Origin of the sequence: Terrabacter sp. NPDC080008 (assembly GCF_040702505.1) — a bacterium.
GTDB lineage: Bacteria > Actinomycetota > Actinomycetes > Actinomycetales > Dermatophilaceae > Terrabacter.
Genome location: NZ_JBFBLC010000003.1, coordinates 56,314 through 113,984, shown reverse-complemented (window position 1 = coordinate 113,984; position 57,671 = coordinate 56,314). Strand labels below are relative to the sequence as shown.

The 57,671-nt window shown below is 72.2% G+C and carries 47 protein-coding genes and 1 tRNA gene (1 of these 48 running past the window's edge); 21 read left to right on the top strand and 27 right to left on the bottom strand.

Annotation, left to right across the window (positions count from 1 at the left end; genetic code table 11):
* The 4 genes from aroA to AB0316_RS10715 all read left to right on the top strand — a co-directional run.
* Window positions 1–1,281: the 3' portion of a 3-phosphoshikimate 1-carboxyvinyltransferase gene (gene aroA, locus AB0316_RS10730; RefSeq protein WP_366273003.1), read on the top strand. It extends 48 nt beyond the left edge of the window; only the last 1,281 of its 1,329 coding nucleotides appear in the window; its start codon lies beyond the left edge, outside the window; the stop codon is at window positions 1,279–1,281.
* Complete coding sequence (rsgA, locus tag AB0316_RS10725) at window positions 1,278–2,321, top strand: ribosome small subunit-dependent GTPase A (protein ID WP_366273002.1); 1,044 nt, start codon at window positions 1,278–1,280, stop codon at window positions 2,319–2,321. Before aroA ends, rsgA begins: the two co-directional genes overlap by 4 nt.
* Window positions 2,322–2,398: 77 nt before the next feature.
* Window positions 2,399–3,199, top strand: a complete 801-nt coding sequence (hisN, locus tag AB0316_RS10720) for a histidinol-phosphatase (RefSeq protein WP_366273001.1) — start codon at window positions 2,399–2,401, stop codon at window positions 3,197–3,199.
* Window positions 3,200–3,243: 44 nt separating this feature from the next.
* Window positions 3,244–3,822 (top strand): GNAT family N-acetyltransferase, encoded by a 579-nt coding sequence (locus AB0316_RS10715; RefSeq protein WP_366273000.1) that lies wholly within the window; start codon window positions 3,244–3,246, stop codon window positions 3,820–3,822.
* An 86-nt stretch (window positions 3,823–3,908) separates the two neighbouring features.
* Here AB0316_RS10715 and AB0316_RS10710 read toward each other — a convergent pair whose 3' ends face one another.
* Window positions 3,909–5,297 (bottom strand): pitrilysin family protein, encoded by a 1,389-nt coding sequence (locus tag AB0316_RS10710; protein WP_366272999.1) that lies wholly within the window; start codon window positions 5,295–5,297, stop codon window positions 3,909–3,911.
* Window positions 5,294–6,670, bottom strand: a complete 1,377-nt coding sequence (locus AB0316_RS10705; RefSeq protein ID WP_366272998.1) for a pitrilysin family protein — start codon at window positions 6,668–6,670, stop codon at window positions 5,294–5,296. The genes AB0316_RS10710 and AB0316_RS10705 overlap by 4 nt, the downstream gene beginning before the upstream one ends.
* Window positions 6,671–6,840: 170 nt before the next feature.
* Here AB0316_RS10705 and AB0316_RS10700 point away from each other — a divergent pair, with 170 nt between their 5' ends.
* Window positions 6,841–7,281, top strand: a complete 441-nt coding sequence (locus AB0316_RS10700; protein WP_366272997.1) for a hypothetical protein — start codon at window positions 6,841–6,843, stop codon at window positions 7,279–7,281.
* A gap of 131 nt (window positions 7,282–7,412) precedes the next feature.
* The gene (locus AB0316_RS10695) at window positions 7,413–9,170 is read left to right on the top strand and encodes an aminotransferase class V-fold PLP-dependent enzyme (RefSeq protein WP_366272996.1); all 1,758 of its coding nucleotides are present in this window, start codon (window positions 7,413–7,415) and stop codon (window positions 9,168–9,170) included.
* On the opposite strand, the gene AB0316_RS10690 is transcribed toward AB0316_RS10695, so the two are convergent.
* From AB0316_RS10690 to AB0316_RS10675, 4 genes are all read right to left on the bottom strand, one after another.
* Window positions 9,160–9,984: a carbohydrate ABC transporter permease gene (locus tag AB0316_RS10690; protein WP_366273338.1), complete on the bottom strand. Its 825-nt coding sequence runs from the start codon at window positions 9,982–9,984 to the stop codon at window positions 9,160–9,162. The genes AB0316_RS10695 and AB0316_RS10690 overlap by 11 nt on opposite strands.
* 32 nt (window positions 9,985–10,016) lie before the next feature.
* A complete protein-coding gene (locus AB0316_RS10685) occupies window positions 10,017–11,252 on the bottom strand; it encodes a sugar ABC transporter permease (RefSeq protein ID WP_366272995.1) in 1,236 nt (411 codons plus the stop codon).
* A gap of 84 nt (window positions 11,253–11,336) precedes the next feature.
* A complete protein-coding gene (locus AB0316_RS10680; protein ID WP_366272994.1) occupies window positions 11,337–12,596 on the bottom strand; it encodes an extracellular solute-binding protein in 1,260 nt (419 codons plus the stop codon).
* Window position 12,597: 1 nt separating this feature from the next.
* Window positions 12,598–13,653, bottom strand: coding sequence for a substrate-binding domain-containing protein (locus tag AB0316_RS10675; protein ID WP_366272993.1), 1,056 nt, complete (start codon window positions 13,651–13,653; stop codon window positions 12,598–12,600).
* A 154-nt stretch (window positions 13,654–13,807) separates the two neighbouring features.
* Here AB0316_RS10675 and AB0316_RS10670 point away from each other — a divergent pair, with 154 nt between their 5' ends.
* Window positions 13,808–16,018, top strand: coding sequence for a glycogen debranching N-terminal domain-containing protein (locus AB0316_RS10670; RefSeq protein ID WP_366272992.1), 2,211 nt, complete (start codon window positions 13,808–13,810; stop codon window positions 16,016–16,018).
* A 98-nt stretch (window positions 16,019–16,116) separates the two neighbouring features.
* Here the strand turns inward: AB0316_RS10670 and AB0316_RS10665 are convergent.
* Both AB0316_RS10665 and AB0316_RS10660 read right to left on the bottom strand, forming a co-directional pair.
* Window positions 16,117–16,190 (bottom strand) — tRNA-Met (locus AB0316_RS10665).
* Window positions 16,191–16,371: 181 nt separating this feature from the next.
* On the bottom strand, window positions 16,372–19,377 hold the full coding sequence (locus AB0316_RS10660) for a UPF0182 family protein (protein ID WP_366272991.1): 3,006 nt from the start codon (window positions 19,375–19,377) through the stop codon (window positions 16,372–16,374).
* A gap of 152 nt (window positions 19,378–19,529) precedes the next feature.
* Here AB0316_RS10660 and AB0316_RS10655 point away from each other — a divergent pair, with 152 nt between their 5' ends.
* A complete protein-coding gene (locus AB0316_RS10655; protein WP_366272990.1) occupies window positions 19,530–20,060 on the top strand; it encodes a PPA1309 family protein in 531 nt (176 codons plus the stop codon).
* Window positions 20,061–20,081: 21 nt separating this feature from the next.
* Here the strand turns inward: AB0316_RS10655 and AB0316_RS10650 are convergent, their stop codons facing one another.
* Together AB0316_RS10650 and AB0316_RS10645 are read right to left on the bottom strand one after the other, a co-directional pair.
* Window positions 20,082–21,218 (bottom strand): PDZ domain-containing protein, encoded by a 1,137-nt coding sequence (locus tag AB0316_RS10650; protein WP_366272989.1) that lies wholly within the window; start codon window positions 21,216–21,218, stop codon window positions 20,082–20,084.
* Window positions 21,215–21,700 carry a molybdenum cofactor biosynthesis protein MoaE gene (locus tag AB0316_RS10645; protein WP_366272988.1) on the bottom strand — a complete coding sequence of 162 codons (486 nt, stop codon included), beginning with the start codon at window positions 21,698–21,700 and terminating at the stop codon, window positions 21,215–21,217. The genes AB0316_RS10650 and AB0316_RS10645 overlap by 4 nt, the downstream gene beginning before the upstream one ends.
* A 150-nt stretch (window positions 21,701–21,850) precedes the next feature.
* On the opposite strand from AB0316_RS10645, the gene AB0316_RS10640 reads away from it, so the two are divergent.
* Both AB0316_RS10640 and AB0316_RS10635 read left to right on the top strand, forming a co-directional pair.
* Window positions 21,851–23,620: a zinc-dependent metalloprotease gene (locus tag AB0316_RS10640; RefSeq protein ID WP_366272987.1), complete on the top strand. Its 1,770-nt coding sequence runs from the start codon at window positions 21,851–21,853 to the stop codon at window positions 23,618–23,620.
* Entirely contained in the window at window positions 23,617–24,195 is a 579-nt protein-coding gene (locus AB0316_RS10635) for an NUDIX domain-containing protein (RefSeq protein ID WP_366272986.1), read from the top strand. Before AB0316_RS10640 ends, AB0316_RS10635 begins: the two co-directional genes overlap by 4 nt.
* Before the next feature lie 131 nt (window positions 24,196–24,326).
* On the opposite strand, the gene AB0316_RS10630 is transcribed toward AB0316_RS10635, so the two are convergent.
* A complete protein-coding gene (locus AB0316_RS10630; protein WP_366272985.1) occupies window positions 24,327–24,878 on the bottom strand; it encodes a YgjP-like metallopeptidase domain-containing protein in 552 nt (183 codons plus the stop codon).
* Window positions 24,879–25,066: 188 nt separating this feature from the next.
* Between AB0316_RS10630 and AB0316_RS10625 the strand changes: the two genes are divergently transcribed.
* The 3 genes from AB0316_RS10625 to AB0316_RS10615 all read left to right on the top strand — a co-directional run bounded on the left by AB0316_RS10625 (window position 25,067) and on the right by AB0316_RS10615 (window position 27,896).
* Window positions 25,067–25,228: a DUF5679 domain-containing protein gene (locus AB0316_RS10625; RefSeq protein WP_020143053.1), complete on the top strand. Its 162-nt coding sequence runs from the start codon at window positions 25,067–25,069 to the stop codon at window positions 25,226–25,228.
* Window positions 25,229–25,423: 195 nt separating this feature from the next.
* Entirely contained in the window at window positions 25,424–26,404 is a 981-nt protein-coding gene (locus AB0316_RS10620; RefSeq protein WP_366272984.1) for a hypothetical protein, read from the top strand.
* Between the two features lie 163 nt (window positions 26,405–26,567).
* Complete coding sequence (locus AB0316_RS10615) at window positions 26,568–27,896, top strand: AarF/ABC1/UbiB kinase family protein (protein ID WP_366272983.1); 1,329 nt, start codon at window positions 26,568–26,570, stop codon at window positions 27,894–27,896.
* 49 nt (window positions 27,897–27,945) lie between these two features.
* Here the strand turns inward: AB0316_RS10615 and AB0316_RS10610 are convergent, their stop codons facing one another.
* The 6 genes from AB0316_RS10610 to ppk2 all read right to left on the bottom strand — a co-directional run bounded on the left by AB0316_RS10610 (window position 27,946) and on the right by ppk2 (window position 32,500).
* Complete coding sequence (locus AB0316_RS10610; protein WP_366272982.1) at window positions 27,946–28,170, bottom strand: hypothetical protein; 225 nt, start codon at window positions 28,168–28,170, stop codon at window positions 27,946–27,948.
* A gap of 162 nt (window positions 28,171–28,332) precedes the next feature.
* A complete protein-coding gene (locus AB0316_RS10605) occupies window positions 28,333–28,467 on the bottom strand; it encodes a hypothetical protein (RefSeq protein ID WP_366272981.1) in 135 nt (44 codons plus the stop codon).
* 73 nt (window positions 28,468–28,540) lie between these two features.
* Window positions 28,541–28,828, bottom strand: a complete 288-nt coding sequence (locus AB0316_RS10600) for a WhiB family transcriptional regulator (RefSeq protein ID WP_366273337.1) — start codon at window positions 28,826–28,828, stop codon at window positions 28,541–28,543.
* A 283-nt stretch (window positions 28,829–29,111) separates the two neighbouring features.
* Window positions 29,112–29,402, bottom strand: a complete 291-nt coding sequence (locus AB0316_RS10595; protein ID WP_366272980.1) for a hypothetical protein — start codon at window positions 29,400–29,402, stop codon at window positions 29,112–29,114.
* Window positions 29,403–29,513: 111 nt separating this feature from the next.
* On the bottom strand, window positions 29,514–31,655 hold the full coding sequence (locus tag AB0316_RS10590) for an ATP-dependent DNA helicase UvrD2 (RefSeq protein WP_366272979.1): 2,142 nt from the start codon (window positions 31,653–31,655) through the stop codon (window positions 29,514–29,516).
* A 5-nt stretch (window positions 31,656–31,660) separates the two neighbouring features.
* Window positions 31,661–32,500 (bottom strand): polyphosphate kinase 2, encoded by an 840-nt coding sequence (ppk2, locus tag AB0316_RS10585; protein WP_366272978.1) that lies wholly within the window; start codon window positions 32,498–32,500, stop codon window positions 31,661–31,663.
* Window positions 32,501–32,648: 148 nt separating this feature from the next.
* On the opposite strand from ppk2, the gene AB0316_RS10580 reads away from it, so the two are divergent.
* Window positions 32,649–32,909 carry a mycoredoxin gene (locus AB0316_RS10580; protein ID WP_366272977.1) on the top strand — a complete coding sequence of 87 codons (261 nt, stop codon included), beginning with the start codon at window positions 32,649–32,651 and terminating at the stop codon, window positions 32,907–32,909.
* Window positions 32,910–32,945: 36 nt separating this feature from the next.
* Here the strand turns inward: AB0316_RS10580 and nudC are convergent, their stop codons facing one another.
* The gene (gene nudC / locus AB0316_RS10575; RefSeq protein ID WP_366272976.1) at window positions 32,946–33,956 is read right to left on the bottom strand and encodes an NAD(+) diphosphatase; all 1,011 of its coding nucleotides are present in this window, start codon (window positions 33,954–33,956) and stop codon (window positions 32,946–32,948) included.
* Window positions 33,957–34,075: 119 nt separating this feature from the next.
* Here nudC and AB0316_RS10570 point away from each other — a divergent pair, with 119 nt between their 5' ends.
* Window positions 34,076–35,653 (top strand): phosphotransferase, encoded by a 1,578-nt coding sequence (locus AB0316_RS10570; protein ID WP_366272975.1) that lies wholly within the window; start codon window positions 34,076–34,078, stop codon window positions 35,651–35,653.
* A gap of 55 nt (window positions 35,654–35,708) precedes the next feature.
* Here the strand turns inward: AB0316_RS10570 and AB0316_RS10565 are convergent, their stop codons facing one another.
* Window positions 35,709–39,284: an ATP-dependent DNA helicase gene (locus AB0316_RS10565; protein WP_366272974.1), complete on the bottom strand. Its 3,576-nt coding sequence runs from the start codon at window positions 39,282–39,284 to the stop codon at window positions 35,709–35,711.
* Entirely contained in the window at window positions 39,281–42,520 is a 3,240-nt protein-coding gene (locus AB0316_RS10560) for an ATP-dependent DNA helicase (protein ID WP_366272973.1), read from the bottom strand. Before AB0316_RS10560 ends, AB0316_RS10565 begins: the two co-directional genes overlap by 4 nt.
* A 226-nt stretch (window positions 42,521–42,746) precedes the next feature.
* On the opposite strand from AB0316_RS10560, the gene AB0316_RS10555 reads away from it, so the two are divergent.
* On the top strand, window positions 42,747–44,108 hold the full coding sequence (locus AB0316_RS10555; RefSeq protein ID WP_366272972.1) for an FUSC family protein: 1,362 nt from the start codon (window positions 42,747–42,749) through the stop codon (window positions 44,106–44,108).
* Here AB0316_RS10555 and AB0316_RS10550 read toward each other — a convergent pair.
* Both AB0316_RS10550 and moeB read right to left on the bottom strand, forming a co-directional pair.
* A complete protein-coding gene (locus AB0316_RS10550; RefSeq protein WP_366272971.1) occupies window positions 44,105–44,848 on the bottom strand; it encodes an MGMT family protein in 744 nt (247 codons plus the stop codon). The genes AB0316_RS10555 and AB0316_RS10550 overlap by 4 nt on opposite strands.
* Window positions 44,849–44,858: 10 nt before the next feature.
* Window positions 44,859–46,037: a molybdopterin-synthase adenylyltransferase MoeB gene (gene moeB, locus AB0316_RS10545; protein ID WP_366272970.1), complete on the bottom strand. Its 1,179-nt coding sequence runs from the start codon at window positions 46,035–46,037 to the stop codon at window positions 44,859–44,861.
* A gap of 101 nt (window positions 46,038–46,138) precedes the next feature.
* Here moeB and AB0316_RS10540 point away from each other — a divergent pair, with 101 nt between their 5' ends.
* From AB0316_RS10540 to AB0316_RS10525, 4 genes are all read left to right on the top strand, one after another.
* Entirely contained in the window at window positions 46,139–46,801 is a 663-nt protein-coding gene (locus AB0316_RS10540) for a TetR/AcrR family transcriptional regulator (protein WP_366272969.1), read from the top strand.
* Between the two features lie 65 nt (window positions 46,802–46,866).
* Window positions 46,867–47,088, top strand: coding sequence for a DUF3107 domain-containing protein (locus tag AB0316_RS10535; protein WP_366272968.1), 222 nt, complete (start codon window positions 46,867–46,869; stop codon window positions 47,086–47,088).
* Between the two features lie 230 nt (window positions 47,089–47,318).
* Window positions 47,319–47,591, top strand: coding sequence for a GlsB/YeaQ/YmgE family stress response membrane protein (locus AB0316_RS10530; protein WP_366272967.1), 273 nt, complete (start codon window positions 47,319–47,321; stop codon window positions 47,589–47,591).
* 202 nt (window positions 47,592–47,793) lie between these two features.
* Window positions 47,794–48,060 (top strand): GlsB/YeaQ/YmgE family stress response membrane protein, encoded by a 267-nt coding sequence (locus AB0316_RS10525; RefSeq protein ID WP_366272966.1) that lies wholly within the window; start codon window positions 47,794–47,796, stop codon window positions 48,058–48,060.
* A 156-nt stretch (window positions 48,061–48,216) separates the two neighbouring features.
* Here AB0316_RS10525 and AB0316_RS10520 read toward each other — a convergent pair whose 3' ends face one another.
* Window positions 48,217–48,945: a ferritin-like fold-containing protein gene (locus tag AB0316_RS10520; RefSeq protein WP_366272965.1), complete on the bottom strand. Its 729-nt coding sequence runs from the start codon at window positions 48,943–48,945 to the stop codon at window positions 48,217–48,219.
* Between the two features lie 253 nt (window positions 48,946–49,198).
* On the opposite strand from AB0316_RS10520, the gene AB0316_RS10515 reads away from it, so the two are divergent.
* The gene (locus AB0316_RS10515; RefSeq protein WP_366272964.1) at window positions 49,199–50,932 is read left to right on the top strand and encodes a DEAD/DEAH box helicase; all 1,734 of its coding nucleotides are present in this window, start codon (window positions 49,199–49,201) and stop codon (window positions 50,930–50,932) included.
* Window positions 50,933–51,031: 99 nt separating this feature from the next.
* Here AB0316_RS10515 and AB0316_RS10510 read toward each other — a convergent pair whose 3' ends face one another.
* The 4 genes from AB0316_RS10510 to AB0316_RS10495 all read right to left on the bottom strand — a co-directional run bounded on the left by AB0316_RS10510 (window position 51,032) and on the right by AB0316_RS10495 (window position 57,570).
* Window positions 51,032–54,067, bottom strand: a complete 3,036-nt coding sequence (locus AB0316_RS10510; protein WP_366272963.1) for a hypothetical protein — start codon at window positions 54,065–54,067, stop codon at window positions 51,032–51,034.
* A gap of 465 nt (window positions 54,068–54,532) precedes the next feature.
* Window positions 54,533–55,579, bottom strand: coding sequence for an NAD(P)-dependent alcohol dehydrogenase (locus tag AB0316_RS10505; RefSeq protein ID WP_366272962.1), 1,047 nt, complete (start codon window positions 55,577–55,579; stop codon window positions 54,533–54,535).
* Between the two features lie 117 nt (window positions 55,580–55,696).
* Window positions 55,697–56,536, bottom strand: coding sequence for a ParA family protein (locus tag AB0316_RS10500; protein WP_366272961.1), 840 nt, complete (start codon window positions 56,534–56,536; stop codon window positions 55,697–55,699).
* A gap of 137 nt (window positions 56,537–56,673) precedes the next feature.
* The gene (locus AB0316_RS10495) at window positions 56,674–57,570 is read right to left on the bottom strand and encodes a glucose 1-dehydrogenase (RefSeq protein ID WP_366272960.1); all 897 of its coding nucleotides are present in this window, start codon (window positions 57,568–57,570) and stop codon (window positions 56,674–56,676) included.
* Between the last annotated feature and the right edge of the window lie 101 nt (window positions 57,571–57,671).

Here is a 57,671-nt window from a genome sequence, read left to right as displayed (position 1 = left end):
GAGGCGACCGTCGTGCTTCCCGGCAGCAAGTCGCTCACCAACCGCTACCTCGTTCTCGCGGCCCTGGCGAGCGAGCGTTCCCGCCTCCGGGCCCCGCTCCGCTCCCGCGACACCCTGCTGATGGCGCAGGCGCTGCGGTCGCTCGGCGTCCGCATCGACGACGTCGCCCCCGAGGGCGACTCCGCAGACGGGTCCGTGCCCGACTGGGTGGTCACGCCGCCCGAGCAGCTGCGCGGCGACGTCGCGGTCGACTGCGGCCTGGCCGGCACGGTCATGCGCTTCCTGCCTGCTGTCGCGGCACTCGCCGACGGCCCCGTACGCCTCGACGGCGACCCGCAGGCACGCGTCCGCCCGATGCGCCCGGTCATCGAGGCGCTGCGCGCGCTCGGCGTCGAGGTCGACGACGACGACGGCCACCTGCCGCTCACCGTCCGTGGCCACGGCCGCGTGCGGGGCGGGGACGTCACGTTGGACGCCTCTGCCTCCTCGCAGTTCATCTCCGCCCTGCTGCTCGCCGGCGCCCGCTACGCCGAGGGCCTCACAGTGCACCACGCGGGCGAGCCGGTGCCCAGCGAGCCGCACATCCTCATGACCGTCGAGACCCTCCGCGACGCGGGAGCCATCGTCGACGACAGCGAGCCGAACACCTGGCGCGTCGAGCCGTCCGAGATCAACGCGCTCGACGTGTCCGTCGAGCCGGACCTGTCCAATGCCGGGCCGTTCGTGGCCGCTGCCCTGGTGGCCGGAGGCACGGTGAAGGTGCCGGGCTGGCCGCAGCACACGACGCAGGCCGGAGACCTGCTCCGCGAGATCCTCGACTCGATGGGTGCCGACGTGCGCCTCGACCGCACCGGCCTGACCGTCACCGGCTCCGGCGAGCTCGTCGGCATCGACATCGACCTGCACGACGCTGCCGAGCTGACACCCACCGTCGCGGCGCTCGCCGCACTGGCCTCGACCCCGACGTGGATCCGTGGTGTCGCCCACATCCGCGGCCACGAGACCGACCGGCTCGCGGCCCTGACCGCCGAGCTCGGCGGCCTCGGCTCGGCCGTCACCGAGACCGCGGACGGGCTGCGCATCGCGCCGGCGCGCCTGCACGGCGGCCGTTTCCGCAGCTACCACGACCACCGCATGGCCACGGCCGGCGCCATCATCGGGTTGCGGATGCCGGGCGTCGAGGTCGAGGACATCGGCACCACCCGCAAGACGCTGCCCGACTTCGTCGGCCTCTGGCGAGGGATGCTCGACAGCTCGGCACGGGCAGTGCTCCCCCGATGAGCTGGCGCGACCTCGACGAGGGGGACGTCCGGGTCCGACCGAGCCGCAAGGGATCCCGGCCACGCACCAAGGAGCGGCCGGCCCACGCCGACGCGGTCATCGCCATGGTCATCGGGGTCGACCGGGGTCGCTACACCTGCCTGGTGCCCAAGGGCTCGCTCGGCCGCAAGGAGTCCGAGCGGGTGGTCACCGCCATGAAGGCGCGCGAGATCGGACGCACCCGGGTCGTGGTCGGCGACGAGGTGGCGCTGGTCGGCGACCTCGCCGGAGGTCCCGACGCCCTGGCCCGGATCGTGCGCATCGAGGAGCGCCGGTCGGTGCTGCGGCGCACGGCCGACGACACCGACCCCTACGAGCGCATCATCGTGGCCAACGCCGACCAGCTCGTCATCGTGACTGCCCTCGCCGACCCCGAGCCGCGACCGCGGATGGTCGATCGCTGCCTCGTCGCGGCCTACGACGCCGACCTCGAGCCGCTGCTCGCCCTGACCAAGGCCGACCTCGTCGACCCGAGCGAGTTCCTCGCCAGCTACGCCCCACTCGAGGTCGAGCACGTCGTCACCTCCTGGCACGACGGGCAGTTCTCCGGTCTCGACGAGCTGCGGGCGCGACTCTCCGGCAAGGTGTCCGTCCTCGTCGGGCACTCGGGTGTCGGCAAGAGCACCCTCGTCAACGGCCTCGTGCCCGGTGCGCTGCGCGCGACCGGCGTCGTCAACGACACGACCGGCCGTGGCCGCCACACGTCCACCAACGCCGTCGCCCTGCGCCTGCGAGGACCCGACGGGTCCGACGACGGCTGGGTCATCGACACTCCCGGCATCCGCTCGTTCGGCCTGGCCCACATCGACGTCGACCGCATCATCGACCACTTCCCCGACCTGGCGGCCGGCACCGACGGCTGCCCGCGCGGGTGCAGCCACGACGAGGAGGAGTGCGCCCTCGACGCCTGGGTCGCCGAGGGCCACGCCGGTCCTGCCGGGGCCTCACGCCTCGCCTCACTGCGGCGCCTGCTCGCGAGCCGCGCCGGCGAGGAGCACTGAGCCGGGCGGCATACGTCCTCGGCGCGCCCGGGCGGGCACCCGAGAAAGCGTCCCGGGCTTCCCGCTAGGTTGACCCGGTGACCTCCTACGACGACGACCTCCGGCTCGCCCACGTCCTCGCCGACGCCGTCGAGCGGGTGACCATGTCGCGCTTCCGCGCCGCCGACCTCGTCGTCGAGAGCAAGCCCGACCTGACCCCGGTCACCGACGCAGACCGGGCCGCCGAGGAGCTCATCCGCTCGCAGCTGAAGCGGACCCGGCCGCGCGACGCCGTCGAGGGCGAGGAGTTCGACACCACCGGCCACGGCTCGCGCCGGTGGATCATCGACCCGATCGACGGCACGAAGAACTTCGTCCGCGGCGTGCCGGTGTGGGCCACCCTCATCGGCCTCGTCGTCGACGCGAAGCCGGTCCTCGGCCTGGTGGCAGCGCCTGCGCTGCAGCGACGCTGGTGGGCGGCGACCGGCTCGGGCGCCTGGACGGGCCGCTCCATCTCCTCGGCGCGGCGCATGGCGGTCTCGCAGGTGGGCCGACTCGGCGACGCGTCGCTGTCCTACTCCTCCCTGTCCGGATGGCGCGTGCGCGGGCGGCGCGACGACTTCCTCGACCTCATGGACGACTGCTGGCGCACGCGCGCCTACGGCGACTTCTGGTCCTACATGCTCGTCGCAGAGGGCGCGGCCGACATCGCGGCCGAGCCGGAGCTCGAGGTCCACGACATGGCCGCGCTCGTCGCGATCGTGGAGGAGGCCGGGGGCCGGTTCACCGGGCTGGACGGCAGGCCGGGGTGCTGGAGCGGCAACGCCCTCGCCACGAACGGCCTGCTGCACGACGAGGTGCTCTCACGCATCGGCATGCCACCCGCTGAGAACCGCTGAGACCCGGACCGGCGGGCACCCCTGCGACGTCTAGCCTTTCCGGCATGAGCACCGCAGACCTCACCGACGCCGCATCCCGGCCGGCCTCCGTGCGGGTGGCCGGGGCCGAGGACGCAGAGACGCTTGCCGCCGTCGCCGGCGCCACCTTCGAGCTGGCGTGCCCACCCTCGATGACACGGGAGCGCATCGAGGCCTTCGTCGCCGAGGTCCTCTCCCCCGCCCGCTTCGCGGACTACCTCGCAGACCCGGACCGCCACCTGCTGCTGGTCGAGGACGACGAGGCCGCGCTGGGCTACGCGATGCTCGTCGCCGGCGAACCCCAGGACGCCGACGTACGGGCCGCGATCCGGCTCCGGCCCACCGTCGAGCTGTCGAAGATCTACGTCCTGCCGGCCGCCCACGGCACGGGCGCCGCGGCCCTGCTCATGGCTCGGGCGCTGGAGTGGTCGGCAGGCTCCGGCGCCTCCGGCGTGTGGCTCGGCGTCAACCAGCAGAACGCACGGGCGCAGCGCTTCTACGCCAAGAGCGGTTTCGAGCGCGTCGGCACCAAGCGCTTCCTCATCGGGGGCAGCTACGAGGACGACTACGTCATGGAGCGACCACTGGCCCCGCGGCTCGCCTGACCGAACGCCGCGTTCGGTTTCGAACTCAGTGTTGTAACAGTGAGTTCGCGGCCGAACGCGGCGTTCGGTGGGTGTCGGCGGGTGGGTCAGGCGTCGGTGACGACGGTGATGTCGCCGAGGCCGAGGGCCTCGAGGTCGTCGAGGTGGGCGCCCGCGTCGCCGGCCATGACGATCGTCCAGCCCGCGCCGGGGGTGCCGTCCGCGATCCCCGCTCCGTGCGCGAAGCGGTCGTATGCGGCCTGCACGCGGTCCCGGTCGACGGTGGCCAGGTCGCGCAGGTTGGCCGTCGTGAACTCGGTCGTGCGCCCGTCGAGGGCCATGCTGACGGCTTCGTCGGCGATGGCGTCGGCGGTGGCGTAGCGGCCCGGCGCCGTCTTGGAGATGAAGTCGACGCCGGAGCGGACCTCCTTGTCGCGAAAGCCTGTCCGCCCGCTCTCGAGGATGTCGACGAGCAGCCGCAGGGACTCGGCCGTCGAGTCGGCGCGCACCGAGCCCGAGGTCAGGAACACGCCGCCGCACCGGCGAGGCCTGAAGCTCGAGCGGATGCCGTAGGTGTAGCCCTTCTCCTCGCGCAGGACCGCGTCGATGCGGGCGTTCGGCGAGCCGCCGAGGACGAAGCCGAGCACCGGGTAGGGCGCCCACCCTCCCTCGACCGAGCGGTCGGGCCCGGGGGCGCCGATGACGAACTCCGTCTGCACGGAGCCGGGCCGCGAGACCAGCACGATGCGGGCCCGGTCGGGCGCCAGCTTCGCGGCGTGCTGCAGGTGGGTCCCGCGGTCGCTCGGGCCGCTGTCCCAGCCGCCGAGTGCCTTCTCGACGAGCCCGGGCACGTCGAGGCCCTCCAGGTCGCCGGCCACCACGACCGTGACGCCGGCGGCGACGACGTGGCGGGCGTGGAAGTCTGCGACGTGCTCGCGGGTGATGGCGGACACGGTGTCGCGAGTGCCGCCGGTGGGACGCGACGACCGGTCCTCCGGGGCGTAGAAGGTGCGTACGAACTCGAGGCCGGCCCGGTGGGCGGCGACGGAGCGTTCCTGCTCGATCTCGGCGATCCGGCTGCGCACCTGCCGGGCCACCTCCGCCTGCGGAAACACGGGCTCGGTGAGGATCTGGCGCAGCAGGTCCAGGGCGGGCTCGAGGTTGCCCTTGACGACGTCGAGATCCACCGACAGGCCGGAGTCGGCCATCCCGGCACCGAAGCTGACGCCCTTGCGCTCGAGCAGGCGTGCGAACTCCTCGGCCGAGTGCGAGGCGGTGCCCTCGTCGAGGGTGCGCGCCATGATCGAGGCGACGCCCTCGAGCTCGCGCGGCTCATCACGCAGCGAGACGGGCAGGCCGAGCCGCACGGAGACGACATACTGGCCGGGCACGTCGTAGGTGATCAGGCGCAGGCCGTTGGGCAGGTCGTGCGTCGTGCCCTGCGGGAAGTCCCACGGCTCCGGCGGCGCGACGACGGGGCGGGCGATGGCGGTCATGCGGCCTCCTCCGGGTCCTTCTCGGTGCGCTCGACGCGCTCGGTGGGCGCTGGGGCGTCGTGCCCGGTGTCGCGGTCGGTCTCGCTCCCGTGGTCGGTGTCGCTGTCGGTCGCGAGGTAGCGGACGACGGCACGCGAGCGCGGGTCGAGCCAGGCCTGTGCCGCCGCGCGGGCCTGCTCGGCCGTGACGGCGCGGATGCGGTCCACGAAGGTGTTGACGTAGCCGGCGTCGCCGGTGAGCAGCGCGTGGTGGCTGATGTGGTCGGCCCGCTCCTCGATGCTGGCGAGGGCGCTGAGCCAGGACCGCTCGGTGTCGGCGATCACCGACTCGAGCTCGGCCGCGTCGGGGCCCTCGTCGAGGAAACGGCGGATCTCCTCGCAGACGGCGGCCTCCACCTCGTCGACGTCCGCGCCGGCGGCGACGTCGACGGTGATGGTGGCGAGGCCAGAGCCGTCGATCAGGCCCATGGTCCATCCGCCCACGGCCACGGCCGTCTCGTCGGTGCGCACGAGCCGCCGCACGAGTCGTGAGCTGGCGAGCCCGCCGAGGACGTCGACCGCCACTTGGCAGGCGAGGTAGTCGGGCGTGGTGTCGACCGGCAGGCGGAAGGAGATGTAGAGGCGGTCGTTGGGCACGTCGCCGACCCGGTCGAGGCGGACCGGCTCGTCCAGCGGCGGCAGTTGGGGGTGCCGTTCGCGGCGGTGCAGCTCGATGGGCGGCAGGTGTCCGAAGTACTTCTCGGCGGCGGCGAACCCCTCCTCCGGGGTGACGTCGCCGACGAGGGTCAGCACCGTGTTGTTGGGCCCGTAGTGGGCCCGGAAGAACTCGTGCACGTCCTCGAGGGTCGCGGCGTCGAGGTCCTCCATCGACCCGATGGTCGGGTGGTGGTAGGGATGGTCCTCGGGGAAGACGGTGGCGTAGATGTCGAGGAGCGCCGAGCCGTACGGCACGTTGTCGTAGCGCTGGCGCTTCTCCTCCTTGACCACGTCGCGCTGGTTGTCGAGGTTCTCCTGCGTCACGGCGTCGAGCAGGTGCCCGTGCCGGTCGGCCTCGAGCCACAGGGCGAGCTCCAGCGCTCCTGTGGGCACCGTCTCGAAGTAGTTCGTGCGGTCGAACCACGTCGTCGCGTTCAGCCGGGCACCCTCGTCCATCAGCGCCGAGAAGTGCTCGCCCGACGTGACGTTGCGGCTGCCCTGGAACATCAGGTGCTCGAAGAGGTGCGCGAAGCCGGTGCGCCCGGGCGCCTCGTGCCGCGAGCCGACGCCGACCCACAGGTTCACCGCGACGTTGGGCACCGTATGGTCCTCGCTGACGATGACTCGCAGGCCGTTGGCCAGGGTGCGCTCGACGAGCGGGTACGAGATCGCTGTCACGGGTCCGACCCTATGCGACAACTTTGCGAAGTTGTTACGGCTCCCGAGCGCGGGCCGGCTCCACGCACACCGCCGACCCGGCACAATCTGCTGGCACGACCGCACGACGCGTCGCGGCCCGAAGCGGCCACCAACAGGGGTCACAACTTCTCCACGAGGAGCGTTCCACCATGCCCGAGCAGCCCACGTCCGACCCGTCGCCGATCGTCCCGGACGGGACCACGCCCGAGGGGACGCCGGCCGATGCGGCGCAGGCACCCGCGACTCCCGCGAAGAAGCCCTCCAAGCGTCAGGCCATGCTGAAGCGGTTCGGCGGCGCGTTCCTCGCGATCGTCGCCGCGTTCGCCTTCAAGGCCTTCACGGCCGACGACGGCACGCACGGCATCAAGACCGGCGAGTGCGTGGCCGCAGTGGGCAGCAACGACTTCAAGAAGGTCGACTGCTCCGACACGACGGCCCTCGGCAAGGTGACGTTCATCCAGACCGATGCGGCCACCGACGAGGCGACGGCGCTCTCCCTGTGCGACAAGCACGGGGCCCAGGGCGCCTTCACGAGCTCGGAGAGCGAGGGCAGCAAGGGGACTGTCATCTGCGTCGCGGACGCGAAGTAGCCCCTCTCGGTCACGCATCGATGCCCCTGCCGACCCCGGTCCGCAGGGGCGTCGGTGTCTCTGATCGCGACATGACCCAACCATTGGTTATGAGTTGATCGAATAGCATCACCTCACGCTATGCTTGACTCATGGCTCCACGCAGCGACCGCGACGACCTGCTGGCCACCATCCGCGCGAGCGTCATCGGTGAGGACCAGGTGATGCACGGGCCCTACGGCCCGCGCCGCGTGACCTATGCCGACTACACCGCCTCGGGGCGCGCGTTGGGCTTCATCGAGGACTTCATCCGTGACGAGGTGCTCCCCCGCTACGCGAACACCCACACGGAGAGCTCCGGCACCGGGCTGCAGACCACGCGGCTGCGGGAGGACGCGCGCCGCGTCATCCGGGACTCGGTCGGGGGCGACGAGGAGACCGTGGTGGTCTTCGCCGGGTCCGGCTGCACCGGCGCCATCGACAAGCTGGTCGGCATCCTTGGGCTGCGCCTCCCGTCCAACTTCGAGGACCGTTGGCAAGCCAGCACGCTCGTGCCCGCCGACCAGCGACCGGTCGTCTTCATCGGGCCCTACGAGCACCACTCCAACGAGGTCATGTGGCGTGAGTGCGTCGCCGACGTGGTGGTCATTCCCCAGGACCTCGACGGCCACATCGACGTCGAAGTCCTGCGTCAGCGCCTCGTCGAGCACGCTGCTCGGCCGCTGCTCATCGGCTCCTTCTCCGCGGCCAGCAACGTGACGGGCATCGTCACGGACACCGACACGATCTCCTCGCTGCTGCACGCCCACGGCGCCCTGGCCTTCTGGGACTACGCCGCGGCGGCGCCCTACGTCGACATCGAGATGTACGGCCGCGGGGGACGCGGCGTGGCCGACCCGACGGCATACAAGGACGCGGTGTTCCTCAGCCCGCACAAGTTCATCGGTGGACCGAGCACCCCGGGGGTGCTCGTCGCGCGGCGCGAGCTGATGACCAACCGGGTGCCCGACGTGCCCGGCGGCGGCACGGTCGCCTACGTCAATCCCGCCGACCACGACTACCTCACCGACCCCGTCCACCGCGAGGAGGGCGGCACACCCGCCATCATCGAGTCCATCCGGGCCGGACTCGTCTTCAAGCTCAAGGATGCGGTCGGCACCCCGACGATCCGGGCCCGGGAGGCGTACTTCCTCGAGCGCGCCGTCCGGGCATGGCACGAGGAGCCGGCCATCGAGATCCTCGGCAACCTGGACGCCGAACGCCTCTCGATCGTCTCCTTCGTCGTGCACGGCCGCGACGGTCGCTACCTGCACCACAACTTCGTCGTCGCCCTGCTCAACGACCTCTTCGGCATCCAGGCCCGCGGGGGGTGCTCGTGCGCCGGCCCCTACGGCCACCACCTGCTCGGCATCGACCTCGAGCGTTCGCAGGAGTTCGAGCGTGAGATCACGCGCGGCTGTGAGGGCATCAAGCCCGGCTGGGTCCGCGTCAACTTCAACTACTTCATCTCCGACGTCGTCGCGGACTACGTCATCGAGGCGGTCCGGCTGGCGGCCCGGGAAGGCTGGCGCCTCCTCGGCGACTACGACTTCGACCCGGCCACGGGGCTCTGGCGTCACCACGACGGCCCGGTCGAGCCGCCGCTCCGACTGCACCAGGTGGTCTTCGGTGACGGTGGCCTCAGCCACCCGGTCCAGCACGAGCGGGCCGGCGAGGACGCGCTGGCCCGCTACCTCGAGGAGGCGCGCAGGATCCTCGCCGCCGCACCCGTCGACGATGCGCTCGAGCCCGCCGCGGAGGCGCACGTCGACGTCGACTTCGACCAGCTGCGCTGGTTCGAGCTGCCCGCCCGCAGCCTCTCTCGTCGAGGCGCTCTCCCCAGACGGCCCGTTGCGCGCCTCAGCCCTTGACTCCGCCCTCGTTGGCGCCCCGGATGAAGTAGCGCTGCAGCCCGAAGAAGATCAACGCCACCGGGATCGTCGTCAGCAGTGCCGTGCCCAGCTTGAGCGGGTACTGCGTCCCGGCGCCGAGCTGGCCGCTCGTCAGGCTCGCCAGGCCGGTGACGAGCGTCTGGTGCTCGGGAGTCCCCCTCGTGACCACGAGGAAGTGCGAGAACTCGTTCCACGAGCCCTGGAACGACAGGATGGTGAGGGTGATCAACGCCGGCCTCGCCATGGGCAGCACCACCGACCAGAAGGTCCGGAAGATGCTGGCGCCGTCCATGCGGGCCGCCTCCTCGATCGACACCGGCACCGAGTCGAAGAACTGCTTCATGATGAAGACCCCGGCGGCGTCGACGATCAGCGGCAGGATCATCGCGGCATACGTGTCGTAGATGCCGAGGTAGTTGACCATGAGGAACTTCGGAATCAACAGGGCCACACCAGGCACCGCCATCACCGCGAGCACGCCGCCGAAGACGGCCCTGCGGCCGCGAAACTGCAGGCGCGACAGCGCGTAGCCGGCGAGGGAGTCGAGGAACACGCGTCCCGCTGTCACGACCAGCGTGACGAACACCGAGTTGCGGACCCACGTCGTGACGGGCACGGAGCTGTCGCCGCCCTGGCCGAAGATCCGCTGCCACACCTGCGCGGTGAACGGGTTGGGCACGAGCGACAGCGGGTTGTTGGCCGCATCCGGGTCGGTCTTGAACGACGTCGCGATCTGGATGAGGAAGGGGTAGATGAACACCACGGCGAAGGCGAGCAGCGCGACGTAGAGCATGATCGTCTTGACCGGGTTGGACCTGCGAGCGTTCACTTGCCGCCTCCTGCTCCGGACGTCGGGTCGAGCTGCCCGCCGGCGGCCATCCTGGTCCTCACCGCGGCCAGGAGTGGCTTGCGTTCGTCCTTGTCGGTGAGGACGCGCCGCTGCAGCGCGGTGAGCACGATGATGATGACGAACACGACGAACGCCATCGCGGCGCCCGAGCCGTAGCGGAAGTTGCCGAAGCTCTGCTGGTACGACAGGTAGGCGGGGCTGAGCGTCGTGCCCGCGGGATTGCCCTTGCCCATGACGTAGATCTGGTCGAAGACCTGCCAGGTGCCGATCAGACCGAGGGTGATGACCAGGAACAGGGCCGGCTTGATCATCGGCAGCGTGACGTAGCGGAACTTCTGCCACCCCGTCGTGCCGTCCAGCGCGGCCGCCTCGTCGACCTCGACGGGCAGGTCCTGCAGCGCCGCGATGAACATCAGCATGAAGGTGCCCGACGTCGTCCAGATGACGAGGAAGATGATCACGAACATCGCGACGGACGGGCCCGAGAGCCAGTCCCAGAGGCTGCGGCCGAGGATCTGGCCCTGCGCCCAGTCCGGGTTGTCGACCCCGACGGCGTTGAACGCCAGGTGGAGCAGGCCCCGGCTGTCGTTGAACCACTGCGGCCCGTCGACGCCGAAGTAGCCGAGGAAGGCGTTGACGACGCCGGCGTTGGAGAAGAGGAAGAGAAAGACCGTGGCGATCGCGATCGAGCTGGTCACCGACGGGAAGTAGAAGGCGGTGCGGAAGAAACTGCGGCCCTTGAGCCTGCTGCTGTTGACCAGCAGGGCCAGTCCGAGGGCGAGGATCGTCTGCAGGGGGACGACGAGCAGCACGTAGTAGAAGGTGTTGCCGATGGACTGCATGAAGTTGTCACGCGTGAGGCCGTCCCGGGCGAAGAGGTCGGTGTAGTTCTTCAGGCCCACGACGTCGGTGCCCTGGCCGACGGCGAAGGGGTTGGTGTTGCCCTGCCAGTTGGTGAAGCTCACCCACAGCGCCATCACGATCGGGACGGCCAGGAAGAGCCCCAGCACGATGATCATCGGGGCCACGAACAGCCAGCCCGCGACGCCCTCACGTCCGCGGATGCCGCCGCGGGAGCGCCGTCGCGCGATGCCGGGTATGCCGGCTTGCCCGGTCGGCGTCCCGGCCGAGGCCGCGGCGGCCTGGGTGGAGCGTGCCCCTGCCGGGGTGACGTCCTCGCCTGCTGGACGTCGGTCGTCGATGCGCGCCATGAAGCCCTCCTGAGCCTTCGGTGACGGATGGGGCGGGATCTCCACCCGCCCGGCGACGCCGGGCGGGTGGAGATCGGTGACCGGTCAGCCCGCGAGCGCCGCCGTGCCGTTCTTCTGCAGCTCCTCGAGCCAGGCGTTCGGGTTGCCGCCCTTGCCGAGTCCGGCCAGCTCCGAGTTGAACTTGGCCATCACGTCGTCGAAGCCGGGCAGGTTGACCGGGCCCTGCGCGTACTGGCCCCCGTCGACGAAGGCCTTCGACTCCGGGTACTTGGCCGCGAACGCCTTGGCGCCCTCCTCCGTGGAGGGCATGACGCCGAAAGCGTCGGCGAAGGCCATCTGCTGGTCCGTCGTGATGAGCGACTTGACGAGCTCGACGGCCTGCGCCTGGTGCTGCGACTTGGCGGCGATGCCCCAGCAGTTGCTGAAGAGCAGCGTGCCCTTGCCGGCGGGGCCCGCCGGCAGCTCGACGACCTTGTACTTCAGGTTCGGGAAGTCCTTCTTGGCGCCGCTGATCCAGTTGCCCTCGATGGTCATGGCGGCCACGCCCTTGCCCAGCGCCTCGCCGCCCCAGCCGGTCGACGGGGAGGTGTCCGTGCTGAACTTCAGGACGCCCTCCTTCATCAGCTTCTGCACCTCGGCGAGGCCCTCCTTGGCGGGGGCGCTCGTAGCCGTCATCGTCTTGCCGTCGGGCGAGACGATCCAGCCACCGGCCTGCTTGATGAAGGCACCGCTGCGGTTGATGTCGTTGCCGATGACCAGGCCCGTCACCTTGCCGGAGGTGAGCTTCTTGGCCACGGCCTCGAGGCTCGCCCAGTCCTTGGGGATGTCGGCGTCGGTGAGGCCGGCCTTCTTCCACAGGTCGGTGTTGATCTCGAGCGCGAGGGTCGAGTAGTCCTTCGGCGCGCAGTAGAACTTGTTGTCGTAGGTGAAGGCCTGGACGAGGGCGGGCAGGAAGCCGGCGTCCTTGACCTGGTCGCCGTAGGGGTAGAGGTTGCCGGCCTTGGCGAACGTGCCGACCTTGGAGGCGTCGGTGTAGAAGAGGTCCGGGGGCGTCGTCGAGGCGAAGGCCTGGCCCAGCTGCTGGCCGAGGTCGGAGGCCGCGATGACCTCGACCGTGTTCCCGGACTTCTTGGCCCAGGCCTCGGTGGCCTGCTTCACCGCCGCGGTCTCGGCGTCGCCGGAGCTGCCGATCATGACGGTGAGCTTGACGGGGCCCTTGGCGGTGCTCTGCGGCGCCTTGTCGTTGGCGCTGCTGAAGCCACCGCCGCCGCAGGCACTCAGGGCCAGCGCCCCGGTGGCTGCCAGGGCGAGGACGGCTGCACCGCGCGTGGTGCGTGCTCTCATGTCACTTCTCTTTCCGTGTGGTGCGGTCGCCCGCGGGTTTCGAGCTCGACCTGACGACGAGCTCTGGTGGGAGGAGCAGACCGCCCGCTGGGTCGCGGGAGGCGGAACGGGCGCCGAGCACGTGGAGCACGCGGTCGGCGACCCGGTCGAGGGGTTGGTGGAGGCTGCTCAGGTCGAGCGCCTGGGCGATGTCGGTGTCGTCGAAGCCGACGAGCCCGACGTCTCGGCCCGGCTCGAGGCCACGCGCGACCAGGACCCGCCAGGCGCCGAGGGCCAGCGTGTCCGAGGCGCAGACAAGGGCGCCCCCGGGACCCACGGCGTCGAGGAGCCCCGCCGCGGCGGAGGAGGCGGCGTCCAGGACCTGCGGGGTGCGCGCCTCCCATTCCGGGTGCGCGAGGCCCAGGTCCGCCGTGGCCCGGCTCCAACCGGACCTGCGGTCGTCGCCGACGGGTGAGCCCTCCGGCCAGCCCAGGTAGCCGATGCGCTCGTACCCCTGGTCGGCGAGGTGGCGGACCGCGGCCTCGATGCCGGCTGCTCCATCGACGTCGACCCACGAGGTGATGCTCGGGTCGTCCCAGACCCGGCCGAAGGCGGCATACGGCACGTGGTGGGCCTCGAGCCAGGCCGGGCGCGGGTCGTTGTTGCGCGTGTCGGTCAGCACGAAGCCGTCCGCGACGCGGCTCGCGACGAAGCGCTCGTAGGCGGGAATCGGCTCGAGCGGGTCGGGCGCCGTGAAGGGGACGACGTGTGAGCCGTGCGCGGCCGCCCCCGCCGTCAGTTCCACGAGGAAGGTGTCGAGGATCGCGCCGAGGCGGCCGAAACCGGCGGAGTTGAGCTCGATGCCCCACGCGCCGGCGCGCTCCTGCTTCAGGGTCTGCGCGGCGCGGCTGGGCTGGTAGCCGAGGCGTTCGATCTGCGCCTGTACGCGGGCCAGGGTGTGGGGGGCGACCCGCTCGGGCGTGTTGACGACGTTGCTCACGGTCTGGCGTGAGACCGAGGCAGCACGCGCGACATCGATGATCGTCGCCCGCCGGGAGCGGGGAGAGCTCGCAGTCACCCTTGACGCCGTCTCTGTCGAGTGGAACGTTCAAACCGTAGCGATTTAAACGCATATTTGACGATCCGGATACTGTGCTCTCGGCGCGGGGGTGTCAAGAGCAGGTCTCTCCTCCTCGTCGTCGCCGCACGAACGAACCCGAGCAGGAGTGCCAGTGACCGACCACGGGAACGAGAGCGCCAGTGGCGCAGAGCCGTCCACGCCGCAGCAGCCCCAGGGTCAGCAGCCGTGGCTGCACGACCTGTCGATCTGCGTCGACGGCAACGGCACCGCCCTGAGCGATCCCGACGGCTCGATGACCGGCCGCGGGGCACACGGCTTCTTCGTCGACGACGAGCGCGTCGTCTCGCTCTTCACCATGACCCTCGGCGGCGCGCGCCCCGTCAAGGTCGCGCACTCGAGCCGTGGGGCCCGCAGCGAGTTCTTCACCTCCGCAAGAGGACTCGGTGACCCGGGGCCCGACCCCACCGTCGAGCTGCACCGTCATCGCCTGGTGGCCGGTGGCGCCCTGCGCGAGACCGTCCGCGTTGCCTCGCGCGCGTCCAGCAGCGTCGACGTCCCACTGGTCATCAGGATCGGCGGCGACGGCGCCGACATCGGCCCCGTCAAGGCCGGCGTGGCCACCGGAGAGCTGCTCGAGGCGCACGTCGAAGCGGGACCCCCGGCCGCGGAGCAGGCTCCCGAAGCCCCTGCCGCCGTCTCCTGGCAGACGGAGGCCTTGCGGACCGTCGTGACCTTCTCCCCCGCCCCCGCGACGCTGGAGGTGGGCCTCGAGGGGGTCACCGCGACCTTCCCCCTGTCAGTCGCTGCCGGCTCGCAGGCACAGGTCGAGGTCGAGGTGCGCACCGAGCGCCTTGCCCGGAGCCACTTCCCCGCCGACTCCGGGTCGGACGCCGTCGACTGGCCGGAGAGCCTCCGGGTGGACGCGGGCGACCCCCGCCTCGCACGTCTGCTGGACACGTCGCTGGCCGACCTGCGAAGCCTGCTCCTGCGCGACCCTGTGGATTCTCGCGACGTCTTCGCTGCCGCCGGAACCCCTTGGTACCTCACGCTCTTCGGACGCGACTCCCTCTGGACGGCGCGGATGATGCTCCCCCTCGGCACCGACCTCGCGGCCGGCACGCTGCGCAGCCTGGCGCGCCGGCAGGGCACCGGGTGGGACCCGGAGACGGCGGAGGCACCGGGAAAGATCCCTCACGAGCTGCGCCGCACCACCTACGAGGACGCCACCGTCGACTTCACCCTCCCCACGGTCTACTGGGGCACCGTGGACGCCACGGCGCTCTGGATCTGCCTGCTGCACGACGCCTGGCGCTGGGGAATGCCCTCCGACGACGTCCGGTCCCTGCTGCCCGAGCTCCGGGCCGCCGCCTCCTGGCTCACGGAGATCGCCGTGCCCGGTGAGGACGGCTTCATCCAGTACGTCGACGAGAGCGGCCGCGGCCTGGCCAATCAGGGCTGGAAGGACTCCGGCGACTCGATGCGCTTCCGTGACGGCACGTTGGCCACCGCCCCCATCGCCCTCGTCGAAGCCCAGGCGTATGCCGTCGAGGCCGCCATGGACGCCGCCGCGCTGCTGCGCGAGCTCGGTGACCTGCCTGCCTCCGACGCCGCGCGGGCGGCCGAGCTCGAGGGGTGGGCCGGATCGCTGTCCAAGCGCATCCGCTCCAGCTTCTGGGTCGGGCCGCCCGAGCAGCGCTACCTGGCGATGGCGATCGACGGCACCGCACGCCCGGTGGACGGGGTCGGGTCCAACATGGGGCATGCGCTCGGCACCGGAGCCCTCACGCCGTCGGAGGCGCAGCAGGTCACCGACCTGCTCGTCAGCAGGACCATGCTGGGCGACTTCGGCATCATGACCCTCGCGAGCGACAACGGCGGATTCAACCCCATCGGCTACCACACCGGTTCGGTCTGGGTGCACGACACCGCCATCTGCGCGCTCGGCATGGCACGCGAAGGCCATGCGGCCGAGGCCGCTTCGGTCGTGTCCGCGCTGCTGGACCTCGGCGAGGCCTTCGGCTACCGGTTCCCCGAGCTGTTGGCCGACCCGGCGACGATCGGCCAGTGGGCGCCCTATCCCGCCTCCTGCCGGCCCCAGGCCTGGGCAGCGGCCTCGGCGATGGCGATGCTCACAGTCGCGCTCGGCGTCACGGTCGACGTGCCGGGCCGACGCATGACCGTGCGTCCGCCCTCGCCACTGCCGTTCGGGGCGCTCACGGTCTCGGGTCTGCGGGTCGGCGAGGCCACGGTCTCCGTCGCGGTGGATGCCCTCGGCGCGGTCACCGTCGAGGGGCTGCCGGCGGACTTCTCACTCGAGCTGCCCGAGGAGGCAGCCGTGGGCGCGCTCGTCGCCACCGTCTGACCGGGTTCGTCCCCGCCGTCCGGGGGCGGGGACGAACCCCACGGAACGCACGAAGGGCCCGGATCTCTCCGGGCCCTTCGTCTCGCTGACGCGATCAGTAGCGGGGGCAGGATTTGAACCTGCGACCTCCGGGTTATGAGCCCGGCGAGCTACCGAGCTGCTCCACCCCGCGTCGGCAAGAGCAACGTTACGCGAATCCGGCCAGAGGACCAAATCGAGACGTCCCCACGACGGCGGAGAAGCCCGCGAGATACGGAAACGACTGCGGCAGCAGGCGGTTGGCCTGCTGCCGCAGTCGTGATCTCGAGAGGTTCCCGGTCGGGTTCGGGTGGTGGGTCCGGCCGGTCTCCCCGTCAGGGCTTGGTCGTCGGCACCGACTGGGGTGAGGCGTCCACGGCCCGCTTGAGAGCGTCCTTCAGCTTGGTCTGCGCTTGCCCGTACGCCGTGAAGTCCCCGCGCTTGAGCGCAGCCTCCCCCTCGGCGTAGGCCGACTCCGCGTCCTTGAGCGCCTGCGTCAGCGCCGCGGAGCTCGCTCCCGACGGGGCCGGCTGACCGGTCGCCGACGGGTTGGGTGTGGGCGTCGCGGTGCTCCCCGGGGTGGGCGTGGGCACCGGAGTGGTGCCGTTGTCGCCGGCCGGGGCGCCCGAGGACCCACCGAACAGGTCGTTCAGGGCCAGGTCCAGCGAGCTGGCCCAGGCGATCTTGCTGCCGAATGCCACGGCCACCGCGACGAGGCGGGGGTAGGAGCCGGACTGCGAGCGCGCCTGCGAGTAGATCGGCTGGACGTAGAGCAGTCCGCCGCCGACGGGCAGGGTCAGCTGGTTGCCGAAGATGACCGCATTGCCGTTCGAGTTGGTCGTGCCGATGTACTGCGCGAGCGTCGTCGGCAGCTGCGGATCCTTGGACGACACGGCCGAGCTGCGCATCTCGTTGTAGACCTGTCCCGGCCCGCTCACCGTACCGCCGCCCATGTCGAGCAGGCGCATCGAGCCGTAGCTCGGTGACTTCTTGCCGGTTTGGGAGCCCGCGTCGCCGTCGACGGCGAGGAAGCCCGACAGCACGTTGCGGTCGCCGGTGGGCATGAAGGTGGACGTGAGCGAGAAGGCCGGCTTGCCCTGCCCGGGCATCGCGAGCGAGAGGTAGTACGGCGGCTGCGGCAGCGCCTCGGCCTGGGTCGGGTCGTCCGGGACGCGCCAGAAGTTGTTGCCTCCGTAGAAGGAGCCCGCGTTGGTGTCGTGGTACCGCTGCAGCAGGTCCCGCTGCACCTTGAAGAGGTCCTCGGGGTAGCGCAGGTGGGACATGAGATCGCCGCTGATGTCGCTGAGCGGCTTGACGGTGCCCGGGAAGATCGACATCCAGGCCTTGAGGACGGGGTCCTGCTGGTCCCACTGGTAGAGCGTGACCGTGCCGTCGTACGCGTCGACCGTCGCCTTGACCGAGTTGCGCACGTAGTTGACCTGACCGCCCTGCACGGCGCGCACCGAGTTGCGCGTGCTCGTGACCGCGTCCTCCGTCGCTTGGTCCAGGGTGGTGCTCTCCGAGTACGGGTAGTCCGAGGAGGTCGTGTAGCCGTCGAGGATCCACAGGACCCGGCCGTTCACGACGGCGGGGTACGCGTTGCCGTCGAGGGTCAGCCACGGGGCCACGCGCTGCACGCGCTCACGCGGCGTGCGGTGGTCGAGGATGCGCGAGTCGTTGGTCACCGCGTCGGAGAGGAGGAAGTTGATCTCGCGGTACTTCACCGCATACGCGAGCCGCTTGAGGCCGTCCAGCGGCACCCCGCCGTTGCCCGCGTAGGTGTAGCTGATCTGGCCAGTGCCCTTGGGGTCGGGGTAGTCGAACTCCTGCTTGTTGCCGCCGACGATGGAGTACTCGGGCGAGCTCTCGCCGAAGTAGATGCGGGGCTCGTACTTGCCGAGGGCGCCCTGCGTGCCGATCTGCGACTCGAGGAAGTCCGGGCTGCCGTCGCTCTCGCGGGTGTTGCCCTTGGCCGCGACGACGCCGTAGCCGTGCGTGTAGACGGTGTGGTCGTTGAGCCAGTTGCGCTGGCCCTCCGGCACGCCGCTCAGGTCGAGCTCGCGCGCGGCGATCACGGTGTCCTGCGGCTTGCCGTCGATCTGGTAGCGGTCGACGTCGAGCACGTCGGCGAACTGGTAGTAGCCCTTGCTCGCCTGCAGCTGCTTGAACGTCGGGCTGACGATGTTGGGGTCGATGAGGCGGATGCCCGGGATGGTGTCCGCGTCGCTGCGGAGCGCGTTGGGCTGCGCAACGGTCTTCGTGTCGTAGGACGCGACCTGGATGCCGTCGACCCCGTAGGCCGCCCGTGTCGCGTCGATGTTGCGCTGGATGTACTCGAGCTCGAGGTTCTTCTCCGAGGGGCGCACCTTCAGCGACTGCACGAGCGCCGGGTAGATGCCGCCGACGGCGACCACGATGACGGCCAGGACCGCGACCCCGACGAGCGGGAGGCGCCACGAGCGGGTCCAGATCGTCGTGAGGAACATGATCGCGCACATGACCGCCGCGACCGCGAGGATCCCCTTGGTGGGGATGTCGGCGTGGGCCTGGGTGTACTGGATGCCGGTGATCTTCGTCGACTGGGCCGTTGCGAGGTTGTAGCGGTCGACCCAGAACGCGACGGCGCGCACGAGCACGAGGCCGGCGGCGATGACCGACAGGTGCACGCGGGCCGCCTGCGTCGAGCGCATCTTGCTGCCCGCGACGATGCCGCCGTAGAGGTAGTGGGTGAACGCGGCGGTGATGAAGCCGATCACGAGCGTCATCGTCAAGAACGCGATGACGAAGTTGATCCACGGCAGGTCGAACACGAAGAAGCCGATGTCGAGGCCGAACTCGGGGTCCTTGGTGCCGAACGGGTTCGAGTTGCGCCAGAGCAGGAAGGTGTCCCACTGGGTCGCTGCCGACAGCCCCGCGAAGAGGCCCACCGCCAGCGGCGCGGCAACCGTCGCGGTGCGGCGCATCGGCTCGACGAGCTGCCGGTAGTGCTCCATCGCCTGGGTGTCGGGCGACGGGGCGTAGATCGGCCGGCTGCGGTAGGCGAAGTGGATGCTCGACCACACCATGGCTGCGGTGACGAGGCCACCGATGAGGCCGAGGACGACCTTCGTGACGAGCTGGGTGGTGAACACGCCGGTGAAGCCGACCGACTGGTACCAGAGCACCTCGGTCCAGAACTGCGCTGCGATCGCGATCACGACGAGCAGCGCCGCCGCGATCACCAGAGCCGTGACGAGCGGGCGCCGGGTCGGGGCCAACCGTTCGGCATCGCCCCGTCGCGGCGGGCCGGAGTCGTCGTCGTTGAAGTTGCCCGGCGGAGGGCCGAAGTTGCTGTCGCTCACGTGGAGTTGCCTTGGGTGCTGGGGCGGGCAGGTCGTCGGCGGACCCGGGGCGGCCTCCTCTGGCTGCCTGCGGAAACCATAACCCGCCCCCCTGAGGTTCCCGCGGGGAGCCGCGGCAACGTGACCTGAACGGCATACGGCAGCATGGGGGCGTGAACTCTCAGCCCGTGATCGACCCCCTGGCCATCGCCGCGCTCGACACCGAGCGCCACGTCGCGGCAGCGGGCTGGGACCAGCCCGCGCGCCTGTTCGCCCTCGTGCGCACGGCCGACCTGCTCGAGCGGGAGCCGCAGCTGCGGGCGCAGATGGGGCCCGCCGACCTCGCCGAGGGGGCGCTCACGGCGATCGAGCAGGAGGGCCTGCCTGCCACGAGCTCGCTCGAGTCGCTGCTGGGTCGGCTGGCCTGGCCGGCCGAGGTCGACGGGTGTGCCTTCGCCATCGAGCGGATGGTGGTGCCGCCCGAGGCCGAGCGCGAGCTGCCGTCGCGCGGCGAGGACGCGGTGGAGCAGCTGGCCGCGCACCCCGACCGCAAGGACGTGCGGCTGCTCGTCGCGGTGTTGCGCGACGGCTCCTCCATCTGCCTGCTCCGTCAGCGCGAGCACGACTCCGACGACGCGGTGGCGACGGGCAAGGACATCGCACCGGGTCTGGTCGAGGCGCTCAAGGCCTCGTTCGAGGACTGAGCAGGGCCTGAGAAGAGGCCCTCAGCAGCGGGGCAGCGACCCCGTCTGGTGCTTGGCGATGTCCTCGACGGCGGTGCGTGCCTCGTCGAACGTGCCCACCTTGAAGACCGTCAGGCCGTCGGGGACATGGCCGACGACCTCATCGCAGTTGCCGGCCGGCGCCAGGAAGTGATGCGCGCCGTCGGAACGCGCGCCGGCCAGCTTCTGCCGGATCCCGCCGATGGGTCCGACCGCACCCGCGTCGTCGATGGTGCCGGTGCCAGCGATCTGGTTGCCGCCTGCCAGCGGTCCCGGGGTCAGCTTGTCGTAGATGCCCAGGGAGAACATCAGGCCGGCGGAGGGGCCGCCGATGGCGCCGGCGTCGATGGTGATCTTGGCCGGGAAGTCGTGGGTGAGTCCGAGGAGGACGCCGAGGGCGGTGCGCCCGCCCTGCCCGCTGATCGTCGGCACCTGGACGGTGGTCTCCTTGCCCTGGCGCGTGACGGTGATCGACACGGGCTCGCCCGGCTTGGTCCGCTGCAGCACGTCGCGCACCTGCTGGGTGTCCGTGATGGGCTCGGCGCCGATGCGCACGAGCCGGTCCCCCACCTCGAGCAGGCCCTTGGCCTTGGAGCCGTCGGTGATGCCCGCGATGGCGACGTGGGTGGGGACCTTCTGGCCGATGGCGCGCAGGGCCACGGCGGTCGCCTCCTCCTGTGAGCCCTCCATCTGGATCGCGTTCTCCTCGGCGACCTGCTCCTTGGTGACCTGCGGGTCGAAGACCTGGTCGACGGGCAGGACCTCGCGGGCGGGGTCGATCCACGCCTGGATCACGTCCCAGACGTCCACCGGGTATCCGGGTCCGCCCTCGACCCGCACGGTGGTGAACCGCAGCGCCCCGTCGGTGGGGTAGGTCGGCAGCCCGGAGACGGAGATGATCGGCTTGCCGTCGTCGCCCGACACCCCGAGGGTGTTCTCGGTCGGCCCAGGGCTCATGACGGCATACGGCAGGTGCACGAGCGAGCCGACGACGATGATGACGAGGAAGAGGAAGAAGCCGGCGAGCACGGCCTTGTTGCCGCGGGTCAGCCGGCCTCGGCCGCCGTCGTCGTGCGCCGCGGCGCGCGTGGGCGGCTGGGTGCCGGCAGGCTGCTCCGGCACCCGCTTGATCGTCCTCACGGCAGGCCGACCCACTCGTCCGCGCCGTCGGCGAACTGCTGGTGCTTCCAGATCGGGATGGTGGCCTTGAACTCGTCGATCAGCTCACGGCAGACCTCGAAGGCCTCGCCCCGGTGCTCGGCGCTGACGCCCACGACGACCGCGACGTCACCGACCTCGAGGTGCCCGACCCGGTGGACGACGGCGATGCGCACCGCGCGACCGTCGGCGGCCAGGCGCTCGGCGAGGGCTCGCGCGGAGTCCGCGGCCTGCGGGTGCGCGGAGTAGTCGAGGGCTGCGACCGCCTTGTCCCAGCTGTCCCGGCTGCCTGGGTTGTCCTGCTGGTTCTCGTCCGGCGCGCTCCGATGACTCTCGGGGCCGTCGTGGTCACGGACCGTGCCGACGAACAGGCACACCCCGCCTGCTCGCGGTGACGAGACGCTCGAGAGCACCTCGTCGACCGACAGGGGCGTCTCGCGGATCTCGGCAAGGGTGACCGTCACGCCCGCAATCGTATGCCGCCGGGCCGGGCCCTGCTCCGCGTCGCCCCGGGCAGGGGGAACCAACAGGCCCCATCCGTGGTTGTCTTGGGTAGGGCCACATGGCCGCAACCAGAGCTTCGACACCAGAGTTTCGAGTGGGGATGAGCAGGCATGGCCGACGACCGTGGACGCGGTGACGAGACGCACGGCGAGCGGGACGATGCCCGGGACGACGAGCCCGGCACCGACCGGTCGGACGCGACCGAGCAGGAGGGCCCGACGGGCGGCTCCGAGGGGGCACGCGAGCCCGGTGACTCGCCCTTCGGGCTGCCGCTGAACCGGCCCGGCTCCGGCTCTCCCGGCAGTGGTTCCGGCCCGGTCGGGTTCGGTGCCGGACCCGCCGGCGGCTTCGGCACCGGGTTCGGAGGCGGCTTCGGAGAGGGCGGCGGCTTCCCGGGTCTGCCCGACCTCGGTGGCATGGACCCCTCCGACCTCGCCGGCATGCTCGAGAAGGTCCTCGGCGAGGCCGCCGAGAACCCCGAGCTCGCGGAGGCGATGAAGAGCATGGGCGTCGACCCGCGCGACCCCGCGACGCAGGCGGCGATGCGGGCGCAGCTCGGCACCTTCATGGCGGCGCAGCAGTCGCCCACCGGCTCACGCGACCTCGCGACCGACGTGGCCCGGCGACACGTCATGGGCGTGGAGGGCAACGACGTCCACGACGAGGCGGCGGCACGCGCCGTAGCAGACGCGGTCGCCGTGGCGACCCTGTGGCTCGACGAGCAGACCACCCTGGCGTCCCCGTCCTGGCGCGCCACCGGGCTCAGCCGTGCGGAGTGGGTCGAGGCGACCATGCCCCGCTGGTTCGAGCTGATCGAGCCGGTGTCCGACGGCGTCACGGCCGCCACGTCCGACGCGATGCGCAAGCAGGTGGGCGAGCTCGGACCGGAGGCGTTCGGCGAGGCGCTGCCCGAGGGCCTGCCGGAGGGCTTCGACCCTCGGCAGATGGTCGAGCAGTGGGCGCCGATGCTCGGCAACCTGAGCCGCCAGATGTTCTCCGCCCAGCTGGGCCAGGCCGTGGGCACCCTCGCCACCGAGGTCGTCAGCGGGACCGAGGTCGGGCTGCCCCTGACCGAGCCCGGCGTCGTGGCCCTGCTGCCCGGCAACGTCTCCCAGCTGGCCGACTCCCTGGAGATCGACGTCGCACAGGTGCGCCTCTACCTCGCGGTGCGCGAGGCAGCCCGCGTCCGGCTCTTCGCGCAGGTGCCGTGGCTCGGCCCGCAGCTGCTCTCGGCGGTCTCCGACTACGCCCGCAACATCACCATCGACACCGACGCCATCGAGTCGGCACTGTCGACGATCGACCCCTCGGACCCCGAGGCACTGCGAGCAGCTCTGCAGGGCAACCTGTTCCGGCCGCAGCCGACCCCCGCCCAGAGGGCCGCCCTCGACCGTCTGGAGACGCTCCTCGCCCTCGCCGAGGGGTGGGTCGACCACGTCACGGACCGCACGACAGCGCGTCACCTCCCCCAGTCCGCCGCCTTGGCCGAGACGATCCGGCGCCGTCGCGTCGGTGGCGCGGCACAGAAGACCTTCGCCGGGCTGGTCGGCCTCGAGCTGCGGCCGCGCCGACTGCGCGACGCCGCCAACCTGTGGGCGGCCCTCGAGAGCGCCGGAGGCGCGGAGCTGCGCGACGGCAGATGGGCCCACCCGGACCTGGCACCGACCTCGGCCGACCTCGACGACGTGATCGGCTTCGTGGAGCGGGCCACCGGCGAGAGCGGCACGGCGAAGACAGCGTCCGAGGGGGCGACCCCTGTGCCCGAGGGGCTGGGCGAGGGCTTCGGCGCCGACCTCGACTCGGTGCTGAAGGGCATCCTCGAGGAGGCCGACCGCGAGCGGGGCGACGCCGACGGCGACGACCCCGGCGCGGCGCGGTGACCCAGCCGGCAGGCTGGCGATGGCTGCACGACGACGCCGTGGACCGGCTCGAGGCGTGGACCCCGCCGGACGACCAGCAGGAGCGGCTGCGCGCCGAGTTCCTCGAGCACCTTCGGCGCCATCCGGACGCGATGAGCAAGGCCGGTCCGCCGGCGCACCTGACGGGCAGTGTGATCGTGCTCGACGAGTCGGGCAGCTCCGCGCTGCTGACCCTGCACCGCAAGGCCCGGCAGTGGTTCCAGTTCGGCGGCCACTTCGAGCCGGGTGACCGGTCGGTGTGGCACGCGGCGACCCGCGAGGGCCGCGAGGAGTCCGGCATCCCCGAGCTGACGGCCCTACCGGAGATCGTCCAGCTCGACCGGCACGTGCTGCTCGGCGACTTCGGGACCTGCCGCGAGCACCTTGACGTCAGGTTCGCCGCCGTCGCGCCGCGCGGCGTCGAGAGCGCAATCAGCAGCGAGTCGATCGACGTGCGGTGGTGGCCGGTGGACGGGCTGCCCGAAGGCACCCGGGACGACCTGCGTCCCCTCGTCGACGCCGCCCGCCGCTTGACCGCAGGCAGCACAGCCGGCTGACCTCGCACCCCGACACGGCCCGCCCGACCTGCGCGGCACCGTCGCGAACGTCGCTGAGCGGCGGGGCAGTTCGACGGCCCGCGCGCTGATGGCATACGGAATCGCCTGCCGTCAGCCGACGCCGGGACGGGTCACTCGTCGCTGAGGTCGAGTCCCGCTGTGGCAGCGACGCCCTGGAGGTAGCCGCGGGCTCGCTCGAGACGGGGGTAGCCGCCCAACAGTTCCCAGAACTCGGGCCCGTGACCGGGCTGCAGGAGGTGGGCCAGCTCGTGCAGCAGGACGTAGTCGACGACCCACCCCGGCATGCCACGCAGCTTGTCGGACAAGCGGATCGAGCCCTCGGCAGGCGTGCACGACCCCCACCGCGAGCGCTGGTTGGACACCCACCGGACGCTGGAGGGCACGGCCCGGCCGCCGAGGTGCTCGCGCGAGAGCGCGAGCGCCCGCTGCTCGAGGTCACCGTCGGTGCGTCGGCGACGCTGCTCGGAGGCCGCCACCCGCGCCACCATGGTGCGCACCCACTCCCCCTCCTCGGCCCTGCTCATGCGGGCCGGGACGAGGACGACGAGGCGCCCCTCCTGGCGGTAGGCCGAGACGGTGCGACGACGCTTGGCGCTGCGGCGGACCTCGACGGTCACGCCGTCGACCACCGTGTGCACCACCTCGCGTCCCGTCGTCGTCATGAGGGCAGGGTAGGACAGCGCGGTGACAGTGCCGGCGTTCGCCGCCCCCGTCGGTGTGCTCGTGGCCTCTTAGCGCATCGCCGGCGGGCGCGCCAAGCGGGGATGAGCATGAATTCGTGCTCAGCGTGCCTTAGGGTTGAACGAGTCGAGGCGCCCGTCGGATGGGCGCCGTCAACAAGGAGACATCAATGGCTGACGAGACCTACAAGGGCGAGTTCTACTGCGTGAAGTGCAAGGAGAAGCGCGAGGCCGAGGGCAAGGTTGTCGTGTCCGACAACGGTCGCCGCATGGCCAAGGGACAGTGCCCCGTCTGTGGCACCAACCTGAACCGCATTCTGGGCAAGGCCTGACCGGGTCGCGGCGGCGTCGCTGAACGCCGCACTCGAGGGGGCGGGACCACACGGTCCCGCCCCCTCGCGCGTCCCCGGCCGCCCGCCACCGGCCCGCGGACGTTGTGGACGACGCCCGCGCAGACCCGTTCGCGGCTGCCAGCCTGACGGGTGAGGGTGGCGCTGCAGGCGGTGCCACCGGGTCTGGAGGTCCCGATGTCCACTGCTGCCGTCCCACCACATCCCCGCGTGCCGATCTGGCTGCGGCCCTTGACGCGACGACGCGGAGAGGTCCAGTTCGGTGTGCTGCCAGGAGGGCCGGTCGTCACCGGCATCACGCCCACCGAGGCCGGGCTGCTCGCCCGGCTCGACGGTGCGCTGCCGCTGGTGGCCACCGACCGGATGGCCGCCGAGGCCGGCATCGCGCCCGCGCGGTGGCGCGCCCTGCTCGAGATGGTCACCCAGCTCGGCGTCCTCGCCGACCGGGACACCGGCGCCTGCGGCGTTGGACGGAGCGGTCCGGGGCGCGTGGTCGTCGACGGCTGCGGCGACGTGTCCGCCCGCATCGCCGACGCCCTCACCCACGCCGGGCTCACGGTCGCGCACGGACGTGCCGCGGTCGACCGCGCCGTCGCGGCACCCTGCAACCCGAGACCCGACCTCGTCGTGCTCCTCGGCTCCCCCGTCGTCGACCCGCGTCGGGGCGACCTGTGGTTGCGCCACGGGGTCCCGCACCTGCCGGTCACGCCCGCGGCACCGCGGACGACCGTCGGCCCCCTGGTCGACGGCTCGGCCGTTGGGCCCTGCCTGTGGTGCCTCGAGCGGCACCGGGCCGACCGGGACGACGCCTGGCCCGTCGTCATGAGCCAGGCCGCCCCCGAGCCCGCCCTCGCACTGCCGCTGCCGCCGGACGGCATCCACGACGCGCTGCCTCCGGGTCTCGCGCACATCGTCGTGGGGAGCGTGGCGCTCTTCGTCACTGGCGTGCTCGAGGGGCACTCGCCCCCGGCCGGCGTCTCGGTGGAGGTGACTCTCCCGTGGCCGAGGATGGACCACCGCCGTTGGCCCATCCACCCCCTGTGCCCCGCCCACCCCGCCGGAGGGCCGTCCGCGGGATCACCCTCGCTCGGGGCCGCACCCGAGGAACACCTCGGTCAGCTGGAGGTGGGCGAGGAGGCCCTGCCCCGTGGCGCGTGAGAGCCGACGAGGGCCGCGCAAGGCTGGACGGGCTGCCGGGAGCACGTCCGGCATCCGGTAGACATAGAGTCGTGGTGGGCGCCGCCCGGTGGTGCGCCCTCCGTCCGCGTCTGAAGATCGGCCACGGGCCCGCACGAGACCGACACTCCCGAGGAGGTGCTTCGTGACCGACCTGCCACGCAAGGCTGTCGTCCGATCGGCCAAGCTCGCTTCGGTGCCCCTCGGCTTCGCGGGCCGCACCGCGCTGGGCCTGGGCAAGCGCCTCGGCGGGCGACCTGCCGAGCTCGTCGCCGCCGAGCTGCAGGCCCGCACCGCCCAGCAGCTCTTCCAGGTGCTCGGCGAGCTCAAGGGCGGGGCCATGAAGTTCGGCCAGGCCCTGTCGATCTTCGAGGCCGCGCTGCCCGAGGACCTCGCCGTCCACTACCGCGCGATGCTCACCAAGCTGCAGGACAGCGCACCGCCGATGCCGACCAGCTCCGTGCACGGCGTGCTGCGCACCAACCTGGGCACCCGGTGGCGTAGCAGGTTCACCTCGTTCGAGGACGACCCGGTCGCCTCGGCATCGATCGGCCAGGTGCACCGCGCCGTCTGGAAGGACGGCCGTGAGGTCGCGGTGAAGATCCAGTACCCCGGTGCGGGAGCGGCCCTCATGAGCGACATCCGCCAGATCAGCCGCGTCGCGAAGGTGACCGGTGGCTGGGTGCCCGGCATCGACCTCGGTCCGATCCTCGACGAGCTGCGCGACCGCATGGCGGAGGAGCTCGACTATCGCCTGGAGGCCGAGTCGCAGGAGGCGTTCGCCACCGCGTTCGACGGCGACCCGGACTTCGCCATCCCCCACGTGGTCGAGGCCCGCGAGCACGTCATCGTCTCCGAGTGGCAGGACGGGCTGCCCCTCTCGCGCATCATCGCCGAGGGCACCCAGGAGCAGCGCGACACCGCCTCCCGCCTCTACCTGCGCTTCCTGCTGGCCGGCCCCGCCCGGGCCGGGCTGCTCCACGCCGACCCGCACCCGGGCAACTTCCGCATCACCGACGACGGCCGGCTCGGCGTCATCGACTTCGGTGCCGTCAACCGGCTGCCCGACGGGATGCCGCCGGAGATCGGTCAGCTGCTGACCGTGGGCCTTCGCGGCAGCGCCGATGACGTCCTCGACGGGCTGCGCGAGATCGGGTTCGTCAAGGAGAACATCGACCTCGATGCCCACCGGCTGCTCGACTACCTCGAGCCGTTCATGGCCCCGTTCCGCAGCGACACCTTCACCTTCAGCCGTGACTGGCTGCGCAGCGTCTTCGCCCACATCAACGATCCCCGACAGCCCAACTACGCCGTCGCCTTCAAGCTCAACCTGCCGCCGGAGTACCTCCTCATCCACCGCGTGTGGGGTGGGGGCATCGGCGTGCTCAGCCAGCTCGGCGGCACGGTCCAGGGGCGCGCCATCGTCGACGAGCTGCTCCCCGGCGCCGACCTGCCTCCGGTCGGCGACGCCTGAGCCTGCGGGCGACTCGAGTGTCGGCTCGCGGTCGCGGGCGGTCGACGCGTCACCACCAAGCGGTGTCGAGCTTTGCCTCGATCGAGCGGATGTTCTCGCGGCTGCAGCGCTCGCACGTCCACGTGGTGCGCCCGTCGGCGGTGCCGCGGCTCCACGACGTCAGTGCTGCATATCGTCCCGACTCGGGAGGGGTCGCGCCGCACACGACACACACCAGCGGCTCCGCGCTCATCGACTCCGCGCTCATCGAGCCCTGTGCACCGTTCTCGTCCACGGCTCCTCCTCGGTCCTGACCCGAGTATCCGTCACGCAGCGGGCGTGCGGAAGGCGTGCAGCGACCGGTCCCGGACATGAGGAACCGCGGGTGACGTGCGCGTCACCCGCGGCTCGCTCGCTCGATTCAGTTGTCCTGCAACGCGCTCCGTGGCGCGGTCGTTCACTTCTGGCTGTGGCGTCGACTGGCGCGGATCTCCTGCGCGATCAGCCGGGCGCTGCGACGCATGCCGCTGCGGTCCTGGCGCTGACTGCGCTGGTTGATCCGGTCGCGAGCCAGCATCTCGAGCTGGTTCATGACGATCTCCTGATCTGTGAAATGGCTTGTGTTGTGGTCTTGTCGGTGCCGTGGTCATGCGTGGTCAACAGGCTCACGCGGCCACGGGGTGCTTGCGCGGACGGCCGCGGGGCCGCTTCCGAGCCACGACGGCGCCCTGGACGAGCAGCTGCCCGCCCCACACTCCCCACGGCTCCTGGCGCTCCAGGGCGCCCGCGAGGCACTGGACCCGTGCCGGGCAGAGCCCGCAGAGGGTCTTGGCGAACTCGACGTCCTCGGGACGCTCGGCGAACCAGAGCTCCGCGTCGTAGTCGCGGCAGGGAATGGTCTCGCCGACCTGCTCGGCCTCTGTGCCCAGGTCGAGTAGCTCGCTCAGCTGCATCGTTCTCACCTCCGTCTCCTGGGCGGCCGTGGGCTGCCCCTGCTCTCTCGTGTCTGGTTTGGTCCGAAGCCCTGCACCGGTGGTGCGGGTCTCGGTCCTGCTGCTCGGCATCCGGGGAGTCATCTGTGTCCCTGATCTGTCGGGCACCCGGTCGGGTGCTTCCTGGTGGTGTCGGTTGGTGCGGGTGGAGCGGCATTCGAGCGGCAGAAGGGCCGGAGAAACACGAAGGCCGCGGACCCGGTGATGTCGGGTTCGCGGCCTGGAGGTGAGGCGTCAGGTCTGGTCAGACCGGTGGCCTCCCACAGCGGGAGCGAACGACATCGAGGGTCTTGTAGGCGGGGGCGAAGCCGAGGCCGGTGACCGAGACGTCTCCCTGGATCGGGGAACGCAGATCGGCGACACGGGCGCCCATGACGGCGGCGATGGACAGACCCGTCCCCTGGACCGGAGCATCGAAGGCCGCCAGGCGGACCTGGCCGGTGGTCGGCCGCAGACGCACGGAAAGGACGCAGGAGACTGCGTTCATCGTCATCGTGGTGTTGTCCATCAGGCCGACCTCCTCACTTCTGCTCATGGGCCCCGAGCCGGCCACCTAGACCGCTGGGCTTGACTTCGTCAAGGTTAGCGGCGGCGCTCAGGGCCGAACAACTGATTTAACGAAGTTTCTGTAACTTCTTTTCAGCCGTCACTCGACTGACGCGGATTCGGCTGTCGCAGAACGGTTTTCGAGAAGCTCTTGCGGATCTGCGCCGCCGAGCAGAGCGAGGATGTCGCTGCCGTACTGCTCGAGCTTGCGCACTCCGACCCCGCTGATGCCCGAGAGGGCCCCCGCGTCGGCCGGGTTCGCCTCGGCGATGGCGGTCAGCGTCGCGTCGGTGAAGACGACGTATGCCGGCACGCTCGCCTCGCGGGCGACGGCCAGCCGCCAGGTGCGCAGCCTCTCGAACGTCGCCTCGTCGTAGGTGGGTGGGCAGTCGTCGCAGCGGCCGGTCTTGCGCTGGGCGGCGGTGACCAGCTCGGCCCCGCAGCCGCGGCAGTGTGCGAGTCGGGCGACCTTGGGCGCCGCCCGCCTGGACCCGCCGCCGGAACGCGGCTCGGTGCGAGCACCCTGGCCGAGGATGTCGGCCGCCGGTGCCAGGAAGCGCGAGACCCGGCGGGTGGCCCGCGCGCCCGGCGTGCGAGCGCCCGACCACGACAGGAACAGCTGCTTGCGTGCGCGGGTCAGCCCGACGTAGAGCAGGCGCCGCTCCTCCTCGATCGCGTCGGGTCCCTCGGCCATCGAGATCGGCATGAGCCCGTCCGAGGCGCCGACGAGGAAGACGGTGTCCCACTCCAGGCCCTTGGCCGCGTGCAGGCTGGCGAGGGTCACACCCTGGACCGCCGGTGCGTGCTGTTCGGCGGCCCGCCGGTCGAGCTCGGCGACCAGCTCGGGCAGGCGCGCGTCAGGCGCGGCCACCGCGATGTCGTCGGCGAGGGTCGCGAGCGCGCTGAGGGACTCCCACCGCTCCCGGGTGGCTCCCCCACCCGACGGCGGCTCGTGGGACCAGCCGGCCCCGGTGATGACGTCGCGGGCGATCTCGCCCAGCGGCTTCTCGCCGTCGTCGCTGCGCGCCGCCCCGCGCAGCAGCAGGATCGCGTCGCGCACCTCCTTGCGGGCGAAGAACCGCTCACCTCCGCGCACGAGGTAGGGCACGCCCGCGTCGGTCAGGGCCGACTCGAAGGCCTCCGACTGGGCGTTGGTGCGGAAGAGGATGGCGATCTCGGCCGCCGGATGGCCGCCGTCGACGAGGCCGCGGATGCGCTCGGCCACCGCCGCCGCCTCGGCCGGGTCGTCGGCGTAGCTCGTCAGCTCCGGCCCCGGCCCCGGCTCGCCCTGGGCCAGGAGGCGCACGGCACCGTCGCGGGCGGCCTGCGTGCCGGACGCCACGATGGTGTTGGCCAGGCCCACGATCTGCGGCGTCGAGCGGTAGTTGCGCACGAGGCGTACGACATGGGCGCCCGGGAACCGCTTCGGGAAGCCGATGAGATGGCGCGGGCTCGCGCCGGTGAAGGAGTAGATGGTCTGCGCCGGGTCGCCCACGACGGTGAGGTCCTTGCGCTCCCCCAGCCACAGGTCGAGCAGGCGCTGCTGCAGGTCGTTGACGTCCTGGTACTCGTCGACGACGAACTGGCGGTACTGGCCGCGGACGGTGCGGGCGATGTCCTCGCGCTCGTCGAGGATGCCGACGGTCAGCAGCAGCACGTCCTCGAAGTCGATGACCCCGCGCCGCTGCTTGACGTCCTCGTAGGCCTCGAAGAGCCGGGCCATCGCGGTCAGGTCGAGGCCGGGCGGCTCCCGACGCTGCTCGCGGGCACGGGCCGCATACGACTGCGGGGTGAGCAGGTTGACCTTGGCCCACTCGATCTCGGCCGCGAGGTCGCGCACGGTGGTGCGGTCGAACTGCATGCGCAGCCGGCTCGCCGCCTCGGCGACGGCCGGCGCCTTGTGGCTCATCACCTCGGGAGCCGCGCCGCCGATGGCCTGCGGCCAGAAGAAGTGCAGCTGGCGCAGGGCGGCCGCGTGGAAGGTGCGGGCCTGGACGCCCTGCACACCGAGGCCGCGCAGACGCGTGCGCATCTCCCCCGCGGCGCGGGCGGTGAAGGTCAGGGCGAGCACCCGCTGCGGCTGCTGGGCGCCGGAGTGGACGGCATACGCGATCCGGTGGGTGATGGCACGCGTCTTGCCGGTGCCGGCCCCCGCCAGGATGCAGAGGGGTCCCGGAGGGGCCATGGCGACCTCACGTTGCTCGGGGTCGAGGCTCGCGAGGATCTGGTCGGCGGACGGCACGGCGCTCAGGAGCGATCACCCTTCACGGTGGCCAGCAGGGTCGCTGCGTGGTCGGGGACGTAGTTCTGCTCGGACTGCGGCGGGCGCTCGTAGCCGCGCGGGGCAGGCCGTTCGGGGATCCGCGGCACCTCGGGCGTCATCGGCTCGTGCGGGATCGAGGTCAGCAGGTGGTGCATGACGTTGATGCGCGAACGCCGCTTGTCCTCGGACTCGACGACGTGCCAGGGCGCCCAGGCGGTGCTCGTGGCCGCCATCATCACGTCCTTGGCCTCGGAGTAGTCCTCCCACCGGGTGATCGACTCGAGGTCCATCGGCGAGAGCTTCCACTGGCGCATCGGGTCCTTGGCGCGGGAGCGGAACCGGCGCTCCTGCTCGACGTCGGAGACGCTGAACCAGTACTTGCGCAGGATGACGCCGTCGTCGACGAGCATCCGCTCGAAGACCGGGGCCTGCTCGAGGAACAGGTGGTACTGGTCGTCGCTGCAGAAGCCCATGACCCGCTCGACACCCGCCCGGTTGTACCAGGACCGGTCGAACAGCACGATCTCCCCGGCAGCCGGCAGGTGGGCGACGTAGCGCTGGAAGTACCACTGCGTGCGCTCCCGGCCCGTGGGGGCGGGCAGGGCCGCGATCCGGGCCACGCGGGGGTTGAGGTACTCGGTGATGCGCTTGATGGCCGAGCCCTTGCCGGCCGCGTCGCGGCCCTCGAAGAGGACGACGACCCGCTGGCCGGTGGTGCGGACCCACTCCTGGAAGGCGACGAGCTCCGCCTGCAGGCGGCCGAGCTCGGCCTCGTAGACCTCGAGGTCCATCTTCCGGGGTCGTTTTGCACCGCGCGAGGCCATGCACTCATCCTTGCATCGAGGTGCGACAGGTTGGACCGGCCGTCCCCAGCCGGGAACAAGCCAGCACGTCCGGGCGCTGCACCTGACAACACCACCGGTCGCGACGACAGCCGCGGCGCGAGCACGAGAGACAGCGAGAAGGAACGGCATGCCGAAGGTCACCCCCGACGAGGGCTCGATCACGATGTTCACGACGTCCTGGTGCGGCTACTGCACCCGGCTCAAGGGCCAGCTGGCGCGCGAGGGCGTTCCCTACACCGAGATCAACCTCGAGGACGCTCCCGAGCACATCGAGTTCGTCGAGCAGGTCAACGGCGGCAACCGCACCGTGCCCACCGTGGTCTTCCCCGACGGCAGCGCGGCGACGAACCCGTCGCTCGCCGAGGTCAAGCAGCGCCTCGCCAGCTGAGGCCGCATTCCCGGCCGCATCCCTTGACCGGGTCGCTCACCAGTGCGCCGGGGCCACTCCGGTCACCGACTCCACGGTGGCCCCGAGCCAGCGCTCGATGATGCGCTTGGCGATCGAGATGCCGCTCGGCGTGCGGATGTCGCCCGACCGCAGCAGGTCGCGGTACTCCTCCCTCGACACCCAGCGCGCCTCGGCCATCTCCTCGTGGTCGAGGGTCAGCGCCGTCTCGTTGGTCCTGGCGGCGAAGCCGATCATCATTGAGGACGGGAACGGCCACGGCTGGTTTCCGAGGTAGCGAGCGCCCTCGACGGCGATGCCCACCTCCTCGGCGACCTCCCGGGCCACCGCCGCCTCGAAGGACTCGCCGGGCTCGACGAAACCCGCGAGCACCGAGAAGCGCCCCTCGGGCCAGTGCGCCCCGCGGCCGAGGAGCAGTCGGTCGTCGGGGTCGACGACCGACATGATGACGGCCGGGTCGGTGCGGGGGTAGTGGTCGCTGCCCTCACGGGGGCAGTGCCGCACCCAGCCTCCCTGGGTCGGCTCGGTCCGCGACCCGCAGCGGGGGCAGAAGCGGTGGGTCGCGTGCCAGTTGGCCAGCGCCAGGCCGGTGGTGAAGACGCCCGCGTCGCGCGGCGTGAGGGCCTCCCCCGCCTGACGCAGCGAGAGCCAGCCCTGCTCGTCGTCCGCCGGGCCGGGTGTCACGACGCCCACGTATGCCGTGCCGTGGCGGTCGCGACCGAGGTGCAGGGCCAGCCGGGCGCGGTCCTCGGACGCCGGGGGCCGCAGCACGAGCTCGAGCAGGCCGTCGCGGCCGGCACGGGCGCTGCGTGCGTCGGTACGGCGGTCCACCTGCGCCGCCTCACCCGCCTGACCCGCCCCACCGGTCTCGACGACCTGCATCCGGTCACCGCGGATCTCGGCCACCCGCGTGCGCGGGTCGGTCAGCAGCTCGGCCAGGACCTCGGGACGCCGGCGCTCCAGCGCCACGCGATCGAGGGAGCTGCGCGAGAGCGCGAGGTCGGCCAGGGGCTCGTCGGTCACTGCCACAAGCCCACCCTAGGGCGGCCGGCCCGAGCCGCCCGAGGCGTGTCGAGCGCGCACGTGACGCCGAGCCGCTCGGGCATCGCCTCCCACGCTCGGCGCGCTGCTCCACCTACGGTGGATGCGTGACCCGAAGCCCGCTGTTCCTCGCCGCGCTGGCCAGCTCGGCCGTGCCGGGCCTGGACCCGGTGAGAGTCCAGGGGGTCGAGACCCGGCCGGGCGACCTCTTCGAGATCGCGTACGTCCAGGACAGCCAGGACCGGCGTTGGGTGGTCAAGGCACCGTGCACGGCTGCTGCCGGCGCGATGCTCGACGACGTCTCTGCACTGTCCGGGCTGCTGGGCCGACGCCTCGAGATCGCGATCCCGATGGTGCGCGGCCACTCGCCGGTGCCCGAGGGACGCGCCGCGGTCTACCTCCGGCTGCCCGGCCGGCCGCTCGACTTCGCCGCCCTCGACGCGGGGCCGCTGGCCGCCGAGGTCGGCCGCACGCTGGGCCACATCCACAACATCGAGCACCTCGTCTTCGAGGAGGCCGGCCGCCCGACCTACGACGCCGAGGCCCACCGCCGGCGGCAGCTGTCCGAGCTCGACCGCGCCGCGGCCACCGGGCACGTGCCGACCGGGCTGCTCACCCGGTGGGAGCACGCGCTCGAGGACGTCTCGGTGTGGCGCTTCGCCCCGAGCGCGGTCCACGGCACCTTCACGGGCGACAACGTCCTCGCCTCGTTCGAGGACGAGGACGACGCGTCGACCGGGCGGGTGCGTGGCGTGCTCGCCTGGGAGGAGAGCCGCATCGCCGACCCCGCGGACGACTTCGCCGAGCTGGTCAGTGTCGCGCCGGCCACGACGCTCGAAGCGGTCCTCGACGCCTACTCCGCCACCCGCATCGAACGACCCGACGCGCACCTCGTCCAGCGCGCGCGCCTGGCCGCCGAGATGGCTCCGTTGCGCCGGCTGCTCCGCGCCCTGTCCGCCGGGGAGCTGGACCTCGTCGAGAGCACGGCCGAGCAGCTGCGCGCCCTCGAGGCTGGGGTCGAGGCGGCCGACCGGCGGCACGCGCAGGAGGACCGCCGCCGCACCGAGCACGCCGAGCAGGCCCGACAGCAGGCCGCCGCCGTCCCGCACCCGAGGGAGCAGCCGGAGGCGCAGCAGCAGCCCGCCGCGCCGGAGCCCGACTGGGACGCGACCCAGCCCCACGTGCCCTTCCCGACACCCGGCCAGACGCAGGCCGTCTCGATGACCCCGCTGCTCGACGAGTCAGGGAGCGACGCTGCTGCCGCCGCGACGACGTCGTATGCCGTCCCGCCGGCTCAGTCGCGCGACGCCCCCTTCACCGAGAGCACCCCCGGCGACCCTTCTCCGCCTACGCACGAGCCTGGGGCCGAACCGACACCCGAGGCCGTGGCCGAGCCGGTGAGTGCGCAGGCCCAGGAGCCGGAGAAGACGCAGCCGAAGCAGACGCGGGCGGAGGAGACGCGGGCGGAGGAGACGCGGCCGGAGGAGTCGCAGCCTGTCCCTGTGGTGGCCCCGGGCTCCGAGGCGTCCGCCTTCGAGATCGACGAGGTCGAGGCACTGCCCGGGGACGAGGAGGCGGTCCTCGACCTGCACGAGGGCGCGTCCGGCTTCGTCGCAGTCGACCGCCGCGGTCCCAGCCGCCCGGTGGGGACGGGCGACGGGACGGGACCCGCGGAGCAGTCCTGACCCCGGCGGTCGCCTCTCCGTCAGTCCTGACCCCGGTCGTCCCGACTCCGACGACTCACTCGGGCAGCGTTCGCAACAACCCGACGAGGGCGCCCTCGTCGGGGAGCTCCGGCCGGACCGTGACCCCGTCTCGGGCGTAGTAGAACGCGGCGTCGACGAGCGACGGGTCGACGCCGCGTAGCCGGGCGAAGGCGACGGCATACGCGGCGAGCTGCAGGGCCCGGACGCTCGCGTCACGACCGGTAGGGCGTGCTCCCGTCTTCCAGTCGACAACGGTCCAGCCGCCGTCGTCGCGCGGGAACACGGCGTCGACGCGCCCGCGGACGGCGATGCCGTCGATGACCGTCTCGATCGACAGCTCCACCTCCTCCGGGATGCGGTCGGCCCACTCGCTCTCGAGGAAGCGCTGCTTCATCGCGTCGAGGTCACCGTCGTCGGCGGCCCCTTCGTCGGCGCTGCCGGGCAGCTCGAGCAGGTCGACGAACGCGGCGCGGGCGTAGTGCTCCTCGATCCAGGCGTGGAACGCCGTGCCCTGCCGGGCGGCCACCGCCGGGGGGCTGGGCATGGGCCGACGCAACGACATGGCGAACGCCTCGGCGTCGCGCGCCAGCGACACCACGGCGGACGCCGAGAGGTGGCGAGGCACGTCGACGACCGGCTCACCCCGTGACCGGCGCGCCGCCTGCTCCGCCAGCAGGATGCGCAGGTCGTCGACCCGGCGGTCTCCCAGAGGCACGGTCGGACCCGCCGCTATGAGGGAGGCCACCCGGCGGTGGGCGTCGAGCAGTCCGACCCGACGCTCGGCCATGGGGTCGTGCGGCCACTGCCGTGCCAGCGGCACCGCGAGGTGCGGGTTGCTCGGCGCCGCGGTCTTGCCCTTGTCGTCCACGACCGGGTCGGGGGCGGGCACCCACACGCCGCGGGTGACGGCGCCGGGCAGGGCGTCCTCGACCTCGGTGAGGAAGCGTGACGGCACGGAGAGGGTCTTCTTCGCGGCTCCCCACAGGTGGGTCGTGAGCAGCATCGCCGACCGGGCCCGGGTCAGCGCCACGTAGGCCAGGCGGCGCTCCTCGGCGATCGCGTGGCGGCCACCGTCGAGGACGAACTCGTCGATGGCCGCGCTCAGGGCCCTGCGATCCGGCACCCCCCGCCAGTCGAGGTGCGGCAGCCCGTCCCGGTCGCCGCGCAGGTCGTAGGGCAGGGAGTCCAGGCCTACGAGCCAGCCCTTGTCCTTGACCTCACCTGAGCAGGCGTACTCGACCGGGTCGCTCTCGGGGAGGGGAGCCACCGCCGTCGCGCTGTGTGCGGGGAAGACGCCCTCGACCAGCGTCGGGACCGCCACGACGTCCCACTCCAGGCCCTTGGCGGCGTGGACGGTCAGGACCTGCACGGCGTCGGCGTCGGAGTCGACGTGTCCGGCATCGAGACCGCGCTCCTGCTCGCGGGCCGCGTCGAGCCAGCTGAGGAACCCCGAGAGGGTCGGGCGATCGGCGGTCGTGGCGTAGCGGGCCGCAACGTCGGCGAAGGCGTCGAGGTGGACCCGAGCGGTTGAGGTCGTGTGCTCGGCCCGCGCGAGCACCTCGATGTCGAGACCGATCGCGACCTCGGCCTCTGCGACGAGATCGACAAGGGGCAGCGCCGTCAGCCGGCGCAGGCGTCGCACCACCTCCCCGAGCTCGCGGAGCCGGACCAGCGCCTCGTCGCCGATGGTCGCGCCGTCACGGCTGGTCCAGCCGGGGCGTGGCAGGTCGTCGAGCGCCTCGACGAGGGTGGCGGTGTCGGCGCTGTCGGCCGCGAGGTCCGAGCCACGACGGTCGCTCCCGGTCATGTCGGGCTGCTCGCCGTCGCTCGGGTCGACCGCTGCGCCCGCCGCCCGCGGGCTACCCGTCGGGCCCGGCTCTGCAACTGCGGGGGGCCCCTCGGGGAGCGGGTCGGCGGGACGCGGCTCACATGCCGGCAGTGGGTGCTCCGGCACGCGCCGCTCCGGCTCGGGGTGCTCCGGCGCGGACCCGGCGTCGCCGCGTGCCGGGCGCGAGTGCAGCTCTCGCGCCCAGGCCCACAGCCCGGCGAGATCCGCGGCGCCGAGACGCACGACCGGGCCGGTGAGCAGGCGCATGAGGTGGTCGCCGCGGGAGGGGTCCTGCACGACCCAGAGCGCCGCCACGAGGTCGCTGACCTCCGGGGTGACGAGCAGGCCACCGAGGCCGACGACCTCGACCGGGAGCTGGTGCCGTCGCAGGGCCTCCAGGACGATCGGGAAGGTCGAGCGGCGGCGGCACAGCACGGCGGCGCTGCGCCCGGTGCGACGGCCGCTGGGGCTCGACCAGTGCGAGGCGATCCAGGCCGCGACATGGTCGGCCTCGGCCTCGGCCGTCTCGAGACGCGCCACCTCGATGACGCCCTCGCCGGCACCCGGCCGTGACCGGAGGGGCTGGACGTGCTCGGTCGCGAGTGGGGCCGCGACGGCGTTGGCGGCAGCGAGGATGAGCGCGTCGTTGCGCCAGCTCGTCGAGAGGGGAAGCACGTCGGCGGGGCCCGACGCGTCGGCGAACTCGCGCGGGAAGCGCAGCAGGGTGGTCGCGCTCGCGCCCCGCCACCCGTAGATGGACTGGTTGGGGTCACCCACCGCGGTAAGTGCGACGCCCTCGTGGTGGAAGAGCGAGCGGAGCAGCTCGAGCTGCGCCTCAGAGGTGTCCTGGAACTCGTCGAGCAGCACCGCTCGGAAGCGCTCACGCTCGACCTGACCGACGGCGGGAACCGACCGGGCCAGGCGCGCGGCGATGGCCATCTGGTCGGCGAAGTCGAGCGACTCGCGCTCGCGCTTGAGGTCGAGGAAGGCCTCGACTATGGGCAGGACGGTGCGGCGCTCCCGGAGCACGGCGACCGCCTCGCGGGCTGCCGCCAACGAGCTGCGCCCCTCCCCGTCGGGCAGCGCGTCGAACCGGGCCAGCACCTCGTCGAGGTGCTCCATCACCTCGGACGGGGTGCGGACGTGCTCGGCCATCTCACCGGCGAGGGCCATGACCGCCTGGATGACGGTCGCCTCGCTCTTGACGACGTCGTCCATCGGGCCGTCCCAGCGCGAGACCGCCTCCGCGGCGAGCTGCCAGGCCCCGGCCTCGGTCAGGATGCGGAACTCCGGCTCGATGCCCACCCGCAGCGCGTGCTCGCGGACGAGCCGGCCGGCATACGAGTGGTACGTCGACACGGTGGGGGTGCCACCCAGCACCTCGGCCCCGCTGCCGTCGTCGGCCGGTGGTGTCCAGATGCCGGCCCGCTCGAGGCCGCGGAGGCGCTTGGCGATGCGCTGCGACAGCTCGGCCGCGGCCTTGCGGGTGAAGGTGAGGCCGAGGACCTGATCGGGGTCGACGAGCCCGTTGGCGACGAGCCACACGACCCGCGCCGCCATGGTCTCGGTCTTTCCCGAGCCGGCGCCCGCGACGACGAGCAGGGGCCGGGCCCCCGCCTCGATGACGGCTGTCTGCTCGTCGGTCGGGGGCGGCATCTCCAGAGCGCGGGCGATGTCGAGGGCGCTGTGCTGCGGGCGCACGTCGGCGTTGTCTGCGTCGCCGGTGTCGGTGTCGGTGTCGCGGGTGGCGCCGGGCTCGAGCTCGGTGTCGAGGGTGGTCACAGGGCGTCGCCTTCCGGCTGGACCGGGCACGAGGAGCGGACGGGACACGTCTCGCACGCCTTGCACTGGGTGGCGGTGAACTCGGCGGCGCCCATCCCCTCGGCGGTCTGCTCGACGAGGGCCCGCGCCCACGTGGGGTCGGTGCTGGCGGCCAGGGGGTCCTGTGTCAGCACGCTGGGCCTGAGGCCGCTGAGGCCGCCCTTGCCGATGAAGACGAGGGCCGCGCCCGCGCTGCGGTCGCCGAGCTGTGCGAACCCGCCCTCCTCCACGGCCACCTGGTAGGCCCCGAGCTGCCCGTGCTCGGCGAGGTCGGCCTTGGTGGGCTTGGACTTGCCGGTCTTGAGGTCGACGATGCGCACGTGCCCGTCGGCGTTGCGCTCGATGCGGTCGACCCGACCCGCGACGACGGCCCGACCGACCTCGACGCGGAAGTCGGTCTCGATCCCGACGCGCTCCCACTCCCGCTCGGCCGCCTCGCGGTATGCGGCGAAGCGGGCCACCATGTCGTGCGCCTCCGTGCGCGTGCGCTCGGTCACCCACCCCGGCTTCAGCCCGAGGCGCCCCCACCGTCGGTCGACCTCCTCGCGCAGGGTCTCGAGCGGGGCCTCGGGCAGCTCGGCGACGATGTCGTGCACGAAGGTGCCGACGGAGGCGGCGCCGAGGGAGACCCCCTCAGCCCCGACCGAGGTGAGGAACCAGCGCATCCCGCACTCGGCGAAGTAGGTGACCTTCGAGGGCGAGACCGGGACCGGCTCGTCGGGCCGGCGGACCGGCCGCTCGCTCGTCACCGACCGCAGCGCCCACCAGGAGCCGGGATCAGCCCCCCGCACCCCTTCCCGGGCGGCCGCCGCGAGCAGGTTGAGCGCGGGCTCGGCCACCCCGGGGTCGGGATTGACGGCCTCGCGACGCAGCTCACCGACCAGGCCGGGCAGCGTCATGGTGCGCGCCACCTCCGAGTGGGGGCGCACCTCGTCGGCGAGGCGGGTCGACGCCGGCGGGTCGACGAGGTCGAGGTAGACCGAGGGCTGCTCGTCCTCGTTGCCGACGGCCGTGACGAGCAGGCGCTCGGTGGCGCGCGTGACAGAGACGAGGAAGAGGCGCGTCTCGTCGTAGCGGACCGCGGCCTGGGCGGCCCGGAAGCCGAGCGGCCGGTCGGCGACGACGTCGACGAGGTCCTCGGACCCGAGCACCGAGCCGCGGAGGCGCAGGTCGGGCCAGACGCCCTCCTGCACGCCGGCGACGACGACGATGCGCCATTCGCGCCCGGCCGCCGTCTGGGGGGTCAGCAGCGCCACCCGGCCCCCGGACTGGGCGCCGACGAGCAGGGTGTCGCCGGGGACGTCCTGGCCCTGGATGTGCTCGAGGAACTTGTCGGGTCCGGCGGTGGGGAGGCGGTCGACGAAAGCGGCAGCGGCGTCGAACAGCGCGAGCACCGCGTCGAGGTCGCGGTCGGCCCGCTCGCCGCTCGAGCCGCCGGAGAGGGCCTGGCGGCGCCACGCCTCGGCCAGTCCGAGGCCCTGCCAGATCCCCCACAGCACCGACTCGGCCGTGACCCCGGGCGCCCAGCGCCGGTCGTCGGCCACCCGGGCCGCCGCCGCTCCAGCTGCGAGCGCCTCGGCGATGCGGGCGGCGGGTCGTGCGACGGACCCCATCAGTGCTGCCCGTGCGGGCGACTGGAGCAGCTCGGCGAGCAGCTCGTCGCTGGAGCGGCCGCCGCCCGAGGCCAGCTCCTCCTGTCGCAGGGACCGCCGCAGGCGCCGCAGGCCCACGGCGTCGGCACCGCCGACGGGAGACAGGAGCAGGTCGGCGGCTCGCACCGGGTCGGTGTCGTGGCGCTCCCCGCGGTGCGCGGCACGGGCCAGCGCGATGGACTCGTCGAGCAGGTGGAGCAGTGGACGCACCGCACTCTCGTCGCGGACCGGGGTCTCGGCGGTGCCTGCCTCGACCGGCACACCGGAGTGCGCCAGCAGCCGGCGCATCGCGTCGGCGCGGGCCGAGCCCCGGACGATGACGGCCATGTCGGTCCACGGCACGCCCTCGACCAGGTGGGCGCGCCGCAGCAGGGCGGCGACGTGCGCGGTCTCCTGGGCCGCCGAACGCAGCAGGGCCACCTCGACGATGGCCCGCGAGGGCTCCTCGGCCGCCGCGGTGAGGCGCCGCTGCTCGCCGCCACCGAGCGCGCCGATGCGACGCGAGACGCGGTCGGCCACGCCCACGATCGCCGACCCCAGCCGGTGGCTGCGGTCGAGGACGACCGTCTCGCTCGACGCGTCGCCGCCCAGGTCGTCGATGAGGTCGAAGAGACCGCCGGCGTAGCGCGGGTCGCGTGCCGCGCCGGCGAGGTCGCGCCAGCCGTCGGCGAGGAATCGCGGGTCGGCGCCGCGGAAGGTCTGCACCGCGACGTCGGGATCACCGATGAGGGCGATGCGCGGGCCACCGGGCCCGGCGACGACGCGCAGCAGCCGCGCCGCAGCCGAGGTGAGCTCCTGGGCCTCGTCGACGACGACGAGGCGGATGCGCTCGTGCAACCGGTCGAGCGCGGACGGGTCGTCGGCCAGCAGGTCGGCCACCGCCGTGAGCACCCAGGCGGGGTCGTACGAGCCGTGGCGGCTGAGCGAGGTCACCTCGTCGTACTCGCGGAGCACCTGGGCGGCCGCGGCCCACTCCGGCCGAGCGTGCTCGGCGGCCAGGCGCGCGAGGTCGTCGGGGGTCTGCCCGAGCTCGACGGCACGCATGAGCAGGTCGCGCAGCTCGTTGCGGAACCCGCGGGTGCCGAGGGCGTCACGCAGCTGCTCGGGCCAGACCGGCCCGGGGACCTCTCCCGATGCGTGCCCCGCGAGGAGGTCGCGCAGGATGACGTCCTGCTCCGGTCCGTTGAGCAGCCGCGGCGGCGGGTCGCCGCGCAGCGCCGCCTCGGCCCGGAGCACGCCGAAGCCGAACGCCTGCCACGTGCGGGCCAGTGACTCCGTGGAGGTGCCGCCGAGGCGCGTCGTCACCTGCTGGCGCAGCTCCGCCGCCGCCCGACGGCTCGACGTCAGCACGAGGCACGAGTCGGCACGCAGACCTCGCCGCAGAACCGCGTCGGCGACCAGCTCGACCGCGAGCGTGGACTTGCCAGAACCGGGGCCGCCCAGCACCCGCAGGACACGCGCGGTGGAGTCGACCGCCGCCTGCTGGCGCTCGTCGAGCCGCACCTGCACCGCGGCAGGGGCTGGGGCTCGGCTCAGGATGACCACGACGAGATTCCATCACGCGGCGCCGACACCACACCTGCCCCGGGGCTCGCGCCGCGCGGCCGGCCCGCGCGCCGGCCCGCGCGCCCGACCAACCGGCCCCGGCAGGACCGGTCCGGCCGACGACCGGTCGTCAACCGGCAGCACGGAAGGTCTCGTACGATGCGGATGGCGCGGTGATTCGCAGCGCGGACGGCTCGACCTGACGACCACTTCCCGAGGGCGGCGCATGTCTCCAGAGAACGACGTGGTCCCGATAGTCGATCCGGGCGTGCGACGCCGGCTGCTCGCCCGGGCGTGGCCCGGGCACCCCGCCCGCTGGCAGGACGTGCCGGCCCGTCTGAGACCGACGCTCGCGACGGTGTTCCGGCTCACGACGGCCGCAGTCATCGCATACGTCCTCTCCCAGGCGGTCACCGGCGGGACCCAGGACCTGACGGGCCCCCTCACGGCGCTGCTCGTGGTGCAGGCGTCGGCCTTCTCGACCATCAAGATGGGTGCTGTCCGGGTCGGTGCCGTCCTCGCCGGGATCCTCGTCGCCACCCTGCTCTCGACGTGGATCGGGCTCACGTGGTGGAGCCTGGGAGCGGCCATCGCGGCCTCGCTGCTGCTCGCCAAGGTGCTGCGCCTGGGCGAGCAGGCGCTCGAGACGCCGATCAGCGCGATGCTCATCCTCGGGGTGAGCAACCACGGCGTCGCGGCGGAGACGCGCATCGTCAACACGCTGATCGGCGCGGCCGTCGGTGTCGCCTTCAGCGTGCTCTACCCGCCCGCCATGCCGATCGGCGCCGCCAGGCAGGGGATCCTGCGGGTGGCGGATGCGGCCGCCTCCGCCCTCGGCGTCGCGGCGGACAGCTTCACCGCAGGACCGGTCAGCCGGGAGCAGGTGGGCGAGTGGATCGGCCGGGCCCGGGCCGCGACGGGCGAGGTCGCGCGCACCGCCGAGACGATCGGGCGCCTGAAGGACAGCCGCCGCTTCAACCCTCGCGCCCTGGGCACGGTCGACGTCGAGCCCGTGCTCGCCACCGCGCTGGACAACCTCGAGCACTGCCTCCTGGCCATCCGGGCCCTCTTCACCCTCATGCGCGCCGAGCTCCCGCCCGAGTCGGCGCGCGAGGACCCGTACGGCGACGAGCTGCGTTCGGCGTTCGCGGTCGTCCTGGACGACAGCGCCGAGTGCCTGCGGGCCTTCGGCGGTCTCGTGGTCGCCGAGTCCGAGGGGCGCGAGGAGGACGCCGAGAAGGCGCTGGCGCAGAGCCTCGACATCCTTCGCGAGACCCAGGCCATCCTCACCGAGCTCATCCTCGTGCGCGCCCGGGAGGACACCTCGTCGTGGCTGCTGCGCGGCTCGATCCTGGCCGCCGTCGAGCAGGTGCTGGCCCAGCTCGACCTCGAGAACCGCGAGCGGGTGCACCGCGCGTGGAAGGAGCAGCAGCAGCGCCGGCGGCTGGCCCAGCTTCCGCGGATCGTCCACGACGTGCTCCCCCACCCAGACCGGCCCTACCCCCGAGGCCTCGAGCCGGGCCGCGTCCGGCAGCGCCGCCGGCGCACCCCGGTCGACCGCCACGGACCCGGACCGGGCTCGCCCTAGTCGCCGGCCACGACCTCGACCTCGAAGCCCTCTCCGCTCTCGAGGTACGCGGCGTAGTGCTGCGGCCCACCGGCGTACGGGTGCCGGTCGGCGAACATCAGCGCCCACCCTCCCTCGGCACAGTCGGCGACCAGCGCGTCCACCTCGGCGCGCGAGCCGCCGTGGAACGCCAGGTGGTTGAGCCCGGCACGCCGGCGCTCGTGGCGCCCCGCGACGACGTCCGCCCCGGACTCGACGACGACGTAGACGGAGCCGAGCTCCCAGGCCCGGCCGTGACCCCAGTCGTCGCCCAGGCGGTAGCCGAGCCTCCCGAGCAGCCAGCCCCACTCCCGCCCGGCCGCCGTGATGTCCTCGACCCAGATCTCGACGTGGTGCAGGCCGCCGCGCCGCCCGGCGTCTCGAACGCCCCCGTCGTCCGCGGGGGAGGTCGCGTCGGCGAGGTCCCACCGGGCCCTCGCCATGTCGGCGCGGGCGCCCTCGACGAGCCCCCGGACCATCGGGGTCCCCTCGGCCCGCCAGTGCTCGAGCGCCTCGTCCTCGAGCCCCTGCGGCGGCCGTCCGTCCGAGCGGATCACCCGCCACCACGGCACGTTGGAGCCGTATCGGCTCATGACGGTCCCCACCGTGCGCGGACCCATCCCGCCGAGGTGCCTGGCGATGTCGCCGTAGGCGAGCACGCGCCCCTGCGGGATGGTGGCGACGAGGTCGAGCACCCGCTCGGCGTGGTCCTCCAGCGGCACGGGCGTCCTCTCAGTACTCGGGCTGGCTCGGGTCGATCTCCCGGAGGTACGCGAGTATGCCGCCCTCGACGTTCGCGACGTCCGTGAACCCAGCGCGCAGCGCGAGTCGCGTCGCCTCGGCCGACCGGCCGCCGACCTTGCAGTGGATGAGCACCCTTCTGTCCGAGGGCAGCTCGGCGAAGGCCTCCCCAGACCGGAACAGGTCGAGGTGGATGGGGACGGCGCCCGGGATCGAGGCGATGGACCGCTCCTCCTCACCGCGCACGTCGACGAGCAGCGGCGGCAGGGCCCCGGCGAGCTCCTCCGTCATCTGCTGCACCGTCACGCTGGGCAGGTCGCCCTCGTCGTGCGCGGCGGCACCGGGCACGCCGCAGAACTCGACGTAGTCGACGAGCTCGGTGACGGTCGGGTGGTCACCGCAGACCGGGCAGTCCGGGTCGGGGCGGACGGTGAGGGTGTCCCACGTCTGCCGCAGCGCGTCGTGGACCATGAGCCGGCCGACGAGCGGCTCGCCGATGCCGAGCAGCAGCTTGATCGCCTCCGTCGACTGGACAGAGCCGATCGCCGCGCACAGCACGCCGAGCACTCCTCCCTCGGCGCAGCTGGGCACCGAGCCGGGCGGGGGCGGGTCGGGGAACACGCAGCGGTAGCAGGGCCCCTGCCCCGCCCACCACACCGACACCTGGCCGTCGAAGCGCAGGATCGAGCCCCACACGTGCGGCTTGCCCAGCAGCACGCAGGCGTCGTTGACGAGGTAGCGCGTCGGGAAGTTGTCGGTGCCGTCGACGACGAGGTCGTAGTCGCCGATGATCGCCAGGGCGTTGGACGAGTCGAGGGCCACGTCGTGCCGCACCACGGTGACGTGCGGGTTGACGCGGTGGACCGCGGCCTCGGCCGACTCGGTCTTCGGGCGGCCGATGTCGGCGTCGGAGTGGATGACCTGGCGGTGCAGGTTGGTGAGGTCGACGACGTCGGCGTCGACGACCCCGATCGTGCCGACGCCGGCAGCCGCGAGGTAGAGCAGCGCGGGCGACCCCAGACCCCCGGCGCCGACGACGAGCACCCGTGCGGCGGCGAGACGCTCCTGGCCGTCCCGACCGACGTCGGGCAGCAGCACGTGCCGGGCGTACCTCGTCGTCTCGGCCCTGCTGAGCGCCCGACCCGTCTTGACCAGCGGCTCCGTCGACATGTCCTCACCGTACTGCTCGGTATGGTGAGAGGGACCCGGTCGTCTGCAGGGGCGGACGGCGACCCTGACGAGCAGCGCGGCCACGCGCGAAGAGGACCCGCATGGCAGACGAGACCACACCCCCGGGGCGCGGCCAGCGGCTGCCCCGATCCGAGCGGCGGGCGCAGTTGCTCGAGGCAGCGCTCGGCGTCTTCGTCGAGAACGGCTACCACGCCGCGGCGATGGACGACATCGCAGCGCGGGCCGGCGTCTCGAAACCGGTTCTCTACCAGCACTTCCCGGGCAAGCTGGAGCTCTACCTGGCGCTCATCGACCAGCACACCGGCGAGCTCGAGCAGCTCGTCCGCGACGCCCTCGCGCTGTCCGACAACAAGGCCCGCATCAACACGATGACGCGCGCCTACTTCGACTTCGTGGGCCAGGAGGGCGCCGCCTTCCGGCTCATCTTCGAGTCCGACCTCGCCAACGAGCCGGAGGTCCGCCGGCGCCTCGACCAGATCGACCTGACGTGCGCCGAGGCGATGGCCGAGATCATCCGCAGCGAGACCTCGATGGACCAGCAGGAGGCCGTGCTCGTCGGCGTGGCCTTCGTCGGGCTCGCCCAGACCTCGGCCCGCCACTGGCTCACGAACGAGGCGACGCTGTCCAAGGAGACGGCGGTGCGCCTCACCGCAGCCCTCATCCGGCGCGGCTTCGGAGCCTTCCCGCTGGTCGGCCGGAGCGAGGGCGCGGCCCGGGAATCCGTGGCGACGCCCGCTGGTTAAGGTGACGACAGGGCGCGGTCGACCGCGTCGGCCAGACCCACAGTTTCTGAGAAAGCAGGTTTGACGTGGAGGTCCGCATCGGAGTCCAGCACGTGGCGCGCGAGATCACCTTCGAGACGACGCAGTCGACCGACGAGATCTACGCCGCCGTCAAGGCGGCTCTCGGCTCTGACGTCCTCGAGCTGACCGACGACAAGGGCGGCCGGATCATCGTGCCGTCGGCCTCGATCGGCTACGTGACGACGGGTGCCGAGCGCAAGGCGGGCGTCGGCTTCGGCGCCCACTGACGGCATACCCAAGAGCCACTCCCGCAAAGGGTTTCGCCCGCTCGCGACGATCCCACCACGAAGGCCGCCGACCCACCAGGGTCGGCGGCCTTCGTCGTGCACTCGCACCCAGCCGGTCCTCAGGAAGGCGTGGCAAGCGGTCCCCGTCCGGGTACAGGAAGATCGAACGAGCCGGAACCGACCGGCCGTCGCCGCCCGGAGCCCGGGCACGAAGGAGGAAGCCCCGCACCATGATCGGAACCATCCTGGCCGCCCTGGTCGCAGGCGCGATCGTGGGACCGCTCGCTCGTCTCGTGCTGCCCGGCCGGCAGCACATCGGCGTCCTTCTCACCGTCGTGCTCGGTGCCATCGGCTCGCTCATCGGAGCCTTCATCTACTACAAGGCCACCGGGGTGAGCGACACCAAGGGGATCGACTGGATCTCCGGGCTCATCGGCGTGCTCGTGGCCGCTGCGCTCATCGTCGGCTACGGCATGCTCACCGGCAACCGCCAGACCCGCTGAGCCAACGCCCGGGGCTCGGCCGGATGTGCGACCGCGCCCCTCTCGTCGGCTTTGTCCCCCGGACGACGGGTCCATATCGAAATGCAACCCGCCACGTCCACCATTCCAGCCACAGGCGGTGGGACATTGTTCTCGTCGCATGTGTCATCCGCACCCCTCGCGGACCAATCGGTCGCACACCGCGACCAGAAGGAGCGTTCACATGATCGGAACAATCATCGCGGCCATCGTCGTCGGCGCCATCATCGGTGCCCTCGGTCGACTCATCCTCCCCGGCAAGCAGAACATCTCGCTCGTCATGACGATCCTCATCGGCATCGTGGCCAACGTCATCGTGACCTTCGTCGTTCGCCAGCTGGGCTACTCGAACTCCTCCGGCGGCATCGCCTGGATCCCACTGATCCTCGGCGCCATCGTGGCGGCGATCCTGATCGTCGTGTACGGCCGCGTGAGCCACAAGGCAGTGTGACGTCCAGTCACTGCTTCTCTCGTCACGAAGGGCCCGACCGTCCGGTCGGGCCCTTCGTCGCGTCCACCACCGAAAACCGCTGGCGTATGCCGTGAGCTCGCGCGCCGGCGCGGCGCACCTCCCACGTGTGGCCGGCCACACGGCATACGGCCTCCGTCAGGCCGAGAGGCCGAGGCGCTCCATGCGCCGGGAGTGCTCGTCGGTGAGCCGCACGAACATCCGCCCGAGCTCGGCGAGGTCGGCGCCGGCCCGGCCGGGCGCCCCCACGAGGATGCTGGCGAGGGCGTCGCGCTCGACGCCGACGCGCTGGGCCTGGGTGATCGCCTCCCCCACGAGGCGACGGCCCCACAGCGCCAGCCGGCCGGCCACGCGAGGGTCGGCGGCGATCGCCTCCCGCACGACGCTGACGGCGAAGTCGGCCTGTCCGGTGTCCTCGAGGACGCTCAGGACCAGGGCCCGGGTGTCGTCGTCGACGTAGCGGGAGATCTCGCGGTAGAAGTCCTGCGCGATCCCCTCGCCGACGTAGGCCTTGACCAGCCCCTCGAGCCAGTCCGAGGCGCTCGTGCGCTCGTGGAAGGCGTCGACCGCAGGCACGAACGGCTCCATCGCGGTCTCGGGCACGACGCCGAGCGACTGGAGGCGCTCGGTCAGCACGGCGTAGTTCTTCAGCTCGTGCGCCGCCAGCGTCGCGAGCGCCGACCTGTGGCGCAGGGCCGGCGCGAGGTCGGCGTCCCGGGCCAGCTGGCTGAAGGCCCGCAGCTCTCCGTACGCCAGCGCCCCGAGCAGGTCGGTGACAGCCGCGAGGTAGCCGGGCTCGTCGGCGCTCTCGCCGGTGGTCGCACCGGTGGTCGCGCCGGTGGTCGCGGGCGTCTCCTCGTTGCTCATGCGCACAATCTAGTGAAGGAGTTCGGGGGTTTCGCCCGTGTGCCGGTAGACTGGACCGGACAACTCGGTGCCCGGTCGGCCCGATGGTTTGCCCAGATGGTGCTCGCGGAGTTCAGCCGCGCACCGGTGGAGCGCGCACGGTGTGTTTGCCGGTGCGAGAGCCACCCACCGTCCCTGACAGTCTCCGATCGGCCCGTCACGCGCCACTGAGCTCCCGCACAGCCGGGGTGCTCGTGCCGATCGAGAGATGCCCATGACCCAGACCAACGAGACCGCCGCCGACGCGGCGGTCGCCATCGAGACGGTCGACGCGCCCGCCGCTGCGGCGCAGGATGCGCCCACGCCGACCTTCGCGGACTTCGACGTCCACCCCGACATCGTCGCCTCGCTCGCCGACGGCGGGATCGTCCACCCCTTCCCCATCCAGGCGATGACGCTGCCCGTGGCCCTCGCCGGCCACGACATCATCGGCCAGGCCAAGACCGGCACGGGCAAGACCCTCGGCTTCGGCGTGCCGATCCTCAACCGCGTCGTGGCCCCCGGTGACGCCGGCTTCGAGTCGCTGGCTCGGCCCGGCAAGCCGCAGGCCCTCGCCGTGGCCCCCACCCGCGAGCTCGCCGTCCAGGTGGCCGCCGACCTGCAGCGCGCCGGCAAGCGACGCGGCATCCGCGTCCTCACCGTCTACGGCGGCCGCGCCTACGAGCCGCAGATCGAGGCCCTCAAGACCGGCGTCGAGGTCGTCGTCGGCACGCCGGGCCGACTCATCGACCTGTCCAAGCAGGGCCACCTCGACCTGTCCCAGGCCCGCACCGTCGTGCTCGACGAGGCGGACGAGATGCTCGACCTCGGCTTCCTGCCTGACGTCGAGACCCTCATGTCGCTGACGCCGGCCTCGCGCCAGACGATGCTCTTCTCGGCGACGATGCCCGGCGCCATCGTGGCTCTCGCCCGGCGCTACATGTCCCAGCCGACGCACATCCGCGCGATGGGCGACGAGACCGAGAACGCCCACACCGTCAAGGCGGTCGAGCAGTTCGTCTACCGCGCACACGCGATGGACAAGGTCGAGATGCTCTCGCGCATGCTCCAGGCCAACGGCCGCGGGCTGACCATCATCTTCAGCCGCACCAAGCGCACCGCGGCCAAGGTCGCCGAGGAGCTCGTCGACCGCGGCTTCGCCGCTGCAGCGATCCACGGTGACCTCGGACAGGGCGCGCGCGAGCAGGCGCTGCGCGCGTTCCGCAACGGCAAGGTGGACATCCTCGTGGCCACCGACGTCGCGGCCCGCGGCATCGACGTCGAGAACGTCACCCACGTCATCAACTACCAGTGCCCCGAGGACGAGAAGACCTACCTGCACCGCATCGGCCGCACGGCCCGCGCGGGCAACACCGGTGTGGCCGTGACCTTTGTCGACTGGGACGACCTGCACCGCTGGGCCCTCATCAACAAGACGCTCGACCTCGGCATCCCCGAGCCGCAGGAGACCTACTCGAGCTCGGAGCACCTCTTCACCGACCTCGACATCCCGACCGACGCCAAGGGCCGGCTGCGCCGCTCCGAGCAGAAGCTCGCCGGCCTCGGCGCCGAGGAGATCGAGGACCTCGGCGAGACGGGCAAGCGCCACGGTCGAGGCGCCGGCGCCGGGCGTGGCTCGGGCCGCGACGGCGGTGGCCGGGGGCGCTCCCGCTCCGACCACGGTGCCGGCGACGGCGAGAACGCCTCAGCCTCTGGGGAGGACGGCGAGAGCCGCCCCCGTCGCAGCCGCAACCGCCGGCGTACGCGTGGGGCCGGGGCCGCAGCCGCCGGCGCCGCCGGGTCGGAGAGCTCGACGGGCGGCGAGTCGCCTGCCTCCTCGTCCGGGGACGCTGCACCTGCGGGCGAGGACGGCGCGCGTCGTCCTCGTCGCCGCCGTCGCGGCGGCTCCGGACGCGAGGGCGCCGGACGCGAGGGCGCGACCGCGTCCACCGCGACGGCCGCGGAGTGACGTCCTCGACGACGTCTCACTGAGCAGAGGGAGAGGCCCGGGTCGGGGCACCAGCAGGTGCCGCGACCCGGGCCTCTCCACGTCCGGCGCCGCTCAGGGTCAGGGCGTCCAGGTGGCCCCTGCAGACCCCGTCGCCATGCACCACGTCCCGCGGCACGCGATGTCGTCGGCCGGTTGGATCTTCGTCGCCGTCTCGCCCCACTCGAGGCCGTCCCACATCCACACGGTGCTGTCGTCGTAGCCCGTGGCCACGCATCGCGTCGCCGTCTGGCACGAGAACCGGGCAGGGCCCCACGGCGTCGGCGTGGTGCGCCACGTCACGCCGTCGAACCGAGCGGACACCGCAGTTCCACTTCCGGCCGCGACGCCGATGGCGCCGCACGAGCTGGCGGAGACGCACGACAGCCCGTTCACCTGTTGCAGGCCGGTCCGCGCGGCCTTGGACCACGTCGACCCGTTCCACACGGAGTAGCGACCCGTCCACGTGTCGACCGCCACACAGCTCCGGGCCGTGGCACAGACAGCGCGCACGGCGGTGTTGCCGTCCTCGTTGGGGAACAGCTGGGTCAGAGCAGACCAGGACGTGCCGTTGTACCGACGGTAGTGACCGGACTGGAAGAGGAAGCACACGGTGGAGGAGGCGCAGGCCAGGCTCGAGTAGTAGTTGACGTTGTCGAAGGTCGTCGTCGGCCCCCACGCGCCGGTCCACCTTCGATAGGTGCCCGACTGTGCGTCGACGGCGAGGCACCATGTCGCGGACACGCAGGAGAGCAGGGATCTGCTCTCGCTGACCGTCGTCGGGGCGGACCACGTGCTGCCGTTCCAGGTGAGCACGTTGCCCAGGTAGTCGCTGAGCATGCACCTGCTGGGGCTCGCGCAGGTCACCTCCCCCAGGATGCCGATGGACCGGTCGAAGTTCGCCATCGGGGACCATCTGGAGCCGTTCCACCTGTTGAATCGACCCTTGCTGTCGACGACGAGGCACATCGACGCGGAGGCACAGTCGATGACCCGGTTGCGAAGACCGGCCGACGGCGTGACGTAACGGGTCAGCTCGGTGATCGACCACGTCGACCCGTTCCACCGGGCGACGCGTCCGTCGCCGAGGCCCTGGCAGGACGTCGGCGACGAGCACGAGAGCGAGTTGACGTTGACGATGAGGTTTGAGGTCGTGGCGGCGGCGCGGCTCCACGAGGACCCGTTCCACCGCCAGACCCGGCTGCCGTTGAAGCTCGTGACCATGCAGAAGGTCGCTGACGTGCACGAGACCTCGACCCAGTCGTAGCCCGACGAGGAGGCGAGGTTGGAGCCGCTCCACGTCGTGCCGCTGGCCTTCATCACCCGGACGTAGCCATTGGAGGCCGAGCCGGACGCCCAGCAGAGGGTCGCGGTGGGGCAGGACACCGAGCGCAGAACCGAGAAGCCGGCGGGGCCGCTGACCGAGCCGACGCCCGTCCCGTTCCAGAAGCCGGCCCGGGGCCTGTCGTCCTGTTCCCCGACGAGGGCGCACCTGCTCGCGCTGTAGCAGTCGACCGCGCTCCACGAGACCGAGCCGGGGACGACGGACCACGAGCCCGAGCGGTAGACGGCATACCCGCCGATGGTCAGGGCTCCGAGGCAGAAGGTCGTGGACGGGCAGGACACGTCGGTGAACCCACGGACGAAGTTCCCGTCCTGGCTGACGACCTGCACCCGACTGCTCCACGACGTGCCGTTCCACGACAGCGCCGCGCCGCCCTCGTCGCCCACCATGCACCACGTCGTCGTCGGGCACGACACGGCTGTCGGCGATCCTTGACGCGCGGGAAGCGAACTGCGACCTGCCCACGACTGGGCCCGTACGGTGCCGGTCACCGCCGTGGCCTCGGAGTAGTCCCCGGCCGCGTCCCGGGCGAAGACGGCGTACGAGTAGGTGACGCCCGGCGCGACTCTGGAGTCGATGAACGAGGCAGTGGCAGGCGTGCCGATGCCGATCCCGTCGTACGGCGAGGAGGGGGCTTCGGCCCCGGCGCGCCGCCGGATCACGTAGCCGGTCACGCCTCCGGTGCCGGGCTTGGTCCACGACAGGGCGAGCGCCGATCCGGAAGGCGACGCCGCGGCGGTGGTGACCGTCCCGGGGACACTCTGTGCGTCCGCCGGGCCGAGCACCCACCCGACCAGGTCGACGACGAGGCGGAGCGTGCTCGCCTGGCTGACCGTGAGCCGGAGCTGGCCGTTCTGGTCGACCGGAGCAACCACCTGCACCGCGACCGTGGCCCCGCGGGCGAACGTCAGCTGGGACACGTTGGGCGTCCCGGCCCCCGGTGCCCCGACCGTGACGAAGCCGTTGGCCGAGGGTCCGACGACGGTGACGTTGACGACCGCGGCGGCCGAACCCCTGGGAACGGTCGAGCCGACGGTCACCGCGGCGCCGGGCGCGACCGGGCCACCGCTCCTGGTGTCGAGGACCCGGCGGGGAGTGCTCGGCACGAGGGCCCCGTCGTCCGACGCGCTCCCGGCCACAACTGCGGCGAAGACGTCGGCGACCACGTCGACGGAGGCTCCGGCCGAGACACGGATGTCGACGGTCCCCGTCGGGGAGAGCCTCGCCACTACGACGTTGGATACGCTGCGACCCGCCGCGAAGTTGAGAGCCGATGTCGAGGCGCTGCCGCTGTCGACCGGGGTGACGGCCAGGTAGCCCGCCCGGCTCGGCGCGACGGCCGTCAGGTTGAGGACCGCGGCGGAAGCGCCGGTCGGCACACCACCTCGCCCAGCGACCGTGAGCCGGACCACGGCCGGGCCGGTCACTCGCCGAGCGGGTGCGCCGAGCCCCGCTCTCGTGTCGAGCAGTCGGCTCGGCCTGAGGACGCGGACCGAGCCGGGGTTCACCACCGGTCCGACGGCCACGTATCCGGAGACGTCGGCGACGAGCTGGGCCGCACCTCCGGAGACGGAGAGCGTGACGGCACCGTCGGCGCCCACGGGTACCAGCGCGAGGTTGGTCACGGTCTGGCCGGTGACGTAGTTGAGGTTCGAGATCGCCGGCCGGGTCGTCCCTGAGGCGTATGCCGTCACGTAGCCGGAGCCGGTCGTCGCCGTGACGGTGACGCTGAGGAGCACCGCAGCCGCCCCGGAGGACGGGACCCCGGCCACGCCGGCGACCCGCACGGACCTGGACTGGCCGCCGACGACGATCCCGGCGGGAGCACCGCGTCCGCTGCGTGTGTCGAGGACCCGACTGGGCCGCACCGGGACGACACCCCCCGGCAGCCCCGTCGCAGTCGCGGTCGTAGTCGCCGTCGTTGCTGCGGCTGCCGGGCCCGCGGCCGCGCTGACGGCCGGCAGTGCGTTCGCCGGAGTCGGACTCGCGAGCGACCCAGACGACGCAACGAGCGCTGTGACCGTGGCGGCGAGAAGGCGACTCGCGCGCAGCATGAACGTGGACATGACCGTACTCCCCTGTCAGCGCGCGGCACCGCCGCGAGTGCGCCGATCCTAGGGCCGGTCTCCGGACCGCACAACGCTTTCGCCGGATTGTCCGACCCCGCTGGCACGGCGACGGCCGGGCCCCTGCTGGGACCCGGCCGTGCGCATACGCCCTCCTGGGGCGCGCAGAGATCAGGCGTTGATCGTCGCGGTGTCGATGACGAAGCGGTAGCGCACGTTGCCGGCGACCACGCGGTCGTAGGCCTGGTCGACCTCGTCGGCGGAGATCTTCTCGATCGTCGCGCCGATGCCGTGCTCCGCGCAGAACTCGAGCATCTCGGCCGTGGCGGGGATGCCACCGATGTTCGAGCCGGCCACGACGCGGCTGCCACCGACGACCGCGCCGGGCGCGAAGTCGTAGTTGCCCGTGGGCAGCCCGACGTTGGCGATGATGCCGAGAGGACGCAGCAGCCCGATGTAGGTCTGCATCGGCAGGTCGGCGCTCACCGTGTTGATGATGAGGTCGAAGCTGCCCTTGAGGCTCTGCAGCACGCCCGCGTCACCGGTGGCGTAGTAGTTCGTCGCGCCGAGGGCCTCGCCGTCGCTCTTCTTGGCGTCGGTGCGGCTCAGGACGCTGACCTCGGCGCCCATGGCGGCCGCGAGCTTGACGGCCATGTGGCCGAGGCCGCCGAGCCCGATGACAGCGACCTTCTTGCCGGGACCGGCGCCCCAGCGCTTGAGCGGCGAGTAGACGGTGATGCCGGCGCAGAGCAGCGGCGCAGCGACGTCGAGCTCGATGCCGTCGGGGATCGCCACGGCGAAGCGCTCGGAGACGACGACCTGCTGGGCGTAGCCGCCCTTGGTCTGCTCGCCGTCGTAGCCCTTGCCGTTGTAGGTCATGACGGCGCCCTTGGTGCAGAACTGCTCCTCGCCGTTCTTGCAGAACTCGCACTCGCCGCACGAGTCGACCATGCAGCCGACGCCGACGCGGTCGCCGACCTTGTACTTCGTGACGCCGTCACCGACGGCCGAGACGACACCGGCGATCTCGTGGCCCGGGACCATCGGGAAGTGCGCGCTGCCCCACTCCTCGCGGACCTGGTGGATGTCGCTGTGGCAGATGCCGGCGAACTTGATATCGATGAGGACGTCGTCGTCGCGCAGGTCGCGGTGCTCGACGGTGCGGGCCTCGAAGGGGGCTCCGGCGCTCGGTGCGACCAGTGCAGGCGTGGAAATCAAGAGGGTGTCTCCTTCGTGGTGGGTTGGCGACGCTCTCAGGTGCAGCGCCTCCCCACCGCGGTTCATTCCCGGCCTTCGGGATCTTCCCGGTCGCCCCGCGTGGCGCCGCAGGGGCCCTCAGAGCCGCGCGAGCAGCGCGGCCGCCACGTCGCGGTAGGCCTGCGCGCCCTTGGACGTCCGTGCCGTCACGAGGATCGAGCGGCCCACCGCCGGGGCCTCCGCGAAGCGCACCGTCTTGGGGATCGGCGGCTCGAGCACGGGCAGCTCGTAGCGCTCGCCCACGTCGGCCAGCACCTCGCGGGCGTGGTTGCTGCGACCGTCGAAGAGGGTCGGCAGGATGCCCCACACCTCGAGGTCGCGGTTGAGGATCTTCTGCACGTCGGCGACGGTGTCGAGCAGCTGCCCGACGCCGCGGTGGCTGAGCATCTCGCAGGGCATCGGGATGATCAGCGCGTCGGCCGCCGTCAGCGCGTTGAGGGTGAGGACACCGAGGCTGGGCGAGCAGTCGAGCAGGACGATGTCGTATGCCGTGTCGAGGCCCTCCAGCGCCGTGCGCAGGACGTACTCGCGCCCGGGGCGAGGCAGCAGCATGGCCTCGGCACCGGCCAGCTCGATGGCCGAGGGCAGCAGGTCGACGCCCTCCTCGCAGGTGACGACGACGTCGCCGGGCGCAACTCCCCCGGTGAGCACGTCGTGCACCGAGCGCTCGACCGTGTCGGGGTCGACCCCGAGGGAGAAGGTCAGGCACGCCTGGGGGTCGAGATCGACGAGCAGCACGCGCTTGCCCTGCTCGGCGAAGGCTGCGCCGATGCTGGCCACGGATGTCGTCTTGGCGACGCCACCCTTCTGGTTGGCCAGCGCGATGACCGTCGGCCGCATCTCGGGCGTCGCGCGTTCCGTGCCTTTCGGGGCCGAGGAGGCGGTGGACCTGTCGCTCGTGCGGGTGCGGGGCGCCATGCGGCCCAGTCTGTCAGGTCCGGTCGTCGCGACGGCCGGACCGCGCTGCTCCCGCGCACGGCACGTGACGCATCCGACAGGCAGCGTGGCGCCGGAGGACGGGCGGCCTGAACGGCCCACCGCTCAGGCCGCGTCGGTCACAGGATCGGCATCCCGCCGTTGACGTGGACCGTTGCACCGCTGACGTAGCTCGACTCGGGCGAGGCGAGGAAGACGAACGCCGGTGCGAGCTCGGCCGGCTGGCCGGGGCGTCCCAGCGGCGTCTGCTGGCCGAACTCCGGCAGGTCCTCGGGCGGCTGTCCACCGGCGGTCTGCAGGGGCGTCCACACCGGGCCGGGGGCGACGACGTTGACGCGGATGCCCTTCGGCGCGAGCTGCTGCGCGAGCGCCTTCGAGAACGTGTTGATGGCTGCCTTCGTCGAGGCGTAGTCGACGAGGGTCGGGGACGGCTGGTAGGCCTGCACCGAGCTCGTGTTGATGATCGTCGAGCCGGGCTGCAGGTGGGGCAGGGCCGCCTTGGTGATCCAGAACATCGCGTAGACGTTGGTCTTGAACGTCTCGTCGAACTGCTCGTCGGTCACGTCCTCGAGGCTCTCGACGGTCTGCTGCTTGCCGCCGTTGTTGACGAGGATGTCGAGGCCGCCGAGCTGCTCCACCGCCCGGGCGACGAGATCGGTGCAGTACTGCCGGTCCTTGAGGTCTCCCGGCAGGGCAACGGCCTTGCGGCCGGCCTCCTCGATGAGCGCGACGATGCGGTCGGCGTCCTCCTGCTCCTCGGGTAGGTAGGAGAGCGCGACGTCGGCGCCCTCGCGGGCGAAGGCGATGGCGGTCGCGCCGCCGATGCCGGAGTCACCGCCGGTGATGAGGGCCTTGCGCCCCTCGAGCCGCCCGGTGCCGCGGTAGGTGTCGGCGCCGAGGTCGGGCTGGTCTCGCATGTTGGCGTCGAGGCCGGCGCCGGGCTGCGACTGCGCCTCGGTGTCGATGTCGGCGTAGAGGGCGGTCGGGTCGGTCAGGGTGTACTGGTCTCTGCTCATGGGGGTCCTCGCATGGCCGGCCCCGGAAGGGCTCGCCACAGGTCGCGGGTGGGGCACCGGCGGCGTCTGCACCGGCTCGCTCTGGCCATGCCCTCAGCGCG

Bases quoted from the DNA above. Each gene is read 5' to 3' on its own strand.
- rsgA (WP_366273002.1), top strand. From the start codon at position 1,278: ATGAGCTGGCGCGACCTCGACGAGGGGGACGTCCGGGTCCGACCGAGC.
- AB0316_RS10715 (WP_366273000.1), top strand. From the start codon at position 3,244: ATGAGCACCGCAGACCTCACCGACGCCGCATCCCGGCCGGCCTCCGTG.
- AB0316_RS10710 (WP_366272999.1), bottom strand. From the start codon at position 5,297: ATGACCGCCATCGCCCGCCCCGTCGTCGCGCCGCCGGAGCCGTGGGAC.
- AB0316_RS10700 (WP_366272997.1), top strand. From the start codon at position 6,841: ATGCCCGAGCAGCCCACGTCCGACCCGTCGCCGATCGTCCCGGACGGG.
- AB0316_RS10695 (WP_366272996.1), top strand. From the start codon at position 7,413: ATGGCTCCACGCAGCGACCGCGACGACCTGCTGGCCACCATCCGCGCG.
- AB0316_RS10690 (WP_366273338.1), bottom strand. From the start codon at position 9,984: ATGCTCTACGTCGCGCTGCTCGCCTTCGCCGTGGTGTTCATCTACCCC.
- AB0316_RS10685 (WP_366272995.1), bottom strand. From the start codon at position 11,252: ATGGCGCGCATCGACGACCGACGTCCAGCAGGCGAGGACGTCACCCCG.
- AB0316_RS10680 (WP_366272994.1), bottom strand. From the start codon at position 12,596: ATGAGAGCACGCACCACGCGCGGTGCAGCCGTCCTCGCCCTGGCAGCC.
- AB0316_RS10640 (WP_366272987.1), top strand. From the start codon at position 21,851: ATGGCCGACGACCGTGGACGCGGTGACGAGACGCACGGCGAGCGGGAC.
- AB0316_RS10630 (WP_366272985.1), bottom strand. From the start codon at position 24,878: ATGACGACGACGGGACGCGAGGTGGTGCACACGGTGGTCGACGGCGTG.
- AB0316_RS10625 (WP_020143053.1), top strand. From the start codon at position 25,067: ATGGCTGACGAGACCTACAAGGGCGAGTTCTACTGCGTGAAGTGCAAG.
- AB0316_RS10620 (WP_366272984.1), top strand. From the start codon at position 25,424: ATGTCCACTGCTGCCGTCCCACCACATCCCCGCGTGCCGATCTGGCTG.
- AB0316_RS10605 (WP_366272981.1), bottom strand. From the start codon at position 28,467: ATGAACCAGCTCGAGATGCTGGCTCGCGACCGGATCAACCAGCGCAGT.
- AB0316_RS10600 (WP_366273337.1), bottom strand. From the start codon at position 28,828: ATGCAGCTGAGCGAGCTACTCGACCTGGGCACAGAGGCCGAGCAGGTC.
- AB0316_RS10595 (WP_366272980.1), bottom strand. From the start codon at position 29,402: ATGAGCAGAAGTGAGGAGGTCGGCCTGATGGACAACACCACGATGACG.
- ppk2 (WP_366272978.1), bottom strand. From the start codon at position 32,500: ATGGCCTCGCGCGGTGCAAAACGACCCCGGAAGATGGACCTCGAGGTC.
- AB0316_RS10580 (WP_366272977.1), top strand. From the start codon at position 32,649: ATGCCGAAGGTCACCCCCGACGAGGGCTCGATCACGATGTTCACGACG.
- AB0316_RS10555 (WP_366272972.1), top strand. From the start codon at position 42,747: ATGTCTCCAGAGAACGACGTGGTCCCGATAGTCGATCCGGGCGTGCGA.
- moeB (WP_366272970.1), bottom strand. From the start codon at position 46,037: ATGTCGACGGAGCCGCTGGTCAAGACGGGTCGGGCGCTCAGCAGGGCC.
- AB0316_RS10540 (WP_366272969.1), top strand. From the start codon at position 46,139: ATGGCAGACGAGACCACACCCCCGGGGCGCGGCCAGCGGCTGCCCCGA.
- AB0316_RS10530 (WP_366272967.1), top strand. From the start codon at position 47,319: ATGATCGGAACCATCCTGGCCGCCCTGGTCGCAGGCGCGATCGTGGGA.
- AB0316_RS10525 (WP_366272966.1), top strand. From the start codon at position 47,794: ATGATCGGAACAATCATCGCGGCCATCGTCGTCGGCGCCATCATCGGT.
- AB0316_RS10520 (WP_366272965.1), bottom strand. From the start codon at position 48,945: ATGAGCAACGAGGAGACGCCCGCGACCACCGGCGCGACCACCGGTGCG.
- AB0316_RS10515 (WP_366272964.1), top strand. From the start codon at position 49,199: ATGACCCAGACCAACGAGACCGCCGCCGACGCGGCGGTCGCCATCGAG.
- AB0316_RS10500 (WP_366272961.1), bottom strand. From the start codon at position 56,536: ATGGCGCCCCGCACCCGCACGAGCGACAGGTCCACCGCCTCCTCGGCC.
- AB0316_RS10495 (WP_366272960.1), bottom strand. From the start codon at position 57,570: ATGAGCAGAGACCAGTACACCCTGACCGACCCGACCGCCCTCTACGCC.